Here is a 57,671-nt window from a genome sequence, read left to right as displayed (position 1 = left end):
TCCAGCGCAGCTCGCCGATATTGCCGGACGAGCCCAGGCTGGCCACGTTGTCGTGGCGGCGCACCAGCTTCCATTGCCTGCCTTCCTGCCGCAGCAGATACAGGCTCAGGTAGCCGCTGTCGACGTGCGCGGAGTCGGCGTCGCCGGCGGCGTTGGCGTGCTGGCCGGACACCACCAGCACCGTGTCGCCCGATGGCAGGGCCTGCATGTCCACCGCGCTCAGCGCTAAGTGCAGCTTGCGGCCGGGCTGGTCCGGATCGGGCAGGTCGGTGACGGCGTCCTCCTGCGCCGCGCGGTAGGCGGGGCCGAACACCACCTGCATCAGCGGCGCGTAGTCGGAGGCCGGATGCGGCGCGGCGGCCGCTGCCGCGGGGGCGCTGCCGGCCGGTGCGCTGGCCGGCGGCTTGGCTGGCGCCACCGGCGCGGATGGCTGGCGGGAACAGCCGGCGAGGCCGCTCAACATGGCTGTCGCCAGCAAGGGCGCGGCGAAGGATTTCAAAGGCATGGCTGGTCTTCGTTTAAGAAAAAGACAACAAATATAGCGCAATTCCGCTGGCGCGTCCGGCAAAAAAAGTTTTCGTCGCCGCAACACTTGTTGGGGCGGCGGGGCGTGATTTTGCTAAAATGGAATTCGATCCTTGCTGGCATCTCCAATGTTATGAACCGTTTATACGCATGCTTGCTGTTGTGCCTTGCCATGGGCTCTGCCTGCGCGGGCACCGTGCAGGTGTGCGCGGACCAGGCGGAAATCCCGCCATTCGTGTTCGCCGAGCGGGTCAACGGCCAGCGCAGCGGCAAGGTGGTGGGCGCCAGCGTCGACCTGCTCAAGCTGATCGGCGCGCGCCAGGGCTGGGATGTCAGCGTGCAGCTGCTGCCGTGGGCGCGCTGCCTGGCGCTGGTGGCCGATCATCGCGTCGATATCGCGCTCAACGTCAGCCAGGCCGACGCAGGCGGCCAGCTGGTGCTCAGCGATGCCTACTTCACCATGCACAATGTGTACTTCTATTCGCGCCGCGCGCGGCCGCAGGGACTGAGCCTGCAGAAGTTGGGCGACGTCGGCCAATACCATCTGTGCGGCCTGGGCGGGTATCACTTCGAGGTCTACGGCATTCCCACCAGCAAGGTCGACCGCGGCGCCACCATCGGCTACGAGCAGCTGATCGGCAAGCTGCACCTGGGCCGCTGCGACCTGTTCATCGACAGCCGCGAGACCATGGCGGGCCAGTACCTGATCAATCCCAAGCTGCGCAGCCTGCTGGTGGACGGCACGCTGGTGAGCCAGCCGCTGCCGGACTCGCCGCTGCGTCCGCTGTATTTCGGCGTGGCGGCCGGCGCCACGGGGACCACGCTGCTGCAGACCCTGAACGACGGCCTGGCGCGGCTGGCCAAGACCAGGGAGCTGGAGAAGCTGCTGGACCATTACATGGAACAATGAGCGACCTGCCTGGAGCCTGGATGCCCGCCACCTTTTACCTGATTCCGGCCGCGCTGGCGGCATTGCTGAGCTTGCCCGCGCGGGCGGCCGAGGCGCCGTCCGATCCGGTGCGGCCGTGGCTGTCGGTCAACGGCTTCGGCACGATCGGGCTGGCGCATTCGGACGAGCACCACGCCGACTATGTGTTCGACAACCTGCAACCGAACGGCACCGGCCGCAACCGCCAGTGGACCGGCGATGTCGACAGCCGCCTGGGCGTGCAGCTGACCGCCAACTTCACGCCGCAGCTGTCGGGCGTGGTGCAGGTGGTGTCCGAGTACCGCTGGAACGACAGCTACCGGCCGCTGGTCACCTGGGCCAACCTGAAGTACGCGTTCACCCCGGACCTCAGCGTGCGCGTGGGCCGGATCGGACTGGCCAGCTTCCTGATGTCGGATTCGCGCCGGGTCGGCTACAGCAACATCACGGCGCGCCCGCCGATCGAGGTCTACCGCCTGCTGGTGCTCAAGGAAAGCGATGGCGTGGACGCTTCGTACCGCATCCACGCCGGCGACATCAGCAACACCACCAGCATCCTGTACGGCAAGCGCACCGTCACCAACACGCGCGGCATCGACGTGCATTCGACCGCCGTGATGGGCGTGTTCGACACGCTGGAAAAAGGGCCGCTGACCCTGCACGCGGCCTACCAGGAGCGCAACGTCGACAACCAGAATCCGCCGCGCGGGCGCTTCGCGTCGCTGGGCGCGTCGTGGGATCCCGGCGACTGGTTCGTGGCCGGCGAATGGGTGCGGGCCACCAACTTCGACATCAAGCGCGTCAAGGCCATCCGCGAAGCCTGGTATGTGAACGGCGGCATGCGCTTCGGCACGCTGACGCCGTATGTCACCGTGTCCGAGCTGAGGCCGCTGACCGATACCGGCGGCATCCCCGTGGCCCAGCGCACCTACGCGGCCGGCATGCGCTGGGACGTGGCGCGCAACCTCGACTTCAAGCTGCAGTGGGACCGGCTGCACCTGGGCGCCAATTCCTACGGCACCTTGCAGAGTGTGGTGGCCGGCACGCCGCGTGGCGGCCGTGTGAACGTGGTCAGCCTGCTGGCCGACTTCCTTTACTGACGGGGAGAGCGACCATGCGCCTCCTGCCTGTCTCCGTCCATTGCCTGCTGGCCGCGCTGCTGCTGGCCGGCAGCTGCAGCGCCGAGGTGGTGGTGATCGTCTCGGCGCGCAGTCCGGTCAAGGCCCTGAGCGGCGAGCAGGCGTCCGACCTGTTCCTCGGCAAGGCGGCCGAGTTCCCCAACGGCCTGCGCGCGGTGCCGATCGACCAGAGCGAAGGCTCGCCGGTGCGCGACGTCTTCTACCTGAGGAGCAGCGGCAAGGCGCCGGCGCAGATGAAGGCCTACTGGGCGCACATGCTGTTCACCGGCCGCGGCCAGCCGCCGGTGGAGTCCGGCGACAGCGCCGCCATCAAGCGCCTGGTGGCCGACAACCCCAACCTGGTGGGCTATATCGACCGCAGCGCGCTCGACGCCAGCGTGCGCGCGGTGCTGTCGATCCACTAGCCGGCGCGCAGGTCGGCCGTGTCGACCAGGCAGGCTTCGCGTACGCGCTGCACCGTGGCTGGGGACTCCATCTGGAACCATTCGTGGTGGCCGCGGTCCTGGCGCGCCGCCAGCACGGCGCGCTTGATCGCGAAGAAGGCCGCCACCGCCAGCGTCATCGGCGGCTCGCCGATTTCCTTGGCGGACAGGATGTCGCCTTCCTCCGGCGCGTTCGGCGCCAGCTCGCGCGGGAACATCATGATGTTCATCTCCAGCGGAATCGACTGCGCCGCAGGCGGTTTGTACTCCCAGGTGTTGGTGGTGTACAGCGCGCCCGGCGCCGGCCGCGTGGCGCTCGGCGCGGTGCTGGAATCGGCCGGCTGGTAGCTCAGGTCCTCGCTGGTCACATAGCCCAGGCCCTGCACGAAGCCGCCCTCGACCTGGCCCACGTCCACCGCCGGGTTCAGGCACTTGCCGCCGTCATACACCACGTCCGCGCGCAGGATGGTGGTCTCGCCGGTCAGCACGTCGAGCTCGACCTCCACGCAGGCCGCGCTGTAGGTGTAGCCGGTGAAGTAGTCCACTTCCTCCTTGGCCGGCTGGCCGTCCACCATCTTGAACTCCAGGTTGCCGTCGGGGTGCTCGCCGCCCTCGATCGCCACCCGCGCCTGCGCCGACAGGTTGAGCCGGTCGTTGAAGGCCATGGCGACGATGTTCTTCCAGATCATGGTGGTCACGCCATCCTGCGTGACCTCGGCGCGCCAGCCTTCCTTGTAGTCCCAGAAGTTGATGCGGTTCTGCGCGCACCAGGCGTTGCCCTTGGTGGTGAGCAGGTTCAGGCAGTACGCCTCCAGCCGGTGGCGCAGCTCGCCGCAGGCCTGCTGCGCGGCCAGGCCGTTGAACGAGGTGCCGGTCGAGGCGCCCGTGCTTTCCGGATTGGGCACGACGGCGGTGTCGTTCTCCGCCACCCTGATCATGCCGATCGGGACGTTGAGCGCGTACGCCACCACCTGCGCCATCTTGGTGTTGAGGCCCTGGCCCATCTCGATGCCGCCGTGGCGCAGCAGCACGGTGCCGTCCTGCGCGTACACCTCGATCAGCGCGCCGCCCTGTTCCAGCAGCGCCAGGTTGAAGCCCGAGCCGTACTTCACAGGCAGCACCGAGATGCCGCGCTTGCGCCAGCGGTTGGCGGCGTTGAACTGGGCCACCGCCGCCTCGCGTTTGGCGAAGTCGGCCTTCTGCAGCGTGTAGTCCCACACCTCGCGCATGTAGCACGAGTCCAGCGGCTCGGCGTACGGCGTGACCTGGCCCTGCACGTACAGGTTGCGCGCGCGCACCTGCTCGGGCGTGAGGCCGACCGCGTGGGCCGCCGCCTCGATGGCGTCCTCGACGATGATGGCGCCCTGGATCATGCCCACCGTGCGCATCGAGGTGTTGCTGGTCTTGTCGGTGCGGCAGACGTCGGTGGTGCACGACCAGTTGGGGATGAAGTAGGCCGAGTCGCTGCGCAGCGCCATGCAGTCGCTGATGACGAAGCTGCAGTCGTAGGTGCGGCCGCCATCGAGCCAGTAGTCGGCCTGGAAGCCGAACAGCTTGCCGTGCGTGAGCGGGTTGCTGGCGTCGCCGATGGCGATGTTGTAGTTGCCCAGCGCCGGGTGGCGGTGGCCGAACATGGCGGTGTCGACCTGGCGCAGCGCGGCCATGCGCAGCGGCCGGTTCAGCTTCCACGCGCCGACCGCCGCGATGGTGCTGGCGAACGCCGACTGGCCGCACTTGCCGCCGTAGCCGCCGCCGATGCGGCGCACCCGCACGTCGACCTTGTTGACCGGCAGCGTCAGCACGCTGGCGACCGCGCCCTGCACCACGTTGGCGTCCTGGGTCGAGGCGTAGACGCGCACCTGGCGGTCCTCCACCGGCTCGACGTAGCTCGACTGCGTCTCCATGTAGAAATGCACCTGGCTGCCGACCTTCTGCCGGCTGGCCACGCGGGTGCAGCTGACCGGGCCGTACAGCTCGCTGTTGATGGAGATGTTGTGGTCCACCACCGGCTTCAACAGGTCCGGCTGCTCGGGCGTGCGCGGCTGCATCCAGGCCAGGCTGGTGCCGCTGCGGGTGATCTTCCAGATGTGCGAGTACCACGGCGCGCCGGCCGGCTTGTCCAGGTAGACCAGCTTGTTGCGCGCGGCGTCGGTGTCGGGCAGCTCGATCTGCGGGCGCTGCGCGGTGAATTGGCAGAAGTGCGTTTGCAGATAATTGGCCGCTTCCTGCGCCAGCTGCTCGTTGCGCGCCACCACCATGCCGATGCACTGGCCGTAGCCGGTCAGCAGCAGCGGCGCGCGCGGGTTGTAGCCGTCGGGCAGCGCGCCCTTCGGACAATCGGCCGCCGGCACGCTGATGGCGAAGATGGGATCGTCCATCGCCATGCCGTCGATCACCCTGCCGGGTACGTCGATGGCGGTGATGTAGTCCTTCACGCCCGGATACACGGCCTGCAATGCCGCCAGCACCTCGGCTGGCGAGGCTGGACCGTCCACGCCCGGCACCTGGTAGACGCACGTGCCCAGCGCGACCATGCTTTGCACCGGCGCGCCGTTCATGCCGGTCGGCGGCATCGGGATGTCGTGGATGTACTGGGCCTCGCCGGTGGCCTGCAGCATGGCTTCGATTTTGACGTAGGGCACGTGCACCGGGAACTGGTCGGCATACTCCTTGTAGGCCTGCGTGCCTTTCGACACCGGCCGCTCGCCGCGTTCGCCGGCCGAGCGCAGCGCCGGCGGCACCGGCAGGCCGCGCCATTCGCTGACCGCGATGAAGAATTTGTACAGGTAGGATTCGGCCAGCTGGCGCTTGTAGGTGGCGCTGTAGCCCTCGTCGGGCAGCTGCGCGTAGTGGGCGGCGTAGCGGTCGGCCAGCGCGTCCAGTTCCTGGCGCAGCACCGGCATGGCCTGGGCCAGCGCGGCGGCGTCCCAGTGCTGGCCGCGCAGCGCCTGCTCGGTGTGCGGCATGCGGGTGGCGGTCGGCGACATGCCGCCGTACACCAGCGCGATGTCGGCCACGCGCTGCTGCGCATCGAGCTTGACGCGCATGCCGCTGTTGACGATGGAGTGGGCGTTGACCTCGCGCTGCGCGGTCTTGTAGGTTTGCGCGTATTCGTCGGCGCCGGTCAGGCGCACCTGGTAGGACAGCAGCACGCAGCCCTCGGCATGCTGGCGCCAGTAGGCTGGCAGGTCCAGCAGCGGCAGCGTCTTCGGTTCGGGATGCGCGGGCGCGCTCACCGTCACCGTGGCGTCCAGCGCGGCCAGCGCCGTGTACAGGTCGGAAGGGAAGGGCACGCCTTGCTCGGCGTGCGTGACCACCAGCATGGTGTTGCCGGCCAGCGTGGCGGCGTTGCGCACGATGCCGCCGGCGGTGCGGCCGGCCATGTAGGCCAGCGCTTGCAGGCCGGCGTTGGGCGCCTTGGCGTTGGCGGCGTCGAGGAAGTCCAGCAGCTTGGCGTACAGCAGGCCGCCGCCCAGGCGCAGCTGGCCGTCCGCCAGGCTCAGCGCGTGCAGCTCGGGCAGGTGCGAGATGTCGATGAACACGTGCGGATTTTCCACCGTGCGCGGATACACGCCGATCGAGGTGTTGCCGCCGACCAGGCGCAGGTTGGCGCGGTCGTGGAAGTCACGCATCAGGCCGATGGCGCTGGACACCGTCAGCGGCCGGAACCAGTGGTAGCCGTTGGCCGAGTAGTGCACCGGGCGCGGCGGCTTGCGCAGCTCGGCGGGGAAGGCGATCTCCACTGGCGCGACCTTGTCCACCTTCTCGGCCGGATCGATTTCGCATTTCATGCAGCCGGCTTCGTCGACCTGCGGATTCCAGTCGGAGGCGAAGGTTTTCTTGAAGCCGTACAGGATGGGACGGTAGCCGGTGCAGCGGCAGATGTTCCCGTCGAACATGGCCTCGATCTCCTGCTTGGTGCCGGGCTTGGGCCCGCGCTGGGCCACGGCGGCGGTCATGTTCATCACCCAGCCCGGGGTGCAGTAGCCGCATTGCGTGCCGTTGTTGCTGGCCAGCCCGTCCTGCACGCTGCTGATGCAGCCGGACTTGACGCTGCCCGTGCCTTCCACCGTGGTCACCAGCATGCCGTCCAGCGAGGCCACCGGACGCAGGCAGGAATTGACCGAGCGGTGTTCGACCTGCTGGGTGTCCTCGTTCCAGCTCGACAGCATGACGGTGCAGGCGCCGCAGCCGCCTTGCTTGCAGCCGATCTTGGTGCCGGTCAGGCCCACCTCCGGCGAGCGCAGGTAGTCGGCCAGCAGCACGGTCGGGTCGACCGTCGGCAGCTGGACCCGCTCGCCGTTGAGATAGAACACAAGGTCAAGTGTGGGATCGGATGTGGACATGAAAAGGCTCCTGTGACATGGGTGGCGTGATTCAACGTGGCGAATTCGATACAGCGGCAAACAGGCTGCGGCGCACCGGCAGAATACTGGTTTCGTGCCGGGCGATAAACATTATTTTGCGCATATTTTTCCCGGAGAAAACTCACCAATTAACACCGGCCGCGCTTTTCCGCGATTGACATGCAAGAATTCACGGTGCTATAGTGAATTTAATAAGTGGAAGCGTTTCCACTCGTAAAAAAACACATAGACAGACGGGCCTGGACCCTTCTGCATGGAGACAGAATGTTCACAGCCAGCCTCGCTCTGCCGGGCGACCAGGCCTTGCGCCGCTCGCCCGACCGCCATCCACAGCGCCCGCCACGCCGGCTCGGACGCCTGCTGGCCATCCCGCTCCTGCTGCTGTGCGCGCACGGCGCCGCGCAGGCGCAGGGCAGGGTGCAGGCGTGGATCACCACCGGCGACCAGACGCGGCTGCTGGCGCGCGGCGCCGACGCCGCGTTCGGCCCGGGCGCCAAGGCCGCCACCGTCATCGAGGTCGATCCGTCCCAGCGCTACCAGGAGATGGTGGGCTTCGGCGCCGCCATCACCGACGCCTCGGCCTGGCTGATCCAGAACCGCCTGACTCCGCAGCAGCGCGGCGCGCTGATGAACGAGCTGTTCGGCAAGGCGCCCGGCGCCAACTTCAGCTTCACGCGGCTGACCATCGGCGCCTCCGACTTCTCGCGCCACCACTACAGCTTTGACGACATGCCGCCCGGCCAGACCGATCCCACGCTGGCGCATTTCTCCATCGAACCCAACCGCGCCGACGTGCTGCCTGTCACCAAGGCCGCGCTGGCGATCAATCCCCAGCTGCGCGTGATGGCCTCGCCGTGGAGCGCGCCGGGCTGGATGAAAAGCACCGACAGCCTGATCCAGGGCACGCTGAGGCCGGAAGCCTACGCGCCGTTCGCGGCCTACCTGTCGCGCTACGTCGGCGCGTATGAACAGGAGGGCGTGCCCATCTTCGCGCTGACCCTGCAGAACGAGCCGCACTTCGAGCCCAAGGACTATCCCGGCATGCGGGTCGAGCCGGCCCAGCGCGCCGCCTTCATTGGCGGCCACCTGGGACCGCTGCTGGCGAAAGAACATCCGCAGACCCGCATCCTGGACTGGGACCACAACTGGGACGAGCCGGGCTCGCCGGCCGCCGTGCTGCAGGATCCGGTGGCCAGCAAGTACGTCAACGGCGTGGCCTGGCACTGCTACGCCGGCGACGTGCGCGTGCAGGCCGCGCTGCACGACCGCTGGCCGGACAAGGACACGTATTTCACCGAATGCTCGGGCGGCAAGTGGGCGCCGGTTTGGTCGGACAATCTGAACCACTTCGCCCGCACGCTGGTGATCGGCGCCACGCGCGGCTGGGCCAAAGGCGTGCTGCTGTGGAACCTGGCGCTGGACGAGAACGACGGCCCGCACCTGGGCGGCTGCACGGATTGCCGCGGCGTGGTCACCATCGACAGCCGCGACGGCAAGGTCACGCGCAACGAGGAGTACTACGCGCTGGCCCACGCCAGCCGCTTCGTGCGCCAGGGCGCGCGCCGCATCGCCTCGACCAGCGGCTACGACGACCTCGACACGGTGGCCTTCCGCAACGCCGACGACGGTTCGGTGGCGCTGCTGGTGGTGAACTCGGCCAAGACGCCGCGCAGCTTCGCCGTGCGCCTGGCGCCTGGCCGGCGCAGCTTCAGCTACACCCTGCCGGCCGCCAGCGTCGCAACCTTTACCTGGCAACCCTGATACGCACTGCCGTGCCACCGCGCGGCAGTTTTTTCAACCCGGATGTGGAAGCGCTTCCACAAGGAGACATGGATGGTCAAGTTACTGAGTGCGATGAGTGTGGCGTGTGCCGTGGTGCTGGCTGCTTGTGGCAGCGGCGGCGGCGCCAGCGTGGTGGTGGCGCCGGTCACGCCGCCCGTGCCGCCGCAGGCCGAGATCAAGCCTACCCCGGTCACGCCGGTGCCGGTGCTGCCGCTGACCATGCTGCACACGCAGGGCACCAAGTGGCTGAAGGCCGATGGCAGCCAGGTGGCGCTCAAGGGCACCAATCTCGGCAACTGGCTGATCAACGAATTCTGGATGATGGGCCAGGGCAGCGCCGGCATCGACGACCAGTGCAAGCTGGAGGCCAACTTCGACAGCCGCTTCGGCTACGCCGAGCGCCAGCGCCTGATGCAGCTGCTGCGCGATAACTGGATCACCACCCGCGACTGGGACCAGATGCAGAAGTTCGGCCTGAACGTGGTGCGCCTGCCCTTCATCTACAGCGTGGTCGAGGACGAAATGAACCCGCGCCACCTGCGCGCCGACGCCTGGCGCTACCTGGACGACGCCATCGCCCAGGCCGAGAAGCGCGGCATGTACGTGATCCTCGACCTGCACGGCGCGGTCGGCGCGCAGGGCTGGGAGCAGCACAGCGGCTGCGCCAACAAGAACCTGTACTGGTCCACGCCGGCATACCAGGACCGCACGGTCTGGCTGTGGCAGCAGGTCGCGGGCCGCTACAAGGACCGCGCGGCGGTGGCCGGCTATAGCGTGCTCAACGAGCCGTGGGGCACCACCGCCGACAACCTGGCCGCCGTGGTCAAGACCCTGTACACGGCGATCCGCGCGGTCGACCCCAACCACGTGGTGATCCTGCCCGGCCATAACAGCGGCAACATCACCGCCTACGGCAAGCCGTCCGACCAGGGCATGAGCAATGTCGCGTTCGAGATGCACTTCTATCCCGGCCTGTTCGGCTGGGGCAAGACCGGCCTGCAGGTGCACAAGGACTGGCTCACCTGCAGCGGCGGCAGCAACAGCGGCGTGTGCGAATGGGACAACAAGATCAAGGCCGTCGACACCGCCTTCTTCATCGGCGAAACCCAGCCGTGGATGGGCATGGGCCTGGACCTGGGCGGCCAGGTCGGCCGCGCCTCGTTCGACACCTACGCCAAGTACGGCTGGGCCACCACGGCGTGGAGCTGGAAGGTGGTCAGCAACGGCGGCGGCCAGGGCAACGGCAGCTGGGGCTTTGTGACCAACGCGGCCGGCGCCGCCGTGCCGGCCATCGACTTCACCAAGGCGCCCATCGCCGACATCGAAAACCTGTTCAAGCTGTTCGGCACCCAGGCTTACGAGGTCCACCAGCCCCTGCAGGACTGGATGACCAGCAGCACCGCACCACAACCCTTCCGTTAGCACTATCAACCCGTCTAAAATTATAAGAGAGACTAGAAGATGAGCAAGCCAACACAAGCACTCGCACTGACACCGATCGCCGCCGCCTGCGCGGCGCTGATGATCGCATCCGCCCCGGCATGGGCGCAACAGGCCCCATCGGCCACGGCGGACGGCAAGGAAGTCCAGTCGGTGGTGGTGACCGGCATCCGCCGCAGCATCGAGACCTCGATGGCGGTCAAGCGCGATGCCGACTCCATCGTCGAGGCCATCACCGCCGAGGACATCGGCAAGCTGCCCGACGTCAGCATCGCCGAATCCATCGCCCGCCTGGCCGGCCTGACGGCGCAGCGCGTCGAGGGCCGGGCGCAGGTGATCTCGATCCGCGGCCTGGCGCCGGACTTCTCCGGCACGCTGATGAACGGCCGCGAGCTGGTCTCCACCAGCAACAACCGGGGCGCCGAGTACGACCAGTATCCGTCCGAGCTGATCAACGGCGTCACCGTCTACAAGACGCCGGACGCCTCGCTGGCCGGCGGCGGCCTGTCCGGCACGGTGGACCTGCACACCGTGCGCCCGCTCGACGTGCGCGAGCGCACCATCGTGTTCAACGCGCGCGGCGAGCACAACTCCAACGGCAAGCTGAACTCGAACAGCTCGGCCAACGGCAACCGCATCAGCGCCTCCTACGTGGACCAGTTCATGAACAACACGCTGGGCGTGGCGTTCGGTTACGCGCACCTGGATTCGCCCGGCCAGCAGCAGGAATACAAATCATGGTGGTGGGGCACGGACAACAAGCTGCCCAAGGGCGACGAGGACGTGGTGGCGTTGAAGGGCGCCGAAGTGACCGCCACCTCGCGCAAGCAGAAGCGCGACGGCCTGATGGGCGTGATCGAATACCGTCCGACCAAGGAATTCCGCACCACGCTGGACCTGTACTATTCCGAGTTCAAGGAAGACACCACCATGCGCGGCATGATGTGGAACTCGCACCAGTGGAGCGACGTCACCTACACCAACCCGGTGATCCAGACGATAGGCGGCACGCGCCTGCTGGTGGGCGGCGCGCTGGTCAACCTGGAACCCATCGTCCGCAACGACTTCAACACCCGCAAGGACCAGCTGGGCGCGGTCGGCTGGAACAACACCTACCGCAAGGACGGCTGGACGCTGGTGGGCGACGCGTCGTACTCGACCGCCAAGCGCCGCGAGCAGGTGCTGGAAACCTACGCCGGCCTGGGCCCGGCCAACTCGCACATCACCGACAACAACTTCCAGTTCCGCATCCCGACCGCCAGCGGCCTGCCGACCTTCACGCCAAGCATCAACTTCGCCGATCCGTCCATCATCAAGCTGACCGACGTCGGCGGCTGGGGCAAGGACGCGGACATGCACCACCCGGTGGTGGAGGACAAGCTGGGCTCGATCAAGCTGTCCGCCAAGCGCGACCTGGACGGCATGTTCCGCAGCCTGGAGGGCGGCGTCAACTACAGCAAGCGCGAGAAGACCCACGCCGACACCAACAACTACTGGAACCTGAACAACGGCCGCACGCCGGCCGTGGTGTCGCCGGACCTGATCCAGCCGTCCACCTCGCTGTCCTTCGCCGGCATCCCGAGCGTGCTGACCTATGACGTGCTGGGCGTGCTGGGCAAGTACTACACGATGCAGCCGGCCCGCCCCGACGACCAGGCGCTGCAGGACTGGGGCGTGACCGAGAAAGTCACCACCGCCTACGCCCGCCTGGGCATCGACACCGACGTCGGTCCCTTCCCGCTGCGCGGCAACATCGGCCTGCAGGCGGTCAATGTCGACCAGCAATCGCGCGGCGCCATCGTCAACGCCGGCAAGCTGGGCGCGATCACGGGCGGCTCCAAATACACCGACTACCTGCCCAGCCTGAACCTGAACTTCGACCTCGGCAAGTACCTGGAGACCACCAACCTGCGCTTCGGCGCGGCCAAGACCGTGGCCCGGCCGCAGATGTCGGACATGCGCGCCGGCGTCTCGGGCGGCGTGGACGCCACCACCCGCATGTGGAACGGCAGCGGCGGCAATCCGCAGCTGGAACCGTGGCGCGCCAATTCCTACGACCTGTCGATGGAAAAATACATGGGCAAGCGCAGCTACATCGCCGGCGCGCTCTGGTATAAAAAACTGCAGAGCTACATCTACAACCAGCAGACCGCGTTCAGCTTCGCCGGCTTCCCCAACCCGTCGGCCGTGGTGCCGCTGCAGGACATCGGCACGCTCAACCGTCCGGTCAACGGCACCGGCGGCCTGGTCAAGGGTGTCGAGCTGTCGGGCGCGCTGGACGGCGGGCTGCTGTACGCGCCGCTGGAAGGCTTCGGCGTGACGGGCAGCATGTCCGGCACCGAGAGCTCGATCCATCCGAACGGTCCGGGCACCAAGGAGAAGTTGCCGGGCTTGTCGGGCGTGGTGTCCAACTTCACGGTGTACTACGAGAAGTCGGGCTACCAGGCGCGGGTGAGCCGCCGCTACCGTTCGGCGTATCGCGGCGAGGTGACCGGTTTGTTCGCGCAGCGTTCCTTCAGCGAGATCCTGGCCGAGCGGCAAATTGACCTGCAGCTTGGTTATGCGATCGAGGAAGGCCGCTACAAGGGCTTGTCGTTCCTGTTCCAGGTCAATAACCTGAACAACTCGCCGTACCAGACGCGCCAGGGCGATCCGTTCTCGGGCGGTTCGTACGCGCCGGAGCGCTACACCACCTACGGCCGCCAGTTCCTGCTGGGGGTGAACTACAAGCTGTAAAGTGGGGAAGCGCGCCGCTCAGCGCGAGCGCGCTTCTTCGCGCCGCTGGATGATGAAGGCCTTCAAGTCTTCGAAGGTGACCACGCCGCGCTGGGCGGTATCGATATGGTCGAAGTTCTTTTCCACGAAACCCAGGCCGGCGTTGCGCGCTTCCTCGCGGCTGAGGCCGCCGCTGCTGTCGACGTCGGCATCTTCAAAGCGCTGCTTCAGCTTTTGCATGGACTGGTATTGCAGCATCGGGCTGGGCGCGCCGTCGCGCGGCGGCTTGCGGATGGCCGGCGGGGTGTACGGATCGGGATGGGCCGGCGCCGACATCATGGCCGGCGCGGAGACCGGCAGAGGCTGCTGAATTTGGGCGTGCGCGCCGGCGCAGGCCGCCGTTGTGGCCAGGATGGCAATGTGGATGAACTGTTTCATTATCGTCTCCCCCGCGCCGAGTATTCAGCCTGGCGCATGGCTGGTGGTGCCACTGTGACGCTGTTGAGGAAATTAATCAAATCCGATTGCCGGGTTCGGCTTGTAGTGTCGTCTGGAAACGTCACTTGTCAAATTGCATAATCTTTAAGCAAAATTGACGGCGACGCACGCTTTGCCGGGGCGCGCCGCATCGGCCCGGATCACAATTATGATCCCGGTCCGATTGGAATGCATCAGTAATTTACTTGTGCCAGAAGCCGGCGTGCGCCAGGCGCGCCTCGTCCTCGCGCATCGGGCCGATGACTTCGGTGGGACGCTGGCCGCGCGCGAACACTTCGCGGCAGGGCAGCGACAGGGTGGGATTTTCGGGATCGCTGCCGGTCAGTGCTAGCAGGCTGGCTTCGGACATCGCATACACCACGCGTCCCACGCCGCTCCAGTAAGTGCCGCCCGCGCACATGGCGCAGGGTTCGGCGTTGGCGTACAGCGTGGCCGTGGCCAGCTGCCCGGGGCTGTGGCGCTGCGATGCCTGACGCAGCGCGTTCATCTCCGCGTGCGCGGTGCGGTCGCTGCTGGAGGCGTTCATCGCTTCGGAGATCACCGTGCCGTCGGCGGCGACCACCATCGCGGCGAAGGGATGATGGCCTTCGTCGCGCGAGCGCTGCGCCAACGCCAGCACGCGGGTGAGGAATTCGTGGTCCTGGGCGGTGGCGGTCATGTGTTCTCCTGGTCGTTGCGCAGGACGCCGTAGCGCAGGTCCTGCTGTTTGAGGTAGCCGCGATAGGCCAGCGACATGCGGTCGCAGGCCACCGAGACTTCGGCGCCCGGTATCAGGGGCAGCCTGGCGGGACTCTGGCTTTCCAGTATCGGCCGGTCCTGCAGGAAGATGGTGTCCTGGAACTGGCGCAGTTCGTCGTCGCCGGAGGTGAAATCGTCCAGCGCCAGGATGATCCAGACGCGGGTGGTGGTTTCGGTCAGCGGTTGCAGCATCAGCGCGATGGCTTCGCGTACGCGGCCCACGGGATGCTTGGTTAGCACGGCGGTCAGTGGACGCACCACGCGGTAGGTGTATTCGATATCGGCGCCGGCGGTGGCGGCCTTGCTGGCCTGCGGCTGCCATGCGCGGCATTGTTTGGCCCAGATGCCGCTGCCGTATTCGGCATCGTCGAAATGTTCGACGGTGTAGTTGGCGATGGCGGCCTGCTCCTGCACGCCCAGTATGCCCTCGTGGACGAAGGCGAAATGCGCCATGTCGAGGAAGTTCTCGACGATGCGCGGCCCGCTGCTTTGCACGTCGTACGGTCCGCACCAGACCTTGCGCAAGGCAGGGTCGGCGAATTCGGGAAACAGCGGAGGCCTTGCCACGACAGGCTCGCCGAGGCAGACCCATACCAAGCCATGGCATTCCTGCACATGGTAGGTGGCGACTTGCGCCTTCAGGTTGGACTCGCCCAGTGCGGGCAAAGCGGGGATGTGCTTGCAGCGGCCTTCGGTGCCGAAGGTCCAGCCGTGGTAGGCGCAGCGCAGCGTGTCGTTGTGCAGGGCGCCCATCGACAGGCGGGTGCCGCGATGCGGGCAGCGGTCCTCCCACGCGTGCAGCGCGCCGCCGCTGTCGCGCCACAGGGCGAGGCGCGTGTCCAGCAGGTCGGTGGCCGTGATCGCGCCGGCCGCGATCTCTTGCGAGAGCGCGACCGGGTGCCAGTCGTTCAACAGGACTGGATCAGAGGTCATTTAGAAACTCACTTCGGAATCGAGCCTTCCACGCCCTGCACGTAGAAGTTCATCGACAGCAGGTCCTTCACCGGCGCCGCCACGCCAGCCGCGTACTTGATGACGCCCGACTGGTCCTTGATCGGACCGGTGAACGGCGCGAAGGTGCCGGCGGTGAGCGCGGCCTTCTTCTCTTCGAACGCCTTGGCCGCATCGGCCGGGACCACGGCGTTCAGCGCCGACATCTTGACCATGCCTTCCTTCATGCCGCCACGGTACTCGCCGGTTTTCCAAGTGCCGGCGATGACCGCCTTGGCGGTCTCGATGTAGTAGGGAGCCCAGTTGTTGGTGGCCGCGGTCAGGTGCGCCTTCGGTGCGAACTTGGACATGTCCGAATCCCAGCCGAACGCGTATACGCCTTTTTCCTGCGCCACTTGCAGCGTGGCCGGCGAGTCGGTGTTCTGCGCCATCACATCCGCGCCTTGCGCCACCAGGGTTTCGGCCGCCTGGCGTTCCTTGGCAGGGTCGTACCACGAGTTCACCCAGATCACCTTGGTCTTGACGCCGGGATTGACGCTCTGCGCACCCAGCGTGAAGGCGTTGATGTTGCGGATCACCTCAGGCACCGGGAAGGAGGCGATGAAACCCAGCGTCTTCGACTTGGTCATCTTGCCGGCGATGACGCCGTTCAGGTAGGCGCCTTCGTACAGGCGCGATTCGTAGGTGCCCAGGTTCTTGCCGGTCTTGAAGCCGGTGGCGTGCATGAACACCACGCCCGGCGTGGTCTTGGCGACCTTCTCGGTCGGGTTCATGTAGCCGAAGGAGGTGGTGAAAATCAGCTTGTTCCCTTCGGCCACCAGCTTGCGGATCACGCGCTCGGCGTCCGCGCCTTCCGGCACGTTTTCGACGTAGGTGGTCTTGACCTTGGCGCCGAGCTCCTTCTCCATCGCCAGGCGGGCCTGGTCGTGGGCGTAGGTCCAGCCGGCGTCACCCACCGGGCCGACGTAGACGAAGCCGATCTTCAGCGGCTCGGCCGCGAACACGGAGGCGGACATGCCGATGGTGGCGGCGGCCAGCGCGGCCACGGCCAGTACTTTGCGACGATTGATCATACGGTTTCCTTTGATGGGCAGGGTTTAGAAGTGGTATTCGGCGCGGACCATCGGCGTCTTGGCCGTTGCGCCTGGGTTGTTGGTGTCCGGGTTGCCGAACTTGTTTTTCCAGAACTGGTATTCGACGCCGACCTTGAAGGTGTTCTTCGGCGCGCTCACCACGGCGCTCATGTCGTACATGATCTGCATGTCGATGTTGGTCTCGCGCGCGGTGTCGCCGCCGAATTCGTTCTTGCCCTTGGTGCCGATGAAGTTGGCGAAGCCTTCGAACGACAGCGGGATGCCGATGTTGAACGGGATGCCCCATGCGGCGGTCAGCATCGGGTGGGTCTTGTAGGCGTAGCGCGGGGTGGCGGCGCCGGTGAAGGTGTTGAACGGCGCGTTGCTCTCCCACAGGGCGAGCAGGCTGACGTCGAGGAAGCCCGGCACGTCCATCATCAGTGTCGGGCCGGCGACGACCATGCGCTTCTTGGAGTTGTAGCCGGCGTCGGTCTTGCTGTTGAAATCGAAGCCCACCGTGGCGCCGACGCCGCGCACCGGACCGAAGGCCCAGCTGTTGCCGGTGACTTTGCCCAGGTCCAGCGTGTGGCGGTACAGCGCGTAGGCTTCATGCGCGCCGCTCTTGGCGCCGGCGGACGAAGGGTCCACTTCCGACGACATCAGGAAGTCGACGCTGAAGAAGTTCTTGCCGTACTTGTAGCCGGAGACGCTGCTCAGGTTGACGATGTTCTTGGTGATGTCCTTGTCGTTGAACGGTTCGGCGAACTTGGTGCCGTAGCGGTAGCTGAGCGAGGTGTCGCTCCAGTCGGCGGCGTGGGCGGCGCAGGCGCAGCAGGCGAGGAGGGCGAAGGCGGTGCGGGAGGCGAGACGGGACATCATGGAACTCCATTCAGTGAGATAAGGAACGACACGGTTTGTAATAACTTCTTTTGTATCCAATTCGTTTTTGTGATTGGATTCAATCTCATCGACATCTCTAGCAATTCCCGGGCCAAGCTAGTATCCGGATAGCGCCTCGGCCAGGTTCACTTTCTTGTCCTGCTCATGCAGGTGCAGGCGCGCTTCGATTTCCAGCAGGTGGTGCTCGATCAGATGGATGGCCTCCTTGACCTTGCGCTGCTCGATCAGCGTGGCCAGGTCCTGGTGCTCGTCGTTCTCGCACATGGTGGCGCCGGGCGCCTCGTACAGCGCGATGATCAGCGAGCAGCGCGACACCAGCTCCGCCATGAAGCGCTGCAGCACCTGGTTGCCGGCCAGCTCCGCCAGCAGGATGTGGAACTCGCCGCCGAGGCGTATCCAGCCGGCGCGGTCGCCGGTGCGGCGGGCCTGGTCCTCGGCGTGCAGCGCGGCGCGGATCTGCTTGAGCGAGGCGGGTGTGGCATTGCGTATCACCAGCGGCACGATCTCGCGCTCGATGGCGCGGCGGGCGGCGAAGATGTCGCGCGCTTCCTCCGGCGTGGGCGAGGCGATCACCGCGCCGCGATTGGGCCGCAGCTCGATGATGTGGTCGTGCGCCAGCCGTTGCAGCGCCTTGCGCACGGTGGTGCGGCTGACCTGGTACAGCTCGCAGAAATCGGCTTCGCCCAAGTGGGTGCCGGGCGGCAGGCGGTGGCTCATGACGGCATTGACGACCGCGCGGTAGATGCGCAGGTCGACGGCGGTGGTCCCGCGCTTGATGGCGGCAGGCGCTTCCGCGACGACGGCCGCGGTGGCGGCCTTGCGAGGTTTGCGTGTGCCTTGTAATGGCATTGATCGATTCTCCGTGAGGGTGGTGCTCACACTGCATAAAGCAGGAACCATGCTAACTGCATCGTGTACAAAGCTGCGTTGAAGCTGTCTTGTATTGTGTACGAAAATACTTTGTTTTGTCCTCATTTTTGAGCGCCACGCACATTTTTGGTGAGAATCTGTGTCATATTTAGTGCACTCTCCGGCCCAAAACAGGGCGTTTACGGCGGATCGCGTGTGGCATGCTAATTGCGTCTGTTTTTGTATTCAATTTGTATACGATGAGGGAAGCGCCGATGATAGAGCCGCGCCTGAAGATGCTGGGCATCTCCAAGATTTACCCTTCCGTGGTGGCCAACGCCGCGGTCGACCTGACCGTCATGCCGGGCGAGATCCACGCGGTGCTGGGCGAGAACGGCGCCGGAAAAAGTACGCTGATGAAGATCATCTACGGCGTGACCAAACCGGACGAAGGCCAGATCATGTGGGAGGGGAAGCAGGTCGACATCCACTCGCCGCACGACGCGCGCAAACTGGGCATCGGCATGGTGTTCCAGCACTTCGCGCTGTTCGAGACGCTGACCGTGGCCGAGAACATCGCGCTGGCGCTGGACGAGAAGATCGCACCGGCCGCGCTGGCGCCGCGCATCCGCGCCGTCTCCGAACAATACGGCTTGCCGCTGGATCCGCAACGGCTGGTGCACAGCATGTCGGTGGGCGAGCGGCAGCGGGTGGAGATCGTGCGCTGCCTGCTGCAGTCGCCACGCCTGCTGATCATGGACGAGCCGACCTCGGTGCTGACGCCGGACGCGGTGCTCAAGCTGTTCGAGTCCCTGCGGCGCCTGGCCTTCGAAGGCGTCAGCATCCTGTATATCAGCCACAAGCTCGACGAGATCCAGTCCCTGTGCGACAAGGCCACCGTGCTGCGCGGCGGGCGCGTATCCGGCACCGCCAACCCGAAGGAGGAAAGCGCCAAGTCGCTGGCGGAATTGATGATCGGCCGCGAGTTGCCGTTGTGCGTGCACAAGCCGCGCGAACCGGGCGAGGTGCTGCTGGCGCTCGACCAGCTCGATGTGCGCAGCGAAGATCCATTCGGCACGCGGCTCAAGGACGTCAGCCTGGAGCTGCGCAGCGGCGAGATCGTCGGCATCGCCGGCATCTCGGGCAACGGCCAGCAGGAGCTGTTGAAGGCCATCTCCGGCGAGCGCGCGCTGGCCGCCGGCAGCGGCGCGATCCGCCTGTGCGGCCAGGACGTGGGCAAGCTCGATGCCGCGCAACGGCGCCAGCTGGGACTTGGCTTCGTGCCCGAGGAACGGCTGGGACGCGGCGCCGCGCCCGACCTGTCGCTGGCCGACAACGCGCTGCTGACCGGCTATCTGCCGGCCGCCAACACCGGCATGGTCAAGCGCGGGCTGATACAGCGCGGCGCGGTGCGCGAGTTCGCGCGCAAGGTGATCGAGCGCTTCAACGTCAAGTGCGGCAGCGAGCAGTCGGCGGCGGCCAGCCTTTCGGGCGGCAACCTGCAGAAGTTCATCGTCGGCCGCGAGATCGCGCTGGCGCCCAAGGTGATGGTGTTCGCGCAGCCCACATGGGGCGTGGACATCGGTGCCGCCATGCTGATACGGCAGGCCATCATCGACATGCGCGACCAGGGCGTGGCGGTGCTGGTGCTGTCCGAGGAGCTGGACGAATTGTTCATGATGAGCGACCGCATCGCCGTGCTGGCGGACGGGCGCTTGTCGAAGGCGGTGCCGGCGGCCGGCACCAGCATCAACCAGATCGGCGTGTGGATGAGCGGCGATTTCGACTACCAGGGAGCAGAACATGTCGCGGCTTGAACAACGCCCGGAACCTTCGCGTTCGATGATGCTGGCGTCGCCGCTGATCGCGGCGGCGGCCATGCTGCTGACCGGCTCCGCGCTGTTCTTCTTCCTCGGACAGGAGCCGCTGCATGCCTTCTACGTCTACTTCATCAAGCCATGGACCACGCTGTACGGCGTGGGCGAGCTGCTGCTGAAGGCGACGCCGCTGATCCTGTGCGGCGTGGGCCTGGCGATCGGCTTCCGCGCCAACGTCGCCAACATCGGCGCCGACGGCCAGCTGACGGTGGGCGCGATCGCCGCCGGCGCGGTGGCGCTGTATTTCGACGAGGTGCAGGCGTGGTGGGTGCTGCCGCTGATGCTGGTGGCCGGCGCGCTGGGCGGCATGCTGTGGGCCGCGATTCCCGCGCTGCTGCGCACGCGCTTCAACACCAGCGAGATCCTCGTGAGCCTGATGCTGGTGTACGTGTCGTATCACTTGCTGAGCTATCTGGTGCACGGGCCGATGCGCGATCCGGCCGGCTTCAACTTCCCGCAGTCGAAGATGTTCAGCGACTCGGCCACCTTGCCGCTGCTGGTGGAGGGCTTGCGGGTGAACGCGGCCTTCATCCTGTCGCTGCTGGCGGCGGTGGCGGCCTGGTTCTTCTGCAAGCACACCTTCGCCGGCTACCGCATGCAGGTGAGCGGCATGGCGCCCGCCGCCGCGCTGTACGCAGGCTTCAGCGAACCGCGCAACGTGTGGCTGGCCTTCATGGTCAGCGGCGCCTTGTCCGGCATCGCCGGCGTGGGCGAGGTGGCCGGGCCGCTGGGGCAGATGCAGCCGTCGGTGTCGGCGGGCTACGGCTTCGCGGCCATCATCGTCGCGTATGTCGGACGCCTGCATCCGCTGGGCGTGGTGCTGTCGGCGTTGTTGATGTCGCTGCTGTACATCGGCGGCGAGACGGCGCAGATCGAGCTGCAGGTGCCGTCGGCGATCACCGGCATGTTCCAGGGCCTGCTGCTGTTTTACCTGCTGGCCGCGGACCTGTTCATCCACTACCGCTTCAAGCCGCGCGCGCGGCACCTGCCTGTCACCGTTGGAGAAACCGCATGATCAGCACCGAACTGTTAATCGCCTTCCTCGCCAGCACGGCGGGCGCCGCCACGCCGCTGGTGGTGGCCTCGATGGGCGAGTTGGTGACCGAGCGTTCCGGCGTGCTCAATCTGGGCATGGAGGGCATGATGCTGGTGGGCGCCGTGGTGGGCTTCGGCGTCACGCTGGGCACGGGGCAGATGTGGCTTGGGCTGCTGGCGGCGATGGTGGCCGGGATGCTGATGTCGCTGATCTTCGGCTTCCTGGTGCTGACGCTGCAAACCAACCAGGTGGCCACCGGATTGGCGCTGACCTTGTTCGGCATCGGCCTGTCGGCCTTCATGGGGCGCGGCTTTGTGGGGCAGACGGTGGAGCCGATGCCGCACCTGCATTTTCCGCTGCTGTCCGATTTGCCGTTCGTGGGGCCGCTGCTGTTCCGCTTTGACGCGATGGTGTATGGCTCGGTGGCGCTGGTGCTGCTGGTCGGCTGGATGCTGGCGCGCACGCGGCTTGGGCTGGTGATACGCGCGGTGGGCGAGTCGCCGCACAGCGCGCATGCGATCGGCTTTCCGGTGATCGGCCTGCGCTACGGCACGGTGCTGTTCGGCGGCGCCATGGCCGGCCTGGGCGGTGCCTACCTGTCGCTGGCGCTGACGCCGATGTGGGTCGAGGGCATGACGGCGGGACGCGGCTGGATCGCGCTGGCGCAGGTGGTGTTCGCGACGTGGAAGCCGCGCGGCGTGATGGTGGGCGCCTATCTGTTCGGCGGCGTGACGGTGCTGCAGTTCCACGGGCAGGGCATGGGGCTGGACATACCATCGGAGTTCCTGTCGATGCTGCCCTACCTCGCCACTATCGTCGTGCTAGTCATCATTTGCCGGAATCCGCAGACAATCTTGTTAAATAAGCCCATGTCCCTGGGCCAGAACTTCAAGCCGGATTGACACTTGTTGTATTTGCATTTTCAAAATTTGATTCAGGTCAAAAATCGACGATAAAAACCGGCAGTAAAAATTCCTGCGACAATTGGTGACTTTGTCGCAGGGTTAATCCCTTATTCTGGACGCATTGGCTACTGGCCAATGGCGCTCCCCAAAACCCGGCACGCCCTTTCCGTTTATTCAAAAAAGGAATGGCCATGCGCATCAATAGTCCAATCACCCAGAACGAATATCTGATGGAAGACGGCAAGACCATCGTCTCCAGCACGGATTTGCAGGGCAATATCAATTACGCCAATCCTTATTTCATCGAGGTTAGTGGCTTCACCGAGCAGGAGCTGATCGGCGCGCCGCAGAATATCGTGCGCCATCCCGACATGCCGGTGGAGGCGTTTGCCGATTTGTGGCGGACGATCAAGGCGGGCACGCCGTGGACCGGTTTGGTGAAAAACCGCTGCAAGAACGGCGACTACTACTGGGTGCTGGCGAACGTGACGCCTGTGATCGAGCAGGGCAAGCCGGTCGGCTACTTGTCCGTGCGGACCAAGCCCAGTCGCGAACAGGTGCGCGAGGCGGACGAGGTGTACCGCCAGTTCAAGGCGGGCAATCCGCGCCGGCTGCGCATCGTCAACGGGCGGGTGGTGTCGACCGGCGTGATGGCGCGGCTGGCGCGTTTGCTGGACATGTCGCTGGCGCGGCAGATCGGCGTGGCGACGCTGCTGACCAGCGGCGTGCTGGCCGTGCTGGCCTTTGCGCTGCTTGGCATGGACGACGCGGGCATCGTCGCGGCGCGCAGCTGGATGGGCGCGATGGCGATGATCGCGATGCTGGGCATGGCGTGGTTCGGCCGCAACCTGTACCTGAACGTGGCGCTGCCGCTGCGCCAGGCCACGCGGGCGGCGCGCATGATGGCGGGCGGCGACCTGACGGCGGCTTTTGACATCCAGCGCGACGATGAAGTCGGGCAGCTGCTGGTGGCGCTGCGGCAGACCAACGTCAACCTGCACAGCATCATCGGCGACGTGCGCGCCAACTTCGACCAGATCTCGCTGGCGACCGGTGAAATCGCGGACGGTAATATGGACCTGTCTGGATGCACGGAGACGCAGGCATCGAGCCTGCAGCAGACCGCGGCCAGCATGGAAGAGCTGACGTCGACCGTCCAGCAGAGCGCCAGCAACGCCGCCAGCGCCAATGAGCTGGCGGAGCGGGCGTCCGCGGTGGCGGCGCAGGGCGGCAGCATTGTGTCGCAGGTGGTGACGACGATGGACGACATCAGCGCATCGTCGAACAAGGTGCTCGACATCATAGGCCTGATCGAGGGCATCGCGTTCCAGACCAACATCCTGGCGTTGAACGCGGCGGTGGAGGCGGCACGCGCCGGTGAGGAGGGGCGCGGCTTCGCCGTGGTGGCCAGCGAGGTGCGCAACCTGGCGCAGCGTTCGGCCACGGCGGCCAAGGACATCAAGATCCTGATCGACCAGTCAATCGAGAAGGTGCAGGCCGGCGCCGCGCTGACCAGCAGCGCCGGCGTGACGATGAACCAGGTGATCGAATCGGTGGACCGGGTGTCGCGCGTGGTGGAGGAGATCTCGAACGCGACGCGCGAGCAGAGCGACGGCATCGTGCAGGTCAACCAGGCGGTGATACAGATCGACGACATCACGCAACAGAACGCGGCGCTGGTGGAACAGGCCGCGGCGGCCGCCGGCAATCTGGCGCAGCAGACGCGTTGCGTGTCGCAGGCGATGGCGGTGTTCAAGCTGCGCGGCGGGCAAGTGATGCGCCGTCCCGTCGCGGCGCCGGCCCGGCCGAAGCCGAAGCTCGAGCTGCTGGCCTGACGGTTTATCATGCTGGTTTGACGCGGCATTTCGGGAAGCAGCATGGACAAGGCGGTACGGGTGACACTGGCGGGGCAGGGATGGAGCTTCGACGCGCAAGCGCCGGCGACGGTGCTGCAAAGCGCGGAGCGCGCCGGCGTGCGCCTGCCCAGCTCCTGCCGCAACGGCACCTGCCGCACCTGCATCTGCCTGGGCGCCAGCGGCACGGTGCGCTACCTGATCGAGTGGCCGGGCCTGAGCGCGGACGAAAAGCGCGACGGCTACATCCTGCCCTGCGTGGCCATCGCCGAAACCGACCTGCTTATCGTGGCGCCCGCCGCCTCCAGGCTCCCGGCCCCACCTGGTACTGGCGCTTGAAGGCGCGGTTGAAGGCCGCTTCCGATTGATAGCCCACCGCTTCGGCGACGTCGCCAGCTTGCCGGCCGGCGTCCAGCAGGCGCGCGGCCTGCGCCATGCGCAGCTGCGCCAGCACGGCGGCAGGCGCGGCGCCGGCGGCCTGCTTGAACAGGCGCGCGAAGGTGGCGCGCGACATGTGGCATGCCGCCGCCAGTTGTTCCAGCGTCCACGCCCGCTGCGGCGCGGACAGCATGCCGTCCAGCGCGGCCAGCAGGCGGCGCTCCGCCAGCACGGCGAACAGTCCCGGTACCGCCATCGATTGTTCCAGCCAGCTGCGTATCGATAACGCGAACAAGGCCGACGCCAGCTGGCGCACGATGGCTTCCGAGCCGGCGCGCGGCGCTTCCGCCTCCGCCTGCAGCATGGCGATCAGGTGGTTCAGGCCTTGGGCGCCGGCGCGGTTCGTGGTGCGCACCACCAGCATGGGCGGCAGCGCGGCCAGCAGGCCGTTGGCGCCGTCGTCGTCGAAGCGGAATTCGCCGCACAGGATGTCGGTGGCGGGGCCATCGCCGTCGTTGCCTTCGTAGCGCAGCAGGCCGGGTCCCGCGTGCGTCGTCGAGGCCTGCGCCGGATCGCCGATGTAGAGACGGTGCGCAGCGCCGTGCGGGAAGACGATCAGGTCTCCCGCTTGCAGCGTCGTGCCGTCGGCATCGTCCACCAGCGCCGTGCCGCGCACGATCAGGTGGTAGGGCGCGATACCGCTGGCGCTCGCCGGGTGGTCCAGCACCCACGGCGCGCCGAAGTGGCAGCGCGTGTCCAGCGCGGTGCGCATCGGGTACAGCGAGAGCAGATGGCTGAGGGTGTCCATGGCGAACTTCGAATGAGACGAATGAGCAAATTGTAGCGCGAATCGGGCATTCAGGATCTTATTCGTCAGGCCTACACTGTTTCCATACCAACTCACCTGAAAGGAAACATCATGTCTCGTCTGACTACTCAAGCCGTCTCGGAAGCCACCGGCCACGCCGCGCAATTGTTCACCGCCATCAAGGGCTCGCTCGGCAAGGTGCCGAATGCCTATGTCACGCTGGGCACCAACAGCCCGATCGCGCTGGAAACCGCGCTGAATATGGACGCCGCGCTGCGTAAAAGCAGCCTGTCGGCGAAGGAAGTGGAAGTGGTCAAGCTGGCCGTGAGCCAGGATGCGCAGTGCGACTACTGCCTGGCCGCGCATACGCTGGCGGGCGCCAGGTCCGGCCTGGGCGGCGAGACGATGCTGAACGTGCGCCACGGCCAGGCCAGCGGCGACGCGCGCATTGATGCGCTGGCAGCTTTCGCGCATACCGTGTTCACCACCAGCGGCGAGGTGCCGGCGGAGGTGGTGGCGGCGGTCAAGCAGGCCGGTTACAGCGACGCGCAGATCGTCGATGCGTTGCTGGCGATCGCCACGATCACCTTCACCAACCTGTTTAACCGGGTGAACGCGACGACGCTGGATTTCCCTCCTGCGCCTTAAGCCTCTGGGCCGCCGTCGCCGCGTTTGCGCAGGCGGCTCAGCAGCGCGTCGGTCGATTCGCTGAGCGGCACGCCGTGGCGCCGCATCAGCTGGATGTTCAGTACCATGTTCTCCAGCACCAGCTTGGCCGCCACGGCCAGCAGCGTCAGGTGCTTGTCTTCCTCGCTGAAGCTTTCCATCGCCTCGGCCATCTCGCACAGGTGGTTGGAGATCAGGCCGCGCAGATCGTGCTCGTCGAACGGCAGGTCGGCGAAATCGATCGGATCTTCCTTCTCCACTTCCTCCATCAACAGTTCCAGCTCTTGTGGTGTGATCGTCATGCGGCGCTCCGTTAGTTGATGCGTTTTTATTTTATTCGATTCAGGCATAGAATCTGAGTTCCCGTCGAATGAGCCAACAAGCATAACGATGGCGCAACTCATTTTTACCCAGCAATTGGCCCGCTTCATGGACGTGCCGCAGGTGGAGACCAGCGCGCCGGACCTGCGCGGCGCCCTTGACGCCGCCTTCGCCGACCATCCACGGCTGCGCGGCTATGTGCTCGACGAGCAGGGCCAGTTGCGCGAGAACGTCGTCATCTTCATCGACGGCCAGCGCAGCCGCGAACGCAAGCTGTTGAACGATGCGCTCGCGCCGCATTCCAAAGTCTATATCCTGCAAGCTCTTTCTGGAGGTTGACATGTCTGACCGCGCCTACATCGGCACTCGCAAAGGACTGTTCGAGATCTACCGCACGCACGAGGCGTGGCATCTGGACCGGCAGCATTTCCTGGGCGATCCGGTGACGATGGTGTTGCCGGACCGGCGCGACGGCACCTTGTACGCGGCGCTGAACCTGGGCCACTTCGGCGCCAAGCTGCACCGGCGCGACCCGGGCAGCGAAGAATGGACCGAGGTGGCGGTGCCGGCGTTTCCTGTCAAGCCGCAGGACTCGACCGATCCGGTGGAGTGGACGCTGAAGCAGATCTGGTCGCTGGCGGCGGGCGGGCCGGACCAGCCGGGCGTGCTGTGGGCCGGCACCTTGCCGGGCGGCCTGTTCCGCTCGAACGACCGGGGCGACAGCTGGCAGTTGGTGGAATCGCTGTGGAATGTGCCGGAGCGCTCGCAGTGGATGGGCGGCGGCTACGATGTGCCGGGCATCCACAGCATCTGCGTCGATCCACGTAACAGCAAGTCGGTGCTGGTGGGGATTTCTTGCGGCGGCGCCTGGCTGACCAACGATGGCGGCGAAAGCTGGAGCATGCGCGCCAAGGGCATGCTGGCCCGCTACATGCCGCCGGAATTGGCCGAGACGCAGCAGGTGCAGGATCCGCATCGCATCGTGCGTTGCCCGTCCGAGCCGGACAAGCTGTGGTGCCAGCATCACAACGGCATCTGGCGCAGTGTCGATAACGGCGCCAACTGGACCGAGGTGATCAGCGCGCCGCTGTCGAATTTCGGTTTCGTGACGGCCGTGCACCCGCAGGACGGCGAGACGGCGTGGTTCGTGCCGGCCGAGGCGGACAGCAAGCGCTTCGCCGCGCACGCGGCGCTGGCGGTCACGCGCACCACCGACGGCGGCAAGACTTTCACCGCCTGGCGCGGCGGCCTGCCGCAGCAGCATTGCTACGACCTGGTGTACCGCCACGGGCTGGCCGTCAGTGATTGCGGACAGATACTGCTGATGGGATCGACCACCGGCGGGGCCTGGCTGTCGGAGGACGGCGGCGGTCAGTGGCAGACCATCTCCACCACCTTGCCGCCGATTTACTCGGTCAGCTTCGCCTGATTAGTTGGCGTAGGCCAGGAACATATCGACGGTCGCCTCGACCACTTTTTTCTGCGTGGCCGCGTCCAGCGGCGGCTGGTTGAGCGTCACTTGCGGCCAGAAGGCGAAGGTCTTCAACTGGCCGCTCAGCATTTGCGGCGCCAGCACGGGGTCGGCCTTGAGCAGCTTGCCGTCTGCCTGGGCGGCGCGCAGCCAGGCCGTGGCTTCCTCTTCCTTGCGGCTCAGCCGCGTCACCATCTCCTGCGCCCGCTCGGGCGAGTGGATGGACTCGGCGATCGCCACCCGCGCCAGGTCCAGGAAGTAACTGTCCTGCAGCATGGCCATCTTTTTCCACAGCAAAGCCAGCAGCTGCTCGCGCATCGGGACGGCCGGATCGTAGGGCTGGTGCTCCTGCGCCATCGAACTATTCCACAACTCATGCAATATCTGCGCGAACAGTTCGTCTTTACTGGGGAAGTGGTTGTACACCGTGCGCTTGGACACGCCTGCGGTGGCGGCGATCTTGTCCATGCTGGTCGATTCGAAACCGCTGACGCGGAATTCCGCGATGGCGGCGTCGACGATGGCCTGGCGTTTGCGGTCGGTCAGTTTGAGGGGCAGGTTCATGGCTTTATTTTACACCGGCTAGTTTACTTTTTAAAAGATAAGAACTACACTGTGTAGTGTACATTCTCAACTCAGGAGTTGCCCGTCATGGCTTATCAATCCGCTATCGCCGAATCCGACCTCGACGGCTTGTCCGTGCCCAGCGCGCCGCGCACGCGGGATGGCAAGTTCCGCAATCCGGTGAAGATGCACAAGATGGGCTTCATCCAGTCGCTGGGCGTCATGCTGCGCTTCGCCTTCGACAAACCCAAGGATACCGTGCCGCGCCAGGCCATCCCCGTTCATGCGATCACGCAGCAGCAGTTATTGGATGCTCCGGATCGCAGCCTGTTCCGCCTGGGACACTCGACGGTGCTGCTCAAGCTCAACGGCCATTTCTGGCTGACCGATCCGGTGTTTTCCGAGCGCGCGTCGCCGGTGCAGTGGGCCGGACCGCAGCGTTTCCATGAGACGCCGATCAGCATCGAGGAGCTGCCCGCGATCAAGGGCATCATCCTGTCGCACGACCACTACGACCATCTGGACTACGCCGCCGTGATGAAACTGGCCGCCAAGACCGAGCACTTCATCACGCCGCTGGGCGTGGGCGACCGCTTGATGAGCTGGGGCATTCCGGCCGCCAAGGTGCGGCAGCTGAGTTGGTGGGAATCGACCCATGTGGCGGGTTTAAGGCTGGTGGCGACGCCGGCGCAGCACTTCTCGGGCCGCGGCCTGAGCGACCGCAACAAGACGCTGTGGGCATCGTTTGTGATCGAGGACCGCGATATAAAGGTGTTTTTCAGCGGTGATAGCGGTTATTTCGACGGTTTCAAGGAGATTGGCCGCCGCCATGGGCCGTTCGACCTGACCATGGTGGAAACCGGCGCCTACGATCCGCAATGGCCGGACGTGCACATGCAGCCGGAGGAATCGCTGCAGGCGCACATCGACCTGCGGGGCAAGGTCATGCTGCCGATTCACAACGGCACCTTCGACCTGTCGCTGCACGCCTGGCACGACCCGTTCGACCGCATCCACGAGCTGGCGGCGGAACGCCGGTTGCCGCTGGCCACGCCTGAAATCGGCAAGGCGCTCGATATCCACCAGCCGCTGGCGGATGGCCGCTGGTGGGACGAGGTAAAGGCATTGGAAGCGGCAATGTCCGCCAGCTAAAACCGGTGGGGTCAAGTCTGGCAATCGGACACGAGCTCTGCGGTAGGCGCGCGCCTACCGCAGAGCTCGTGTCCGATTGCCAGACTTGACCCCACCTTACGGTTGAGCTCGTGTCCGAATGTCAGACTTGACCCCAATTAGGCGTGACCCCAATTAGGCGACGATATTGATCAGCTTGCCGATGGTTTCGCCTTGGGCGTTGATCTGCGGCTTGGGCGGGGCGGTCAGGTCGGCCGGCAGTACCTGCTCGGCGCGGGAGGGTTTTTCTATCGCATTGTTCAAATTCGGGGCCGGCGTCGCCTTCAGCGGCGGTGCGGATGCCTGGGCGCTTTGCTGCTGGGTATCGCTCAGCGTCTGCTTGTCCTTGGTCAGCTGCACCCGGCTCTGCTCCAGCCGGCTGGCGTCCTGGTTCACGCGCGACTGGTCCGCTTGCACCTGCCTTTCGGCCTGTGCAATCGATGCCTGCAGCGCACTGACGGACGTTACGGAAGCCACGGTCTAACTCCTAAGCAAGAATTCCAGGCATGGTAAGGCAGAATCGTATTGAGCACGATCAATTGAAGAGTAGGCCACAAAAACAAAAAAGGCAAGGCTGACCACGCCTTGCCTGTGAGGGAGAGAGGTTGCTTAGAAGCGGTACAGCACCGATGCTTCCCAGGTGCGGCCAAACAGCGGACGCGCGTTGATCGGCCCGGTGCCGCCGGCGGTCAGGCGGGAATTGCCTTCGGTCAGGCCCAGTTCGTTGTTGAGGTTGGTACCGGCCAGGCGCACTTCGATCTTGTCGCCCAGCGAGAACAGCACGCCGGCGTCGATGGTGCGGTACGACGGCAGGTATTGCTGGTTGGCCTGGTCAGCCCAGCGCTCGCCGATCGAGGTGTAGGTGGCGTAGAGCTTGGCCGAGTTGCCGTCGCCGAAAGGAATCCGGTAGGTCGGCGTGAAGCGGAACTGCAGCTTCGGCTGGCGCTGGACGGTTTTGCCGGCGGTCTGCGGATTGTCGCGGTATTCCGATTTCTGGTAGTCGCCGGTCAGCGCCAGTTGCAGGTTTTCGATCGGGCGCACGGCCAGTTCGAATTCCAGGCCGTTGCCCTTGGAGCCGCTGATAGAATGCAGTTCGCGGCCATCGGCCAGGATCTGCGTGAACGCGATGCCGTCGAATTCCGTGTGGAAGGCGTTGATGTAGGCGCTGTACAGCTGGGTCGCGGTCTTGAAGCCGATTTCGTACTGGCTCACTTTCGGCGTCGGCAGGATGCTGCGGTCGTTGGCGGTCTGCTGGTTGCCGGCGCCGCGCAGGTCGTCGAACGAGATGAAGGTGTGGCCGCGGTTGGCGCGCACGAACACGGCCGTATCCTTGGCCAGCTTGTAGTTGCCGCCGATGGTGAAGGAGTTGGCGCTGTCGGTGCGGCTCAGGTAGGTGTTGGAACCGTCCGGCATCGAGGTGCCGTTGTTGTACACGGTCAGCGGATTGTTGTCGGTGTCGCCCGAGGTCAGGTTGGAGATCGTGCCGCTGATCTTCTGCTGTTCATGGCGCATGCCGAAGTCGACCTTGATGCGGTCGTTGACCTTCCACTCGTCCGAAATAAAGCCGGCGGTGTTGCGGCCGTCGTACGAGGCGACCGGTGCGTAGAACACATTGCCGTCGGTGCCGTTCTTCGACACGACCACGCCGTTGTTCAGGGTCACATTGATCAGGCTGGCCTGCGGCACGGCCGACATCAGATGGCTGTTGCCCAGGTACCAGACGTCATGCGACGAGTAGTCGGCGAAGTAGCCGCCCACGGTGAGCGTGTGGCCGTGGCCGATATCCTTGCTGACACGCAGTTCGTCCGTGAACGATTTCAGTTGTTTTTCCACCGACCACAGGCCGGCCTGCACCACCTGCTGGTTGCCCTCGACCGCGCCGCCGTGCACGTAGGTGGCGGTGCCGGCCGTGGCCAGCTTGCCGCCGGCCGCAGCGACCGTGGCCGCGTTGCCGTTGGCCGAGGCGATGGCGGCCTTCAAATAGTCGTTCATCGACAGCGGGTTGTTACCGGTGAACATGGCGTTGGTGTTGAGGTCGCCGTCGAAGCGGTTGAACTTGTTCGATACGCTCCACTCGCCGATCTTCTGGTCGAAGTCCGCGCCGAACACGGTGGCTTTCAGGCCGCGGCCGTCCGCCAGGTCGCGGTTCAAGGTCTTGCCGGGCGCCGCTTCGATGGTGAAGTTGCGCATCTCGCCGCTCATCAGTGTGCCGGTCAGCGGATTGAAGCCGGGGAATTCCGAGATCGTGTGGCCGCCGTTGCTGGAGATCAGCGGCACGCCGGTGTAGAACGCGTTCTTGTCGTCGGTGTTGCGGACGTACATGGTCAGCTTGCCGTCGTCGAGCTTGCGCGTCAGCGTGGCGGTCAGCTGGTGGCCGTCGTCAGCCGGGAAGCCGGCGTCGCGCACGCCGTCGGTCTTGCGGTAGAAGCCGCCGACCGAGCCATACCAGCCGTCGCTGATTTTGCCGCCGTAGAACATGTCGACGCGGCGCAGGCTGCCGGTGCCTGTGGTGAAGCGCACCGAGCCTTCCGGCGTGTCGCTGCCTTCCTTCAGGATGAAGTTCATCGTCGCGCCGGGCTGGGCGTTGGACCAGATGGTGGACGGGCCGCCGCGCAGCACTTCAACGCGCTCGACCGTGTCGTCCAGGCGGAAGGCCGACGAGCCTTCGAAGAACGACAGCGTCGGCGGCGGGAAGATCGGGTTGCCCATCAGCTGCACCGAGACGAACGGCGAATCGCTGCCGGACGGGAAGCCGCGCACCTCGATGTTGGCGCCGGACTGGCCGCCGGTCGATTCCGCATACACGCCCGGCACGATTTTCATGATGTCGGCGGTGCTGCTGGGCGAGGCTTGCTTCAGTTGTTCTTCGGTGGCGGTGGTGATCGAGAAGGCCGAGTCGACCTTGCGCACGCCGCGCGCCGAGGCCACGCCGGTAACGACCACTTGCTGGACTTCGGCGGCGACTTCCTTGGTGGTGGAAGGTTCGGCGGGGGCGGCGCTCTGGGCTTGCGCGGCGGCCTGGTTGACGAGCGTGAGGACGGCAGCCGTGACTGCGGATAACAAGAACGGATTCTGGCTTTTCATGTGGTCTGTGCTTTCTTATGGTGTAAATCGTCTCCTGGACGGCGCGCCACCAGCAAAAACGGCCTGCGGTAGTTCCATCCCCATCTTCCACGATTCGTGAAGATGGGCCATTGAAACAAGAAATGATATCGATGTCAATCGAAATGTTATCGATGTCATTTTTCGCGACAAATGAAAATTTTCTGTCATAATGCGTGCGCACACCCTGTTTCCAACCTATGAGCGATCAATGCCTTCGAATAAGTCTGTAGCCCGCAAAGCCGAAACAGCATTGACGATGGAAGACCTGGCCAAGCTGGCCGGCGTCTCCAAGATCACCGTTTCACGCGCCCTGCGCGACAGTCCGCTGGTGACGGCGGAGACGCGGGAGAAGATCCGCACCTTGGCGAACGAGCAGGGTTACCGTTTCAATGTGAGCGCGCGCAACCTGCGCATGGGCCGCAGTTATTCGGTGGCGGTTGTGGTGGAAATGACACCCGTGCGCGGCCGGCCGATGTCCGACCCGTATCCGCTGGAGCTGTTGGGCGGCATCACGCAGGAGCTGACCACGGCCGGCTACAGCGTGGTGCTGACCTCCAAGCAGTTGATGAATACCGCGCCGGTGCAAGGCGCCGACGGTTTGATCCTGCTGGGCCAAGGCTCGCACGGCGAAGCAGTGCGCACCTTGCAGCAGACCGGCATGCCGCTGGTGGTTTGGGGCGCGCCGGAAGCCGACACCGACTACATCGTGGTCGGCTCGGACAATCGGAAGGGCGGCATCAGCGCCGCCGAGCGCTTCATCGCGCAGGGCCGGCAGAAGCTGGTGTTCCTGGGCGACGTCGATCACGCCGAGGTGCAGGAACGCTGCGCCGGCTTCATCGACGCGATGGGCGGGCGGGCGACGGTGCACATCATCCGTCCCAAGGCCTTCACCTTCGAGGCGGGTTTCGACAGCATCTCGGCGCTGTTGAAAAAGAAGGGCGCCATATTCGACGGCGTGTTTGCCGCCAGTGACTTGCTGGCCATGGGCGCGATCCGCGCGCTGGCCGAGAAGAATTTGCGGGTGCCGGAGAATGTCTCCGTCATCGGCTACGACGATACGCCCGGCGCGGCCAGTTTCGTGCCGCCGCTGACCAGCGTGCACCAGTATCTGCGCGACGGCGGCGTTTTGTTGGCCAAGAAGATGTTGGGCCTGATCGAAGGCCAGCCGGTGGCATCCGAAATGCTGCCGACCACCTTGATGGTACGCCAGACCTAGTTTCCCCTTGAATTAAGCTGAAAACCTCAAAAAACCGGCTTTTCTCAAAATTCAAACCGCTTTGAATCGCATTTTTAAGGAATACGCTGTGCAACAACACACCTATCCCCTCGAAGCCTGGTGCATCCGCGAGACCAGTTTCGACACCGACTCCCACTTTCTCGACGAGACCCTGTTCGCTTTGGGGAACGGCTACATCGGCCTGCGCGGCACCGGCGAGGAAGGCTACAGCGGCCCGGCCGGCACCTCGCTCGACGGCACCTACCTGAACGGCTTCTACGAATCGGAGCCGATCCAGTATCCGGAGGCGGCCTACGGCCTGGCCAAGGTGAACCAGTTCATGCTGAACGTGCCGAACGCGAAGGGCATCGAGCTGTGGCTGGAGGACGAGCGCTTCGATTTGCTCACCGGCGTCGTGCGGTCGTACGAGCGGGTGCTGGATTTCCGCACCGGCGTGTTGACGCGTACCGTGGAATGGACCTCGCCGCAAGGCCGCAGCGTGAAGGTGCGCAGCCGCCGCCTGGTGTGCTTCGAGAACAAGCATCTGTTCGCGAGCGAGTTCGAGGTGACGCCGCTAAACTTCGCGGGCCGCGTGCGGCTGGTGTCGTCGCTCGATGGCGCGGTGAAGAACCAGGAGGCTGGCGACGATCCGCGCGTGGGTTCGGCGGTGTCGGGCCAGTCGTTGCACATGGTGGGGCATGAGCAGAACGTCGGCTTCGCGGCGCTGGTGCAGCGCACGCATAACAGCGGCTTCATGCTGGTCAGCGCCACCGATACGGAGTTGACGGGTGCCGATGCGACCATCGAAATCGCGCAGGTGGAGCAGCGCCTCACACAGACATACGAGCTGGAGGCGCAGGCGGGTCAGCGCGTTGCGCTGACCAAGTACGGCAGCTATTTCTCGTCGCGCGACTACGCCGAGGCGGAGCTGATGTGGCGCAGCAAGGACACGCTGGCCACCGCGAAGGCGGGCGGCTTCGACGAACTGCGCCTGGCGCAGGAACAGTACCTGGCCGATTTCTGGCAGCAGGCCGACGTGCAGATCGCCGGCGACGACGCGCTCCAGCAAGGCATCCATTTCAACCAGTTCCACCTGCTGCAATCGGTGGGCCGCGACGGCAAGACCAACATCTCCGCCAAGGGCGTGACGGGCGAGGGCTACGAAGGCCACTATTTCTGGGACACGGAAATCTACATCTTCCCGTTCTTCCTGTACTCGAAGCCGGAGATCGCGCGCAAGCTGCTGGAGTACCGCTACGCGGGCCTGCCGAAGGCGCGCGAGCGTGCGCGCCAGATGTCGCATGCGACCGGCGCGCTGTACCCGTGGCGCACCATCGCCGGCGACGAGTGCTCGGCCTACTTCCCGGCGGGGACGGCGCAGTATCACATCAACGCCGATATCGCGTACTCCATCAAGCTGTACATGGAAGCGACCGACGACCAGGAGTACCTGGTCAAGCACGGCGCGGAAATCGTGATGGAGACGGCGCGCATCTGGATGGGCATCGGCAGCTACGACCGCGAAGGGCGCTTCTGCATCAACCAGGTGACGGGGCCGGACGAATATACGGCGCTGGTCAACAACAACTACTACACCAACGCGATGGCGCGGATGCACCTGAACTTCGCGGCGTCCATCGCGCAGCAGCTGCAGGCACAGGCGCCGTCGGAGTTTGCGCGCATCGCCGCCGCCACTGCGCTGGATGCGGGCGAGCCAGCCGCATGGCGCCGCGCCGCATCGCTGATGAACCTTCCCTACGACGGCGCGCTGCAAATCCACGCGCAGGACGACAGCTTCCTGTCCAAGAAGGTGTGGGATTTCGCCAATACGCCGAAGGAAAACTATCCGCTGCTGCTGAACTACCACCCGATGGTGATCTACCGCCATCAGGTGTGCAAGCAGGCGGACGTGGTGTTGGCGCTGCTGCTGCTGTCCGACCAGTTCACGCTGGAAGACAAGCGCCGCGACTTCGACTACTACGAGGCGGTAACGACGCACGATTCGTCGCTGTCGTCCTGCATCTTCAGCATCATCGCGGCGGAGGTGGGCTATCAGGACAAAGCCTATGACTATTTCATGGAGACCGCGCGCCTCGATCTGGATGACACGCATGGCAACACGCACTACGGCGTGCACACGGCGGCAATGGCCGGCACGTGGATGGGCGTGGCGTATGGCTTCGCGGGCATGCGTGTGGTGGGCGGCGAGCTGCATTTCGTGCCGTCGCTGCCCAAGCAGTGGCAGCACTACACATTCAAGATTCATTTCAAGGGCGCGCTGCTGGAGGTGCATGTGGAGCCTGGCCGCGCGGACTATCGCCTGCTGCAAGGCGAGGCGCTGCACTTTACCCACGGCGGCGAACCTGTCGCACTGACGCTGTCGCAACCGACGCAATCGAGGAGTTTCGCATGAGCCGCTTTAAAGCCGTTATCTTTGACCTGGACGGCGTGATCACCGACACCGCCCACTATCACTACCTGGCGTGGAAGCGCCTGGCGGAATCACAGGGCGTACACTTCGACCACGCCTTCAACGAGAACCTGAAGGGCATCGATCGTATGGGATCGCTGGACCTGATTCTGGCGTCGTCCAAGCGGACGTACACTGCGGAGGAGAAGCTGGCGCTGGCTGACGAGAAGAACCGCCACTACCAGGAGCTGATCGCCACCATGTCGTCGGCCGACCTGCTGCCGGGCGCTGTGCGGGCGCTGGACGTGGTGCGTGCGGCGGGCTTGCGTATCGGCCTGGCGTCGGTGAGCAAGAACGCCTTTACGGTGCTGGGCCGCCTGGGCATCACCGATAAATTCGACTATGTGGTCGACGCGGCGACCATCGCGCGCGGCAAGCCGGATCCGGAGATTTTCCTGAAAGCCGCGCGGGAGCTGGGCGTGGCGCCGCAGGACTGCTTGGGTGTGGAGGATGCGGTGGCGGGCGTGGCGTCGATCAAGGCGGCCGGCATGTTCGCGCTGGGGATAGGACATCCCTTTGTGCTGACCCAGGCCGACGTGGTGATCACGAGCCTGAACGACTTCAATCTCGAATCATATTAGTACCGTGTCACTCCCGCGCAGGCGGGAGTCCATACGCCGCATGGATTCCCGCCTGCGCGGGAATGACGTGTAGGCTATAAAAATAATGGAGACAGTATGAAGAACAACCGCATCCTATTTGCGCTATTTCTGATTTACTTTGTATTCGCGATCCTGCTCAACAGCGTGGGCACGGTCATCCTTCAGATCATCAACAACTACGGCGTGAGCAAGTCCAGCGCCAGCGTGCTGGAAGGTTTCAAGGACTTGCCGATTGCGGCGGTATCCTTCCTGATCGCCTCTTTCCTGCCGCGCCTCGGCTACAAGAAGGCCATGCTGGCCGGGCTGGCCATCGTCACCGCCGCCTGCGTGGCGATGCCGGTGTTGCCGTCGTTCGCCACCACCAAGCTGCTGTTCTTCTGCGTCGGCGTATCGTTCGCGCTGGTGAAGGTGTCGGTGTATTCGACACTGGGCCTGATCGCTGCGGACCGCAAGCAGCACGCCAGCATGATGAACCTGCTGGAAGGCTTCTTCATGGTCGGCGTGTTGAGCGCCTACTGGGTGTTCGGCTACTTCATCGATTCGTCCGATCCGCTGTCGCATAGCTGGTTGCAGGTGTACTGGGTGCTGGCCGTGCTGTGCGCGCTGACCTTCGCGCTGGTGCTGACCACGCACTTCAACGAGGACCTGGCGGCGCTGCCGGCTGGCCGCGGCATCGCGCAGGATTTCGCGGCCATGCTCAAGCTGTTCTTCAAGCCGCTGGTGTGCGTGTTCGTCATCACCGCGTTCTTGTATGTGCTGATCGAGCAGAGCGTGGGCACCTGGCTGCCGACCTTTAACAACGAGATCCTGAAACTGCCGGCGGCGATGAGCGTGCAGGTGACCAGCATCTTCGCCGCCTGCCTGGCGATCGGGCGCCTGTCGGCCGGCGTGTTGATGCGCAAATTGAACTGGTATCCGGTGATGAATGCCTGCGTGATCGGCATGGCGGCCATGGTGCTGCTGGCGCTCCCGCTGACGCACGACGTGGTGGCCGATCCGAACATCAGCTGGTCCAGCGCACCGCTGGCGACCTTCCTGTTCCCGTTGATCGGATTGTTCATGGCGCCGATCTACCCCGGCATCAACTCGGTGATGCTTAGTTCCCTGCCAAAGAACCAGCACTCGGCCATGACCGGCTTGCTGGTGATTTTCTCGGCGCTGGGCGGCACCACCGGATCGCTGATCACCGGCTACGTGTTCGGCAATTTCAGCGGCCACTTCGCCTTCTACCTGACGCTGGTGCCGATTTCTATCGTCCTGATTATGTTGTATTTTTTCAAAAAAGCGGTAGATGACGGTGGTGGTGGTTTCGACCCCTCCGCTATAATCAGCGGTCAACATTGAATAATTGTCTATGAACCTGGAGCGCCTCGCGAACTTACTCGGCATGTCGAAGACCACGGTGAGCCGGGCGTTGAACGGCTATCCCGAGGTGAATGGCCGGACCCGCGAGCGCGTGCTGAAGGCGGCCAAGGAGAACGGCTACCAGCCCAATCCGATGGCGCGCTCGCTGGCGCTGGGGCGCACCAATGTATTCGGCATCATCTATCCGCTGCTGCCGGCGGACCTGGGCGATCCGATGTTCCTCGACGTGGTGGCCGGCATGTCGGCCGCGCTGGAGCGGGTCAGCAAGAACCTGATCATCGCGCCGGTGTCGCCGGCGGCGGAGCAGCCGTCCTACCAGCAGATCGTGCGTGGACGGCGGGTCGATGGGCTGCTGGTCAGCCGCACGCTGGTGCGCGACGAGCGCATCGCCTTCCTGAGCAAATCCAAGTTTCCCTTTGTCGCGCATGGCCGCACCGAGCTTGGTGCGCCGTACGCGTGGTTCGACTACGACAACGCGGCCGGCATCCGCATGGCGATGGAGCGCCTGCTGGGATTGGGGCATCAGCGCGTGGCCCTGGTCAGCGCGCCGCTGGAATTGAACTTCGCCCGCCAGCGCAAGGACGCGTTTGTGGCGGCGATGGCGTCGGCCGGGCTGGAAGTGGATACGCGCTACCTGATCGACAACACGCTGGACCGCCGCAGCGGCTACCAGGCGATGCAGCAGCTGCTGGCATGTTCGCCGCGTCCGACCGCGGTCATCGTCGACAATCACCTGTCCGGCGTTGGCGCGGTGCGCGCGCTGCTGGATGCGGGCGTCGATATCTGCAAGGAGATTTCGGTGATCGTCTGGGGCAGCATGGCCGACACGCTGGCCGGCATCGACGTCACCACCATCGACCAGCCGGACGCGCACCAAGCCGGCGCCCGCATGGCCGACATGCTGCTCGCGCTGGTGGACGGCAAGCCGGCCAGCGAACTGCAGGAGCTGTGGCAGCCGGTGCTGCTGGCTGGATCAACGGTGGGATTTGCTCACCACGCATGATGAAAAAACTCATTTCGGTTGCCGCTTTATCGGCCACGTTCCTGGTCGCGCCAGTCCACGCCGAGAACAATGACGCCCTGTGGAAAAGCGTGACGGCGCAGTTGGAGGTATCGCGAAAGTGGGCCGCCGGCGTCGTCGACGTTATCAGCGACGTTGACAAGGGAAACGGCGTGCGGCACATGTCGGCCACCATGCACCTGAGCGGTTGGGAAAAGCAAAAGCCTGTGTACACCACGGTTAAGAAACAGCCGGAGGAAAAGGCCATCGACTTGACGTTCCTGAACGGGATCACGGCAATTTCCACGTCGATGACGGAGGATGAAACGCCCACCCGGACCGATGGCGTGGCGCTTGACGGCGTCACGTGCACGGTCTTCGAATCCCAGTTCAGCAAAGCCTTAAACAAGGGCACGATGAAACTGTGGGTCGATGCTGGCACGAACAAGCTGCGGCAGATGGTGTTAATCTTCCACTCGCCGTTCTTCGCCGATGGAACCGTCATCACGCATTATGTGGCGGGCGGGCAGGGGCAGGTTCTGCCGGGCGTCGTCGACTACGATCTGAATATCCTGATCCCGTTCAGGAATGCCAAGATCCGCATACAGCAGGCCTCTTCCGCCTGGGTGGCTGTACCCAAGGCGGATTGATCCCAGCGATGTCCGCGGCTGCCGGGACATACTCTCAGTCCCGTTGAATGCCTGTTGCATATTTTTTTCTGACGGATTAGTATCGATTCAATCGACGTCGGCCTGAATCCATAGGCCGGCTTCGATCCTTGACCTGCGCGACCTCGGCTCCCCGCCCTCGTCGCAACGGCGACAGGTACGCAAGGTGCCTGTTTCAGTCATCGCAGTCCGGATGCTGAATGTTTATCCAGACCCACCCAGTTGGCTTATATCGATCCTGACTCGCTCAGGCGCGCATTGCACCAGCACGTGGGTACGAATCGTCACTCGCTTAGCAAGTCACTTTCTAAAAATGGAGACAACCTTGAACTATTCACTCATCGCCGCCGGCATCCTGCTGGCATCCGCCGCGCAGGCCGCAACCATCGATGCCAAGACCTTCGTCGGCGCCAGCACGCCTTTGCAGACGGCCCAATACGGTGTGCGCAATTACTCGGCCCCGGTGCTGACCAATGGCCTGCACGACCCGGCCAACTACGCGGCCGCGCCCAAGCTGCCGGTGTGGCAGTTTGCCTCGGCCGATCCCACCGGCGGCGTGCTGACCTTCGAACGCGATAGCGCGCCCGCCGCCGGCTGGCATACACAGACGCGCAAGACACCGGTGCTGGTGACGGGCGGCGGCTCGGCCACCGCCAACCGCGTCTACACGGTGTACAACGGCCAGCAGCTGGTGGCCGCCATCAACGAGGCGGGCAACGAGCCGAAGATCATCCGCGTGATCGGCCATATCGATCTGCGCTGGAGCCAGAACAATACCGTCTTCAAGGAGTACACCAGCTATTCGGACCAGAAGCTGGGCGGCTCGATCAGCATCCCGTCGAACACCACGCTGGTCGGCATCAACGACGCGCAGGGCCGTCCCGCGCGCATCACCGGCACGTCGCTGCTGATCGGCGGCGAGCTGCCACTGACGGCCGGCGGCGATCCCGAGACGGACTTCAAGAAGTGGATCGCCGACGGCAAGGACGGTGACGATTACCCGACCTGGACCCGCAACGTCATCGTGCGCAACCTGGTGCTCGATACGCCGTGGGACGTCAATCCCGAGGACTCGGCCAACGCCTATGCCGACGGCCTGACCGTATCGCGCGGCCAGAATATCTACCTCGACCACCTGACCATCAGCGACGGCGACACGCCGGACTCGCTGGCCGTGTCGCCATACACCACGCGGCACGACGGCGCGCTGGACGTGGTGCGCGGTAGCGACTACGTCACCATCGCCAACAGCTCTTTCGGCAAGCACCACAAGACCACGCTGGTGGGCAATGGCGACTCCGGCCGCGCCTGGAGCGACGAGGGCCGCATGCACGTCACCTTTACCGGCAACTGGTGGAATGGTGCGACCACGCGCCTGCCATTGAACCGTTATGGCCAGGTCCATATGTTCAACAACCTTGTCACTGGCAGCGTGTCGACCACGGATGCCGATGTGAAGTTCGAAAGCGGCTCCGATGCGCGCTACCACTCCAATATGCTGGTCGAGAATAACTACTACAACCTCGCAGGCCTCAAGCTGTCCGAGTTCTGCGGAAAGGTCATCAAGGGCAAGGACTACACCGGCTTCCGTTCGTCCGGCCACGTCTTCGTCAGCGACAAGTCGGGCACCAACGTGATCGACGGTCAGTGCGGCCTTGCGCCGCCGAGCGCCGCCAACCAGTGGACGCCGCCGTACGCGTACGCACTGCAGACCGCGACGGCGACGCAGACCTCGGTGCCTGCCAACGCCGGCGCCGGTAAATTGAAGTGATCTTCAGGAGACCTCCGATGCGGCCGCCGGCATCAGTCGAGGCCGCCTAGCGAGGATGGCAGACCTCTGATGTAAGTGTGAGGATGTGTGCATCTTTATTTCAACAAAAATGCTAGTCTTGCTCTACCATCGTCTTGCTTCCAGCAGAGGTCCCATGCCAGTTGTCGATCGCGTACTAGCAAAATACGTCAATGTTCCGCCGCCTGCTCCGCAACTGGCCGGGCAGATCAACGGTATGCTGAGGCTGCCGGCCAACAGCGGCGTCCTGAATGCGTTGCTGAGCACTGCGGCGGATCCGTTAGTGCCGCTGGTCACGACGACCGCTCAGTTGGATACCTTGATCAAGACAGTCCGTGGAACCGGTGGCAGCATAGACATGCTCCCTGAACGGGTTATCGCGGTGCTGGCGGCGATAAATTCCTACGCGCCCAATCTGGTTACCGGTCCGCGCGACATCGTTCTTCATCTGGATGGGGTAGCGGTAGGTTTCATGCACATTGCGGACCCATTGTTTCACAAGCTGCTGAACGCGCTCGCCGCCGTGGCTCCTGGCTCACCTGGTCTGCAGGCGTATATTCAATCGGTCACGTTCAGGCGGTTGCGCGAGATATTGCGTGAGGTGCGCGAGCCTTATCTGCAAAGTGCGCTGGAGATTATCGGGCGGTTTCATGGCACTCCCCATGCTGCGCAACTGGAGCGCGCCTTCCTACCCAGCTGGGCGAAGGTATTTTCATACTGTCCGCCCAACGGCACGATGACGGCCACGATACGGTTCAATGCCGCGTTGTTGACAGACCACGTCAGAAAACACGTCTTTTATGAGGAAGTGAACGGCGCGCGTACGCCGGACGCTGAAGAGCCGTACCGCTGGATGGACTTTCTGGACTATTACAGCAGAGTGACGCGAAGTTGGATGCTGCCATTTTTTCCGCATACGCCGTTGCTGACGCTATTTAGAAACGGGAATGTCGAGTTGCCGCATTTAGCGAAAACCAAGCCGGCCAAGGAATATTTCATGCTCCTGCTTAGCGGCTCCCAGAGGTTGCGTGACGATTTCCGTACCACCAAGCGGGTCGAGCTGGATTATGAGCGTGTGGCGATCCGAACCATCCTGCACGGCAGGAAATTTGTCCACTACACGAATGGCAATGCGATCTTCGTTACCTCGGTCCTCAATGGTCTGTATGTGATGGCACGCTTCGTCGATCCTGCACCAACGGACACATCGGGAGACTTTGCCATCTCGACCGCGTACATTCCGTCGGCCATCGATCTGGCGCAGCAGCTGTTGCAGTGGGCGCCAGTGACGGTCTGGAATCTGGCGTGACGAAGGCGTGGCCAGAGCTCGGGCCGCGCCAAGGGTAACGCGGCCGGCAAAGCTTACATATTGCGGCGGTACTGACCACCAACTTCGAACAGCGCCGTCGTGATCTGGCCCAGCGAGCAGACGCGCACGGCGTCCATCAGCTTTTCAAACACGTTGGCGTTGTCGATGGCGGCTTGCTGCAGGGCGGCCAGCGCTTGTGGCGCGTGCTCCGCGTTACGGGTGTGGAAGTCCGCAAGGCGGGTGAGCTGCGATTGCTTCTCGTCGTCGGTGGAGCGCGCCAGTTCGATCTTCTGCGGCTCGCCGGTCGCCTTCGGATTGCGGAAGGTGTTGACGCCGATGATGGGCAGCGTGCCGTCGTGCTTCTGGTGCTCGTACAGCATCGACTCTTCCTGGATCTTGCCGCGCTGGTAGCCGGTCTCCATCGCGCCCAATACGCCGCCACGTTCGGCGATGCGTTCGAACTCCTGCAGCACCGCTTCCTCCACCAGGTCGGTCAGCTCTTCCATGATGAACGAGCCCTGGTTCGGGTTCTCGTTCTTGGCCAAGCCCCATTCGCGGTTGATGATCAGCTGGATCGCCAGCGCGCGGCGCACGGATTCGTCGGTCGGCGTGGTGATCGCTTCGTCGTAGGCGTTGGTGTGCAGCGAGTTGCAGTTGTCGTAGATCGCGATCAGCGCCTGCAGCGTGGTGCGGATGTCGTTGAAGTCGATCTCCTGTGCGTGCAGCGAACGGCCCGACGTCTGCACGTGGTACTTGAGCTTTTGCGAACGGTCGTTGGCGCCGTATTTGTCGCGCATCGCCACCGCCCACAGGCGGCGCGCCACGCGGCCAAGCACCGTGTATTCCGGGTCCATGCCGTTCGAGAAGAAGAACGACAGGTTCGGCGCGAAGTCGTCGATGTGCATGCCGCGCGCCAGGTAGGCTTCCACGAAGGTGAAGCCGTTCGACAGCGTGAACGCCAGCTGCGAGATCGGGTTCGCGCCCGCTTCGGCGATGTGGTAGCCGGAGATCGACACCGAGTAGAAGTTGCGCACCTGGTGGTGGACGAAGTATTCCTGGATGTCGCCCATCACCTTCAGCGAGAACTCGGTCGAGAAGATGCAGGTGTTCTGGCCCTGGTCTTCCTTCAGGATGTCCGCCTGCACGGTGCCGCGCACGTTCTGCAGCACCCAGTCCTTGATCTTGGCCGCTTCGTCGGCGCTTGGCTGGCGCTTGTTCTCTTCAACGAATTTGTCGACCTGCTGGTCGATGGCGGTGTTCATGAACATCGCCAGGATGGTCGGCGCCGGGCCGTTGATGGTCATCGAGACCGAGGTGCTCGGGCTGCACAGGTTGAAGCCGTCGTACAGCACCTTCATGTCGTCCAGCGTGGCGATCGATACGCCCGAGTTGCCGACCTTGCCGTAGATGTCCGGGCGCAGCGCGGGATCGGCGCCGTACAGGGTCACGGAGTCGAAGGCGGTCGACAGGCGCTTGGCGTCCATGCCGGTGGAGACCAGCTTGAAGCGGCGGTTGGTGCGGAAGGCGTCGCCTTCGCCGGCGAACATGCGGGTCGGGTCTTCGCCCTCGCGCTTGAAGGCGAACACGCCGGCCGTGAACGGGAAGGAGCCCGGCACGTTTTCCAGCATCAGGAAGCGCAGCACTTCGCCGTGGTCTTCATAACGCGGCAGGGCCACCTTGCGGATCTTGGTGCCGGACAGCGTGTGCTGGACCAGGCGGGTGCGGATTTCCTTGTCGCGGATCTTGACGACGTAATCGTCGCCGGCATACGCGGCCTGCATGTCCGGCCACTGGGCCAGCAGCTTCTTGGCGCCGCCGTCCATCTCCGCATCGCGTTCGGCGATCAGGTCGTCGAAGTCGGCGGTCTTGTGGGCGATGGCCAGCATGCGTTTCGATTCGGTCAGCTGCTGGCGTTCGCGCGCCAGCGTCACTTGCTTGCGCGTGAAGCGGTGGTAGCCGCGCACGGTGTCGGCGATCTCCGCCAGGTAGCGCGCGCGTGCCGGCGGCACGATCACGTGCTTGCCGCTGGAGAAGCGCACATCCACCGGCGCCAGCTTGCCCGGCTTGGCCTTCAGGCCGAATTGCGCCAGTTTGGGCAGCAGGCCTTGGTACAGCGCAGTGACGCCGTCGTCGTTGAAGCGCGACGCCTGCGTGCCGTAGACCGGCATTTCGTCCGGACGCTTGCTCCACATTTCGCGGTTGCGCTGGTACTGCTTGGCGACGTCGCGCAGCGCGTCCTGCGAACCCTTGCGGTCGAATTTGTTGATGGCGATGAAGTCGGCGAAATCGAGCATGTCGATTTTTTCCAGCTGCGAGGCGGCGCCGAATTCCGGCGTCATCACGTACATCGACACGTCGACGTGCGGCACGATGGCGGCGTCGCCCTGGCCGATGCCGGAGGTTTCGACGATGACCAAATCGAAGCCGGCCACCTTGCAGGCTGCGATAACGTCGGGCAGCGCCTGCGAAATCTCGGAGCCCGCTTCGCGCGTGGCCAGTGAGCGCATGAAGACGCGCGTCTGGCCGTTCCACGGATTGATCGCGTTCATGCGGATACGGTCGCCCAGCAGCGCGCCGCCGGATTTGCGGCGCGACGGGTCGATCGAGATGATGGCGATGTTGACGGCGTCGCCCTGGTCGAGGCGGATGCGGCGTATCAGTTCATCGGTCAGCGAGGATTTGCCGGCGCCACCGGTGCCGGTGATGCCCAGCGTCGGCACGGCCAGGCCTTCGGCGGCGGCCAGCAGTTCGGCGCGCAGGGTGGGGGAGGCTTTTTCGTTTTCCAGCGCGGTGATCAGCTGGGCCAGCGGGCGGTGGCGGGCGGCGATGTCGCCTTCCTTCAGCGGCGCCAGCGAGGTTGGCGAGTACTGGGACAGGTCGATGTCGCACTGCTGCACCATCCACTGGATCATGCCGACGAGGCCCATGCGCTGGCCGTCTTCCGGGCTGAAGATCTTGGTGACGCCGTAGGCATGCAGGTCGGCGATTTCGTCGGGGACGATGACGCCGCCGCCGCCGCCGAATACCTTGATGTGCGCACCGCCGCGCTGGCGCAGCAGGTCGATCATGTATTTGAAGTATTCGACGTGGCCGCCCTGGTAGCTTGAGATGGCGATGCCCTGCACGTCTTCGGCCAGCGCGGCGGTGACCACTTCGTCGACCGAGCGGTTATGGCCAAGGTGGACCACTTCCACGCCGTTCGATTGCAGGATGCGGCGCATGATGTTGATCGAGGCGTCGTGGCCGTCGAACAGCGAGGCGGCGGTGACGAAACGGACTTTGTTGTTCAGGCGCGGCTGATCCGGCACGGCTGCGATTTTCGGAGCGGAGAGGTCGTTCATGGTGTCCCTTGTGCTTTTGTTCAGTTCATTATATGACGTTTACGTTAACGTCAAGTCAAGCGAATTTTTGTCGTTCCCGCGCAGGCGGGAACCCATGCTGAGCGTGCGCCGTATGGGTCCCCGCTTTCGCGGGGACGACGCGGCGGTTTAAGCTGCGCGCTGCTGGCTGAATTGATTCAGCAGGCGAGTCTTCTCGGTACGGAAGGTGGCGACCGCCTTTTCCTTCACGTGGCCGAAGCCGCGCACCTTCTCCGGCAGGCCGGCCAGCTCCACGGCGGTGGCGTGGTTTTCCGGCGACAGTTTGTCCATCAGCGTGGCGACCAGCTCGCGGTACTCGACGATCAGCGCGCGCTCCATCTTGCGCTCCTCGGTGTAGCCGAAGATGTCGAACGCGCCGCCGCGCAGGCCCTTGAACTTGGCCAGCAGCTTGAACGCGCTCCACATCCACGAGCCGAATTCCGCCTTGACCAGGTGGCCCTTGGCGTCCTTCTTGGCGAACATCGGCGGCGCCAGGTTGAACTTGACCGAGAAGTCGCCTTCGAACTGCTGCTTGAGCTGCTCGACGAAACGGCCATCGGTGTACAGGCGTGCCACTTCGTATTCGTCCTTGTAGGCCATCAGCTTGAAGGCGTACTTGGCGACGGCGGTGGACAGCTTGTTGCCCAAGCCCAGAGCCGTTTCCTTCGCGCGCACCTGCGACACCAGCTGTTCGTAGCTCGACGCGTAGGCGGCGTTCTGGTACGCGGTCAGGAACTCGACGCGCTTGCTGATGACGTTCTCCAGGCTTTGCGGCATCTGCATCACGATCGCTTGCGTCGGCGTGGCCACGCGCTCGACGCGCTTGAGGTCCACGGCGGCGCGGCGGCCCCACAGGAAGCTCTTCTTGTTCGAAGCGATGCCGACGCCGTTCAACTCGATCGCGCGCAGCAGCGATTCCTCTTTCAGCGGGATGCGGCCCTTCTGCCATGCGTAGCCCAGCATGAACAGGTTGGCGGCGATGGAGTCGCCCATCAGCGCGGTGGCCAGCTTGGTGGCGTTGATGAAATCAGCCGCACCGGCGCCGACCGATTCCTCGATCAGCGCGCGCACTTCCTCCACCGGATACTGCCAGTCGGCGTTCTGCGCGAAGGTGCCTGGTGGCTGCTCGTGCAGGTTGACGATGGCCAGCGTGCGGCCCGGACGCATCTTCGACACCGCGTCGGCGGCGCCGGCGGTCAGCATGTCGCAGCCGAGGATCACGTCCGCCTCGCCGGTGGCGATGCGTTGCGCGCGCAGGTGGGCCGGGGTCTTCGCGACTTTGACGTGCGAGGTGACCGATCCGTTTTTCTGCGACATGCCGGTCATGTCCAGCACCGACGCGCCTTTGCCTTCCAGGTGCGCGGCCATGCCCATCAGCGCGCCGACGGTGATCACGCCGGTGCCGCCGATGCCGTTGATCAGGATGTTGTATGGCTCATCGCAGGACGGCAGCACTGGTTCCGGCAGGGCGCCGAAGCCGTCGTCCGCGTTGTCCTTGGTGACGCCGGTCTTGGTCTTCTTCAGCGATCCGCCTTCGACGGTGACGAAGCTCGGGCAGAAGCCCTTCACGCACGAGTAGTCCTTGTTGCAGGACGACTGGTCGATGGTGCGCTTGCGGCCGAACTCCGTTTCCTTCGGCAGGATGGAAGTGCAGTTGGACTGGATGCCGCAGTCGCCGCAGCCTTCGCACACGGCTTCGTTGATGACCATGCGCTTGGCCGGGTCGGGGTATTCGCCTTTCTTGCGGCGGCGGCGCTTCTCGGCCGCGCAGGTCTGGTCGTAGATCAGCACCGATACGCCGCCCACTTCGCGCAGCTCGCGCTGCACCGCGTCCATGTCCTTGCGGTCGTGCAGGCTGACGATGGACGGCAGGGCGCTGCGGTCGGTGTAGCGGTTCAGGTCTTCGGTGACCAGCGCTATCCGTTTAACACCCTCCGCGGCCATCTGCTGCGCGATCATCGGCACCGAGGTGATGCCGTCGACCGGCTGGCCGCCCGTCATCGCCACGGCGTCGTTGTAAAGGATCTTGTAGGTCATGTTGACCTTGGCCGCCACCGCCGCGCGGATCGCCAGGTAGCCGGAGTGGAAGTAGGTGCCGTCGCCCAGGTTCTGGAACACGTGCGGGATCTTCGAGAACGCGGCCTGGCCGATCCACGGCGCGCCTTCGCCGCCCATGTGCGTGGTCAGCTTGTTGAACTCGGGGTAGATCGAGGTCGCCATCACGTGGCAGCCGATGCCGGCCAACGCCAGGCTGCCTTCCGGGACTTTGGTCGAGGTGTTGTGCGGGCATCCGGAGCAGTAGAACGCTGGACGGAACGGAGTGTTGATGGCTTTCTTCAGCACCGCGTCCTTGGCGTCGAGGAAGGTCAGGCGGGCCTTGATATGGTCGCAGGTGACCGGGTCCGAAATCAGGCGCTTGACGCGCGCGGCGATCACGCGCGCCACTTGCGAAACCGAGAAGTCGGCCTTGGAGGTGAGCAGCCATTCGCCGCGCGGCGCGACCCATTCGCCTTTTTCATCGAACTTGCCGATCACGCGCGGACGCACGTCGTCGCGCCAGTTGTACAGCTGTTCCTTCAACTGGTACTCGACGATCTGGCGCTTTTCCTCGACCACCAGGATCTCGTCCAGGCCCTGCGCGAATTCGCGCACGCTGTCCGGCTCCAGCGGCCATGGCATGGCGACCTTGAACAGGCGCAGGCCGACGTCGGCCGCCATCTTCTCGTCGATGCCCAGTTCCTCCAGCGCTTCCAGCACGTCCAGGTAGGATTTGCCGGAGGCGATGATGCCCAGCTTGGCGTTCGGGCTGGTGATGGTGGTGTGATTGAGTTTGTTCTCGCGCGCATAGGCCAGCGCGGCGTAGATTTTGTAGTCCTGCATCAGCGCTTCCTGGTTGCGCGCTTGCTGGCCCAGCGGGATGCTGGACAGGCGTGCATTCAGGCCGCCTTCCGGCATGACGAAATCGTGCGGGATCTTGACCTCGACGCGGAAAGGATCGGCGTCGACGGAGGCCGACGATTCAACCGTGTCGGCCAGCGCCTTGAACGCCACCGTGCAGCCGGAGAAGCGCGACATGGCCCAGCCGTGGATGCCCAGGTCGAGGTATTCCTGCACGTTGCAGGGGTACAGGACCGGGATCATCGAGGCCGAGAACAGGTGGTCCGACTGGTGCGGCAGCGTCGACGAGTAGGCGCCGTGGTCGTCGCCGGCCACCAGCAGCACGCCGCCGTGCCTGGACGTGCCGGCGTGGTTCATGTGCTTGAAGACGTCGCCGCAGCGGTCCACGCCCGGGCCTTTGCCATACCACATGGCGAACACGCCGTCGTACTTTGCCTCGCCGATCAGGTCGACCTGCTGCGAGCCCCAGACCGCGGTCGCGGCCAGGTCTTCGTTCACGCCCGGCACGAACTGCACGTGGTGCGATTCCAGGTGCGGCTTGGCCTTCCACAGGTTCTCGTCCAGGCCGCCCAGCGGCGAGCCGCGGTAGCCGGAGATGAAGCCGGCGGTGTTCAGGCCGGCCGCCTGGTCGCGCACGCGCTGCATCATCGGCAGGCGCACCAGCGCCTGGATGCCGGACAGGAAAATGTCGCCTTTGATCGCGGTGTATTTGTCGTCGAGGCTCACGGACGTGAGGCGGGATGGGGCGGCGGCGTCGTCTCTGGCGGACGTTGCTGGGCCGTGTGCCGTGGTATCGGGCATGGTGGTGTCTCCGGTTTTGTGTCAGATCGCGCCCAAACTAGGTGGCGCCGGGTAGGCGCGCCAGGATCAGGCCATGGGCCGCATGGTTAGCGGCGGTGCAGATATTTTAGGCTTAAAAATCTGCTTTGTAGCGGAGTATGGGCGCGAGTTGACGTATACGGAAATACGGAATGCCGATAGGGGTATAAGAAAAAGTGATGGCCTCGCGGCGGCGCTCAGGCGATGACGGTCGCGCCCGGCCAGGTGCCGCCCGCGCACAACTGCGCGCTGACCTGTTGCACCAATCGGCTGACCGCCGCCGCCGCGTTGGTCAGCGGAATGTTCTTGGACGCGCACAGCACGACCGTGCGGGAAATCGACGGGCTGTGGATGCGGTGGGCGCGCATGGCGCCCCGTTCGAGCTCGTCCAGGACAGGCGCCGACGGCAGGATGGTCGCGCCCATGTCGGCCAAAATGGCGGACTTGAGGATGGCGATGGAGTTGATCTCGATCACATTGCCCAGCGCCAGCCCGGCCTGGCGCGCCACGCTTTCGATGCGCGGCCGCACGCCGTGCTGCAGGCCCGGCAGGATCAGCGTCGTGTTCAGCGCCTGGGTCAGTGTGAGCGCTTGCTCACCTTTCGCGTAAGTGGCGTCGGCGCGGCAGATGAATTGCAGCTCCTCTTCCGCCAGCGGCGTCGTGGCGAACTGGGCCAGCTGGCCGTCGTCGAACAGCACGGCCAGGTTGACGCGGCCGGACTTGAGCTGGTCGCTCAGGTTGCCGGTCAACTCCTCCGTCAGTTGCAGGGTGATTTCGGGATACTGGGCGCGCGCGGCCGTCAGCAGCGGCAGCGCCAGCGCGCCGGAAATGCTGTGCGGTAGCCCCAGCGTGACGCTGCCGCTGGGGCGCTCGGCCGACTGCGCCACGGCCGAGCGGGCATCCGCCACCTGCTTGAGGATGGCTTGGGCGTGTTCGTAGAAGATCTTGCCGGCATCCGTGCTGAGCACGCCTTGGGCGGAACGATGCAATAACTGCACGCCCAGCTCCTCCTCCAGTTGCCGCAATTGTTGCGTTAGTGCCGGTTGCGCAACATGTAGTACAACAGCCGCCCGCGACAGCGAACCGTGGTCTACTATAGCTACAAAGTAACGAAGTTGGCGTAATTCCATAAATTGCTAGCGCTGTTAACCTGGACAAAACAAATGGTAGCACCTGTAAATCTGATCCTGACAGGAAACTATTTGCTATACTGGCATCAGCCCTTTCCGCTGTTTCCAGCCTCTTCAAAGTGGGTACCGGTATGTTAAAGAAAGTCGACGCTTCCCAGTTAAAAGTGGGCATGTACATCCATGACCTGAGTTGCGACTGGATGACCCACCCGTTTGTCCGCAACCGTTTTTTGCTGACCAGTGAAGACGAAATCCGCAAAATCATCAATGCCGGCATCCATGATGTTGTCATAGACAACTCCAAGGGGCTGGACGTGCAGGATGCCCCGTCGGTCGATGAAGCGCAGGCGGCAACCGAACGCGAAATCGTGGAGATCGTCGCCAAGGCGCCGGTCGTCACCCGTGTTTCGCTGGGCGAGGAGATGCAGCGCGCCGTGCAGATCCGCCACCAGGCGTCGACCCTGGTGCGTACCGTGATGCAGGATGCGCGCCTGGGCAAGGCCATCGAACTCGATCAGGTTCAGCCGGTGGTGCAGAATATCACCGAATCGATCTTGCGCAATCCAGGCGCGCTGGTCGGTTTGCTGCGGATCAAAAACAAGGACGATTACACGTTTTTGCACTCGGTGAGCGTGTGCACGCTGCTGGTGGCCTTCTGCCGCTCGCGCGGCATGGATCCCGAGATCACCCACCAGGCCGGCTTGGGCGGGCTGCTGCACGACACCGGCAAGGCACTGGTGCCGGACGCCATCCTGAACAAGCCCGGTCCGCTGACGGACGAGGAATTCGCCATCATCAAGCGCCATCCTCAGGACGGCTACAACATCCTGCTGAAGTCGCCCGAGGTCGGCCCGATTCCGCTGGACATCACGCTGCACCACCACGAGCGGCGCGACGGCAGCGGCTATCCGAACAAGCAGGAAGGCGACGGCATCAGCGAATTGGCGCAGATGGCGGCCATTGTTGACGTGTACGACGCAATTACAGCGGATCGTTGCTATCACAAGGGCATGTCGGCTGCGGCGGCCCTGCGCAAGATCTATGAATGGAGCAAATTCCACTTCAATCCGAAGTACGCGCAGGAATTCATGCGTTGCGTGGGGATCTATCCGGTCGGCACCATGGTGATGCTGGAGTCGGGGCGGCTGGGTGTTGTAATTGAGCCACACGAGACCAACTTGCTGGCGCCCAAGGTCAATGTGTTCTTCAACACCAAGAAAAATCTCTACATCAAGCCGGAAACCGTGGATTTGTCGCGCGGGCTGGGTTTTGGCGGCGGCGACAAGATCGTCGGCCACGAATCGCCCGCCAAGTGGAACGTCGACCCGATGCGCTTCCTGACCCTGGCGTAAAACCTAGAAGAATTCGGCCGTATCGTTGGATTCGATGGCGTGCAGCAGGCCGCCATCGACCAGTTCGTCGTAATGGCAGGCCAGGTTGCGGCCGTGGCTCTTGGCGTAGTACAGCGCCTGGTCGGCATGCCCCAGGATGATCACCGGCGCCTCCAGCGCGCTGATGCTGACAAAGCCCACACTCACCGTCACCTTGCCCACTTGCGGGAAATCATGCGAGGCCACGTTCATGCGGAAGCGGTCGATGATCTTCTTGGCGTTGTCCAGGGTGGTCGAGCGCAGCAGCACGACGAACTCCTCGCCGCCGAAACGGAACACGCGGTCTTGCGCGCGGAACGAGGAGGTGAGCAGGTTGGCGATCAGGATCAGCACCTCATCGCCGTACAAATGGCCGAAACGGTCGTTAACGTGCTTGAAATGGTCGACATCGACCACGGCCAGCCATTGCTTTTCCTGCTCGTGGTGGCTGCGGCGCTCCGGTTCGCCCGGCAGCGTGACGGAATCCTGTTCGGTGCTGGCGGCCAGCATCTTGGCCAGCTGGTCGTCGAAGGTCTTGCGGTTGAGCAGGCCGGTCAGCGAATCGCGTTCGCTGTAGTCCAGCAGGTTCTGGAAGTTGCGGTAGACGCTGACGATGCCGCCGATGACGTGGATGGTGTCGCTGGTGTACGGCGTCGGATTGACGATTTCCAGGCAGGTGTCGGCCTTGTCGCCCAGCCAGATCGGCAACCACAGCGTGTGTTCGCCCGCCTCGTTGGCGACGTCGGCGCCCGATTCGTGGTTGGCGATGCACTCGGCCAGGGCCGGGAAGCTTTCGATGGGTTCGCCGGGATTGTGCAGGTCGGAACTGTCGACCATGCGCGCGGCCTCGCCGGCGCAGATGATGGCGCGCGGCCGCACGAAGACCTTGCCCCTGACTGTGGCCAGCGTCAGTACGCGGGCCTGGCTGGCGCGGGCAAGCTCCTGCACCGCCGAGATCACGGAGATGTCGAGCATCGTGTGATCGCGGTGGCCGGTCATGTCCACCATGTGTTTCAGTAGGGAATCCATTTTCTTCTCTGGAAAATAATCACACAACCTTGTGTCTAGCCACGTTTCGTTCACGCCTATCAAGCCAATCTCTTTGATAGTCAGGCGCACAGTGAAGCTGCAACACGGGGCCTTTCCAAAGAACAGCTAAGCAGGATAATAGCTTTTTGCAATCAAGGCAATTCATGTGTGCGAAAAAAAACTTTCCTTGCATCGGAATGCGACCTTTTTCCGACAGCCGGGTAACCCCGTCCAGCCTACCCGCCGGGAAACTGATGCAGTTTGACATAAGCCAGCCGTGATGTGTGTCCCGTGCGCAGATTTTCCTCCACTCATGAAAATAATGCCACACGGAAAACTTGCGTCACGTCAACTCTCGGAAAACTCCGATCCGTATAGTAATCCTTAATGGCCCGGGAACCGGTGATTGGGCAGTCCGCCGGCCCGTGCCAGGGGTACTTTTTAACTTCATCCAGAGGAGTAAATCATGAACTCGCTTATTGCAGCGGCAAAAGTGTTCGTGCAGGACGAGGACGGGATCACGGCCATCGAATACGGCCTGATCGCGGCAACGATGGTGGCGGCGGTGGTCACCGCCTTCGCTTTCTTGACGCCGGTGCTGACCAACGCCTTCAGCAACATCGCGGCCAAGATCACCGCCGCGACGTAACCACCAGGCTTTCCGGCCGCGGTTGGCTGGAAAGCCTTACGTTGGAGACTCTTCTCATGTCGATAGCGCTCGAAGTCATCTTGATCTGCCTTGTGGCGCAAGCGGCCGTCACCGACCTGGCCCTGCGCAAGATCCCGAACGTATTGGTGCTCAGCGGCCTGCTGCTGGCGCTGCTGTTGCACCTGCTGGGCGGCCTGCACTGGGCGCCGCTGACGCACTGGATGGCCGGCGCCTTGGCCGGCTTTTTTTTATTCCTGCCTCTATATCTGTTGCGCGGCATGGCGGCTGGCGACGTCAAGCTGATGGCCATGGTCGGCGGGTTTGTCGGCCCGCTGATGGCCGTGAAGGTGGCCATGCTGGCCGCGCTGATCGGCGGCGTGATGGGCCTGCTGATGCTGATCTCCAGCGGCCGCTGGCGGGAAGGCTGGCGCAACGTGGCCGCCATCTGCAAGCCGCTGCTGTTGCGCAGCCTGGGCGTGCCGCTGCAGGCGGTGCCGCTGGCCCCGGGCGCCAGCGTGGGCGGCATCCCCTACGGTCTGGCGATCGCGCTGGCCACGATGGCGACTGTGGCACTTGCACATCGCTAACGTTCCGCCTGCCGCGCCTTTGCTGCGCGTCAATATCCACAAAGCATGGGCCGATAGACTTGATTCCTCAACGTAACTAATCCACCGCTGGAGATCGTCATGCTCGCCGTCGAAACGCCTACCTCCGCCCTCCATGCCGATCCCGCCGCGGTGCTGCCGTTACAGCCGAAATCGGTGCGCGACACCGGCTTGACGCAGCAGATGATCGTCGAACTGATCGCCAAGTCCATCCTGGTCGGCGGCAAGATCCACCTGCCGGTGCTGACCACGCGGCTGCACCTGTCGATCAACGTGCTGCGCGAGGCGCTGGAGTTCATGGTGGCCGAACACGTGGCCGAAGTGGCCTGGCGCGGCGAGTCGGACATCGACGTGCAGTACCAGCTGACCTCCGCCGGCCGCTTGCGCGCCAGCGCGTGGATGGACCGCTGTCCCTACATCGGCCCCGCGCCGGTGACGCTGGAGGCCTACCGCGCCATGGTCGAATGCCAGGCCGCCCAGGCGCCGCAGCTGTGCGCCGACGAACTGGCCGCCGAATTCGCCGACGACTTCCTCAGCCCCGCCGTGCAGCGCATGCTGGGCGCGGCCATGTACGCCGGCCGCACGGTCCTGCTGCATGGCCCGTCCGGCGGCGGCAAGTCGGTGCTGGCGCGCCGGCTGGGCAGCCTGCTGCAGGGCGTGATCGCGGTGCCGCATGCGCTGGTGGTGGGACAGGAGATCGTCCAGGTCTACGACGCGCTGCTGCACCGCGCGCCGTCGCCGCAGCATCTGCGCCAGTTGCGGCCGGCGCAAGAGCGCCGCAGCAGCGATCCGCGCTGGGTGCTGTGCCAGCGTCCCGTGGTGGCGCTGGACGCGGACCTGAGCGCCGACATGCTGGAGCTGCAACCGGACAGCCATAACGGTTGCTATCGCTCGCCGCCGCAGCTCAAGGCCAACAACGGCCTGCTGATCGTCGATGACCTGGGCCGCCAGCGCCTGGCCGCCGCCGATCTGCTGAACCGCTTCTCGCAGGCGCGGGAGCTGGAGCGCAGCCAGCTGGCGCTGGTCGGCGGCTTCCACTTCAGCGTACCGTGCCGCATGCAGCTGGTGTTCGCGACCAGCCTGGCGCCGGAAGCGCTGCTCGACGCCTCGGCGCTGCGCCGCGTCGGCTACAAGATTCCGGTCGGGCCGCTGGACATGGCCAGCTACCGCACCTTGTTTCGCCAACAGTGCGTCAGCGCCGGCGTGACGTTCGATGAAGCGGCGCTGCGTTACCTGGTCGACGAGCTGCACGCGGGCAGCGGCCTGCCGCTGCTGGCCTGCTATCCGCGCGAGATCGTCGGCCGCATCAACGACTTCGCCGGCTTCCTGGGTGAGCCGGCGCGCTTGAGCGTGGAGACGCTGGACCAGGCCTGGACCAGCATCTTCGCCGCCGGCGCACTGGCGCCGGCCTATGGGCGGGCAGCATGAACAACCGGCGCGCGTTGATGATGATGGCGCTTGCCATCGTCCTGGGGCTGGTGGCGGTGGTGCTGGCCTCGCGCTGGCTGCTGCACCAGACGCCGGCATCGGCCAACAAGATCGTCGTCGCGGCCACGGATGTAAGCCTGGGCCAGCGTTTGACGCCGGAGACGCTCAAGGTGATCGACTGGCCGGCCGAGAGCCTGCCGCGCGGCGCCATCCGCGACGGCACCAAGCTGGCGGGCCGCGTGCTGAAAACCAGCGTGCTGCGCGACGAGCCCCTGACCGAGGCCAAGCTGGCGCCGGCCGGCACGCTGGGCGGCCTGTCCGCGCTGATCTCGGAAGGCAAGCGCGCCATCACCGTGCGGGTCAACGACGTGGTGGGCGTTGCCGGTTTCGCGTTGCCGGGGAATTTTGTCGACATCATCGTCAACACGCAGGCCGCCGCCACCGGCAACGAGAACGCGATCTCCAAGATCGTGCTGGAACGGATACTGGTGCTGGCCGTGGCGCAGGAAGTGGGCCGCGACGAGACCAAGCCGCGCGTGGTCAACGCCGTGACGCTGGAGGTGACGCCGGCGCAGGCCGAGAACATCGACCTGGCGCGCAGTGTCGGCACGCTGTCGCTGGTGCTGCGCAACCAGGTCGATCCGCGCCCCGGCGTGACCGACGGCGCCACCAAGAGTACCTTGCTGGGCATCGCCAAGGCGCAAGCTCCGGCGCCGGCCGAACCGCCGGCGGCCGCGCCCAAGCCGCATGCGCAACTGGCACAGGCCGCGCCGCGCAGCCGGCCTTGCATCGGCGTGATCGCCGGCGTGCAGCGCACGCAGGAATGTCTGTGAGCGCGCCATGACGACACTACGATACGCGGCGCTGACCCTGGCGGTGGCGAGCCAGTGGCCGGCGGTGGCCGCCACCAACAACGCCGACTTGCCAGCACTGCTGGCGCGTCCGGCGGCGGCCTTGGCCGGCGCAGCTCCCGCACGCGCGGCGGCGGATATTGCGCCTCGCGAATCGGTGGGCCTGCGCTGCAGCGGCCAGGCGGCCACGCCGGGCAGCCTGACGCTCGCACTGGGCAAGTCGACGCTGATGCGCATGCCGGAAGCAGTGGCGGCGCGCAGCGTCGGCAATCCCGCCGTGCTGCAGGCGATGCTGGTGGCCCCCGACACGCTGTACGTGGTCGGCGCCGATATCGGCAGCAGCAATATGATCGTGCAGGGACGCAGCGGCTTGTGCAACGTGATCGAGGTGGTGGTCGGCATCGATCCCACCGCGCTGCGGAACGCGTTGGCAGCGCTGATGCCGGAGCAGAAAGACATCCACGTCAGCGCGGCCGGCGACACGCTGGTCCTCAGCGGCACGGTCGACGATGCGCCGACGGCGGCGCGGGTCCTGGAGCTGGCCTCCGCGTTTGTGCGGCGCCCGGCGCAGGCGCTGGAGACGGCCAAGGGCGAGAAGGGCGGCGCACAAACGCGGAGGCCAGCTCCAGGACC

At 64.8% G+C, this 57,671-nt stretch carries 46 protein-coding genes (1 of these 46 running past the window's edge); 29 read left to right on the top strand and 17 right to left on the bottom strand.

Translation table 11 applies throughout. The annotated features are described in order from the left end of the window. A protein-coding gene (locus tag GTP90_RS18105; RefSeq protein WP_161084871.1) for a hypothetical protein crosses the window boundary here: on the bottom strand, window positions 1-505 show its 5' portion. It extends 413 nt beyond the left edge of the window; the window shows 505 of its 918 coding nt (coding positions 1-505); it begins with the start codon at window positions 503-505; its stop codon lies off the left edge, out of view. A gap of 192 nt (window positions 506-697) precedes the next feature. Here GTP90_RS18105 and GTP90_RS18100 point away from each other — a divergent pair, with 192 nt between their 5' ends. From GTP90_RS18100 to GTP90_RS18090, 3 genes are read left to right on the top strand one after another with little or no spacing between them, the layout of a single operon-like run. Further along, entirely contained in the window at window positions 698-1,435 is a 738-nt protein-coding gene (locus GTP90_RS18100) for a substrate-binding periplasmic protein (RefSeq protein WP_161084870.1), read from the top strand. Between the two features lie 20 nt (window positions 1,436-1,455). Beyond that, window positions 1,456-2,553, top strand: coding sequence for a porin (locus GTP90_RS18095; protein WP_161084869.1), 1,098 nt, complete (start codon window positions 1,456-1,458; stop codon window positions 2,551-2,553). 14 nt (window positions 2,554-2,567) lie between these two features. Further along, window positions 2,568-2,996 carry a type 2 periplasmic-binding domain-containing protein gene (locus tag GTP90_RS18090; RefSeq protein ID WP_161084868.1) on the top strand — a complete coding sequence of 143 codons (429 nt, stop codon included), beginning with the start codon at window positions 2,568-2,570 and terminating at the stop codon, window positions 2,994-2,996. On the opposite strand, the gene GTP90_RS18085 is transcribed toward GTP90_RS18090, so the two are convergent. Beyond that, window positions 2,993-7,360 (bottom strand): molybdopterin cofactor-binding domain-containing protein, encoded by a 4,368-nt coding sequence (locus tag GTP90_RS18085; RefSeq protein WP_161084867.1) that lies wholly within the window; start codon window positions 7,358-7,360, stop codon window positions 2,993-2,995. The genes GTP90_RS18090 and GTP90_RS18085 overlap by 4 nt on opposite strands. A gap of 285 nt (window positions 7,361-7,645) precedes the next feature. On the opposite strand from GTP90_RS18085, the gene GTP90_RS18080 reads away from it, so the two are divergent. The 3 genes from GTP90_RS18080 to GTP90_RS18070 all read left to right on the top strand — a co-directional run bounded on the left by GTP90_RS18080 (window position 7,646) and on the right by GTP90_RS18070 (window position 13,339). After that, the gene (locus GTP90_RS18080) at window positions 7,646-9,142 is read left to right on the top strand and encodes a glycoside hydrolase family 30 protein (RefSeq protein WP_161084866.1); all 1,497 of its coding nucleotides are present in this window, start codon (window positions 7,646-7,648) and stop codon (window positions 9,140-9,142) included. 72 nt (window positions 9,143-9,214) lie between these two features. Next, window positions 9,215-10,585, top strand: a complete 1,371-nt coding sequence (locus GTP90_RS18075; protein WP_161084865.1) for a glycoside hydrolase family 5 protein — start codon at window positions 9,215-9,217, stop codon at window positions 10,583-10,585. Window positions 10,586-10,624: 39 nt separating this feature from the next. Then, complete coding sequence (locus tag GTP90_RS18070; protein ID WP_161084864.1) at window positions 10,625-13,339, top strand: TonB-dependent receptor; 2,715 nt, start codon at window positions 10,625-10,627, stop codon at window positions 13,337-13,339. An 18-nt stretch (window positions 13,340-13,357) separates the two neighbouring features. Here the strand turns inward: GTP90_RS18070 and GTP90_RS18065 are convergent, their stop codons facing one another. The 6 genes from GTP90_RS18065 to GTP90_RS18040 all read right to left on the bottom strand — a co-directional run bounded on the left by GTP90_RS18065 (window position 13,358) and on the right by GTP90_RS18040 (window position 18,327). Further along, window positions 13,358-13,756 carry an EF-hand domain-containing protein gene (locus GTP90_RS18065; protein WP_254451922.1) on the bottom strand — a complete coding sequence of 133 codons (399 nt, stop codon included), beginning with the start codon at window positions 13,754-13,756 and terminating at the stop codon, window positions 13,358-13,360. A gap of 241 nt (window positions 13,757-13,997) precedes the next feature. After that, complete coding sequence (locus GTP90_RS18060; protein WP_161084863.1) at window positions 13,998-14,474, bottom strand: nucleoside deaminase; 477 nt, start codon at window positions 14,472-14,474, stop codon at window positions 13,998-14,000. Then, complete coding sequence (locus GTP90_RS18055; RefSeq protein ID WP_161084862.1) at window positions 14,471-15,487, bottom strand: aromatic ring-hydroxylating dioxygenase subunit alpha; 1,017 nt, start codon at window positions 15,485-15,487, stop codon at window positions 14,471-14,473. The genes GTP90_RS18060 and GTP90_RS18055 overlap by 4 nt, the downstream gene beginning before the upstream one ends. Window positions 15,488-15,495: 8 nt before the next feature. Then, entirely contained in the window at window positions 15,496-16,578 is a 1,083-nt protein-coding gene (locus GTP90_RS18050; protein WP_161084861.1) for a BMP family ABC transporter substrate-binding protein, read from the bottom strand. A 24-nt stretch (window positions 16,579-16,602) separates the two neighbouring features. Then, window positions 16,603-17,454 carry an outer envelope protein gene (locus GTP90_RS18045; protein WP_161084876.1) on the bottom strand — a complete coding sequence of 284 codons (852 nt, stop codon included), beginning with the start codon at window positions 17,452-17,454 and terminating at the stop codon, window positions 16,603-16,605. A 120-nt stretch (window positions 17,455-17,574) separates the two neighbouring features. Further along, a complete protein-coding gene (locus tag GTP90_RS18040) occupies window positions 17,575-18,327 on the bottom strand; it encodes a GntR family transcriptional regulator (protein ID WP_161084860.1) in 753 nt (250 codons plus the stop codon). A gap of 275 nt (window positions 18,328-18,602) precedes the next feature. Between GTP90_RS18040 and GTP90_RS18035 the strand changes: the two genes are divergently transcribed. The 5 genes from GTP90_RS18035 to GTP90_RS18015 all read left to right on the top strand — a co-directional run bounded on the left by GTP90_RS18035 (window position 18,603) and on the right by GTP90_RS18015 (window position 24,337). Next, complete coding sequence (locus GTP90_RS18035; protein ID WP_161084859.1) at window positions 18,603-20,144, top strand: ABC transporter ATP-binding protein; 1,542 nt, start codon at window positions 18,603-18,605, stop codon at window positions 20,142-20,144. Further along, window positions 20,131-21,219 (top strand): ABC transporter permease, encoded by a 1,089-nt coding sequence (locus GTP90_RS18030; protein WP_175048134.1) that lies wholly within the window; start codon window positions 20,131-20,133, stop codon window positions 21,217-21,219. The genes GTP90_RS18035 and GTP90_RS18030 overlap by 14 nt, the downstream gene beginning before the upstream one ends. Further along, a complete protein-coding gene (locus tag GTP90_RS18025; protein ID WP_161084858.1) occupies window positions 21,216-22,142 on the top strand; it encodes an ABC transporter permease in 927 nt (308 codons plus the stop codon). The genes GTP90_RS18030 and GTP90_RS18025 overlap by 4 nt, the downstream gene beginning before the upstream one ends. A 194-nt stretch (window positions 22,143-22,336) precedes the next feature. Further along, entirely contained in the window at window positions 22,337-23,980 is a 1,644-nt protein-coding gene (locus GTP90_RS18020) for a methyl-accepting chemotaxis protein (protein ID WP_161084857.1), read from the top strand. A 42-nt stretch (window positions 23,981-24,022) separates the two neighbouring features. Further along, on the top strand, window positions 24,023-24,337 hold the full coding sequence (locus tag GTP90_RS18015; RefSeq protein WP_161084856.1) for a 2Fe-2S iron-sulfur cluster-binding protein: 315 nt from the start codon (window positions 24,023-24,025) through the stop codon (window positions 24,335-24,337). Here the strand turns inward: GTP90_RS18015 and GTP90_RS18010 are convergent. After that, on the bottom strand, window positions 24,282-25,184 hold the full coding sequence (locus GTP90_RS18010; RefSeq protein ID WP_161084855.1) for an AraC family transcriptional regulator: 903 nt from the start codon (window positions 25,182-25,184) through the stop codon (window positions 24,282-24,284). The two genes, GTP90_RS18015 and GTP90_RS18010, sit on opposite strands and share 56 nt — an antisense overlap. 111 nt (window positions 25,185-25,295) lie before the next feature. Here GTP90_RS18010 and GTP90_RS18005 point away from each other — a divergent pair, with 111 nt between their 5' ends. Then, window positions 25,296-25,832, top strand: a complete 537-nt coding sequence (locus GTP90_RS18005; RefSeq protein ID WP_161084854.1) for a carboxymuconolactone decarboxylase family protein — start codon at window positions 25,296-25,298, stop codon at window positions 25,830-25,832. On the opposite strand, the gene GTP90_RS18000 is transcribed toward GTP90_RS18005, so the two are convergent. Then, window positions 25,829-26,152 carry a hypothetical protein gene (locus GTP90_RS18000; protein WP_161084853.1) on the bottom strand — a complete coding sequence of 108 codons (324 nt, stop codon included), beginning with the start codon at window positions 26,150-26,152 and terminating at the stop codon, window positions 25,829-25,831. The two genes, GTP90_RS18005 and GTP90_RS18000, sit on opposite strands and share 4 nt — an antisense overlap. Before the next feature lie 88 nt (window positions 26,153-26,240). Here GTP90_RS18000 and GTP90_RS17995 point away from each other — a divergent pair, with 88 nt between their 5' ends. Together GTP90_RS17995 and GTP90_RS17990 are read left to right on the top strand one after the other, a co-directional pair. Then, the gene (locus GTP90_RS17995; protein WP_161084852.1) at window positions 26,241-26,510 is read left to right on the top strand and encodes a ubiquitin family protein; all 270 of its coding nucleotides are present in this window, start codon (window positions 26,241-26,243) and stop codon (window positions 26,508-26,510) included. A 1-nt stretch (window position 26,511) separates the two neighbouring features. Beyond that, on the top strand, window positions 26,512-27,600 hold the full coding sequence (locus tag GTP90_RS17990; RefSeq protein WP_161084851.1) for a WD40/YVTN/BNR-like repeat-containing protein: 1,089 nt from the start codon (window positions 26,512-26,514) through the stop codon (window positions 27,598-27,600). Here GTP90_RS17990 and GTP90_RS17985 read toward each other — a convergent pair whose 3' ends face one another. Beyond that, entirely contained in the window at window positions 27,601-28,206 is a 606-nt protein-coding gene (locus GTP90_RS17985; protein ID WP_161084850.1) for a TetR/AcrR family transcriptional regulator, read from the bottom strand. Window positions 28,207-28,293: 87 nt separating this feature from the next. Between GTP90_RS17985 and GTP90_RS17980 the strand changes: the two genes are divergently transcribed. After that, window positions 28,294-29,358: an MBL fold metallo-hydrolase gene (locus GTP90_RS17980; protein WP_161084849.1), complete on the top strand. Its 1,065-nt coding sequence runs from the start codon at window positions 28,294-28,296 to the stop codon at window positions 29,356-29,358. A gap of 153 nt (window positions 29,359-29,511) precedes the next feature. Here the strand turns inward: GTP90_RS17980 and GTP90_RS17975 are convergent, their stop codons facing one another. Beyond that, complete coding sequence (locus GTP90_RS17975; RefSeq protein WP_161084848.1) at window positions 29,512-29,853, bottom strand: hypothetical protein; 342 nt, start codon at window positions 29,851-29,853, stop codon at window positions 29,512-29,514. A gap of 132 nt (window positions 29,854-29,985) precedes the next feature. Then, window positions 29,986-32,460, bottom strand: a complete 2,475-nt coding sequence (locus tag GTP90_RS17970; protein WP_161084847.1) for a TonB-dependent receptor — start codon at window positions 32,458-32,460, stop codon at window positions 29,986-29,988. A gap of 229 nt (window positions 32,461-32,689) precedes the next feature. Between GTP90_RS17970 and GTP90_RS17965 the strand changes: the two genes are divergently transcribed. The 8 genes from GTP90_RS17965 to GTP90_RS17930 all read left to right on the top strand — a co-directional run bounded on the left by GTP90_RS17965 (window position 32,690) and on the right by GTP90_RS17930 (window position 42,900). Then, the gene (locus GTP90_RS17965) at window positions 32,690-33,697 is read left to right on the top strand and encodes a LacI family DNA-binding transcriptional regulator (protein WP_161084846.1); all 1,008 of its coding nucleotides are present in this window, start codon (window positions 32,690-32,692) and stop codon (window positions 33,695-33,697) included. Window positions 33,698-33,785: 88 nt separating this feature from the next. After that, on the top strand, window positions 33,786-36,110 hold the full coding sequence (locus GTP90_RS17960) for a glycoside hydrolase family 65 protein (protein ID WP_371875077.1): 2,325 nt from the start codon (window positions 33,786-33,788) through the stop codon (window positions 36,108-36,110). Further along, the gene (pgmB, locus tag GTP90_RS17955; protein WP_161084844.1) at window positions 36,107-36,748 is read left to right on the top strand and encodes a beta-phosphoglucomutase; all 642 of its coding nucleotides are present in this window, start codon (window positions 36,107-36,109) and stop codon (window positions 36,746-36,748) included. Before GTP90_RS17960 ends, pgmB begins: the two co-directional genes overlap by 4 nt. Before the next feature lie 96 nt (window positions 36,749-36,844). After that, on the top strand, window positions 36,845-38,113 hold the full coding sequence (locus GTP90_RS17950) for an MFS transporter (protein WP_161084843.1): 1,269 nt from the start codon (window positions 36,845-36,847) through the stop codon (window positions 38,111-38,113). Between the two features lie 10 nt (window positions 38,114-38,123). Next, window positions 38,124-39,137 carry a substrate-binding domain-containing protein gene (locus GTP90_RS17945; protein WP_161084842.1) on the top strand — a complete coding sequence of 338 codons (1,014 nt, stop codon included), beginning with the start codon at window positions 38,124-38,126 and terminating at the stop codon, window positions 39,135-39,137. Next, window positions 39,134-39,784, top strand: a complete 651-nt coding sequence (locus tag GTP90_RS17940; protein WP_161084841.1) for a hypothetical protein — start codon at window positions 39,134-39,136, stop codon at window positions 39,782-39,784. Before GTP90_RS17945 ends, GTP90_RS17940 begins: the two co-directional genes overlap by 4 nt. Window positions 39,785-40,127: 343 nt before the next feature. Beyond that, complete coding sequence (locus GTP90_RS17935) at window positions 40,128-41,573, top strand: pectate lyase family protein (protein ID WP_254451921.1); 1,446 nt, start codon at window positions 40,128-40,130, stop codon at window positions 41,571-41,573. Window positions 41,574-41,727: 154 nt separating this feature from the next. Further along, window positions 41,728-42,900: a hypothetical protein gene (locus GTP90_RS17930; protein WP_161084839.1), complete on the top strand. Its 1,173-nt coding sequence runs from the start codon at window positions 41,728-41,730 to the stop codon at window positions 42,898-42,900. A 53-nt stretch (window positions 42,901-42,953) separates the two neighbouring features. On the opposite strand, the gene icmF is transcribed toward GTP90_RS17930, so the two are convergent. The 3 genes from icmF to GTP90_RS17915 form a co-directional block, all read right to left on the bottom strand. Then, on the bottom strand, window positions 42,954-46,241 hold the full coding sequence (gene icmF, locus GTP90_RS17925) for a fused isobutyryl-CoA mutase/GTPase IcmF (RefSeq protein WP_161084838.1): 3,288 nt from the start codon (window positions 46,239-46,241) through the stop codon (window positions 42,954-42,956). Window positions 46,242-46,388: 147 nt separating this feature from the next. Continuing rightward, on the bottom strand, window positions 46,389-49,958 hold the full coding sequence (locus GTP90_RS17920; RefSeq protein WP_161084837.1) for an indolepyruvate ferredoxin oxidoreductase family protein: 3,570 nt from the start codon (window positions 49,956-49,958) through the stop codon (window positions 46,389-46,391). A gap of 215 nt (window positions 49,959-50,173) precedes the next feature. Then, window positions 50,174-51,106: a LysR substrate-binding domain-containing protein gene (locus GTP90_RS17915; protein ID WP_161084836.1), complete on the bottom strand. Its 933-nt coding sequence runs from the start codon at window positions 51,104-51,106 to the stop codon at window positions 50,174-50,176. Between the two features lie 131 nt (window positions 51,107-51,237). Here GTP90_RS17915 and GTP90_RS17910 point away from each other — a divergent pair, with 131 nt between their 5' ends. Continuing rightward, entirely contained in the window at window positions 51,238-52,458 is a 1,221-nt protein-coding gene (locus tag GTP90_RS17910) for an HD-GYP domain-containing protein (RefSeq protein WP_161084835.1), read from the top strand. A gap of 3 nt (window positions 52,459-52,461) precedes the next feature. Here the strand turns inward: GTP90_RS17910 and GTP90_RS17905 are convergent, their stop codons facing one another. Continuing rightward, a complete protein-coding gene (locus tag GTP90_RS17905; RefSeq protein WP_161084834.1) occupies window positions 52,462-53,505 on the bottom strand; it encodes a GGDEF domain-containing protein in 1,044 nt (347 codons plus the stop codon). A 466-nt stretch (window positions 53,506-53,971) separates the two neighbouring features. Here GTP90_RS17905 and GTP90_RS17900 point away from each other — a divergent pair, with 466 nt between their 5' ends. The 5 genes from GTP90_RS17900 to GTP90_RS17880 all read left to right on the top strand — a co-directional run. Then, the gene (locus GTP90_RS17900; RefSeq protein WP_161084833.1) at window positions 53,972-54,154 is read left to right on the top strand and encodes a Flp family type IVb pilin; all 183 of its coding nucleotides are present in this window, start codon (window positions 53,972-53,974) and stop codon (window positions 54,152-54,154) included. Between the two features lie 56 nt (window positions 54,155-54,210). Further along, window positions 54,211-54,741: an A24 family peptidase gene (locus GTP90_RS17895; protein ID WP_161084832.1), complete on the top strand. Its 531-nt coding sequence runs from the start codon at window positions 54,211-54,213 to the stop codon at window positions 54,739-54,741. Window positions 54,742-54,840: 99 nt separating this feature from the next. After that, complete coding sequence (locus GTP90_RS17890) at window positions 54,841-56,187, top strand: DUF8689 domain-containing protein (RefSeq protein WP_161084831.1); 1,347 nt, start codon at window positions 54,841-54,843, stop codon at window positions 56,185-56,187. Further along, the gene (gene cpaB / locus GTP90_RS17885; protein WP_161084830.1) at window positions 56,184-57,020 is read left to right on the top strand and encodes a Flp pilus assembly protein CpaB; all 837 of its coding nucleotides are present in this window, start codon (window positions 56,184-56,186) and stop codon (window positions 57,018-57,020) included. Before GTP90_RS17890 ends, cpaB begins: the two co-directional genes overlap by 4 nt. Before the next feature lie 7 nt (window positions 57,021-57,027). Further along, window positions 57,028-57,671 (top strand): pilus assembly protein N-terminal domain-containing protein (locus tag GTP90_RS17880; protein WP_175048133.1); only part of this gene is annotated, 644 nt, incomplete at its 3' end.

The organism is Duganella vulcania (assembly GCF_009857655.1).
Lineage (GTDB): Bacteria > Pseudomonadota > Gammaproteobacteria > Burkholderiales > Burkholderiaceae_D > Rugamonas > Rugamonas vulcania.
Note: the sequence above shows the minus strand (reverse complement) of the source record. Positions and strands in the feature narration are given on the sequence as shown.

Bases quoted from the DNA above. Each gene is read 5' to 3' on its own strand.
- GTP90_RS18045 (WP_161084876.1), bottom strand. From the start codon at position 17,454: ATGTCCCGTCTCGCCTCCCGCACCGCCTTCGCCCTCCTCGCCTGCTGC.
- GTP90_RS17895 (WP_161084832.1), top strand. From the start codon at position 54,211: ATGTCGATAGCGCTCGAAGTCATCTTGATCTGCCTTGTGGCGCAAGCG.
- GTP90_RS17980 (WP_161084849.1), top strand. From the start codon at position 28,294: ATGGCTTATCAATCCGCTATCGCCGAATCCGACCTCGACGGCTTGTCC.
- GTP90_RS17915 (WP_161084836.1), bottom strand. From the start codon at position 51,106: ATGGAATTACGCCAACTTCGTTACTTTGTAGCTATAGTAGACCACGGT.
- GTP90_RS18040 (WP_161084860.1), bottom strand. From the start codon at position 18,327: ATGCCATTACAAGGCACACGCAAACCTCGCAAGGCCGCCACCGCGGCC.
- GTP90_RS17900 (WP_161084833.1), top strand. From the start codon at position 53,972: ATGAACTCGCTTATTGCAGCGGCAAAAGTGTTCGTGCAGGACGAGGAC.
- GTP90_RS18060 (WP_161084863.1), bottom strand. From the start codon at position 14,474: ATGACCGCCACCGCCCAGGACCACGAATTCCTCACCCGCGTGCTGGCG.
- GTP90_RS17905 (WP_161084834.1), bottom strand. From the start codon at position 53,505: ATGGATTCCCTACTGAAACACATGGTGGACATGACCGGCCACCGCGAT.
- GTP90_RS17890 (WP_161084831.1), top strand. From the start codon at position 54,841: ATGCTCGCCGTCGAAACGCCTACCTCCGCCCTCCATGCCGATCCCGCC.
- GTP90_RS18090 (WP_161084868.1), top strand. From the start codon at position 2,568: ATGCGCCTCCTGCCTGTCTCCGTCCATTGCCTGCTGGCCGCGCTGCTG.
- GTP90_RS18005 (WP_161084854.1), top strand. From the start codon at position 25,296: ATGTCTCGTCTGACTACTCAAGCCGTCTCGGAAGCCACCGGCCACGCC.
- GTP90_RS18085 (WP_161084867.1), bottom strand. From the start codon at position 7,360: ATGTCCACATCCGATCCCACACTTGACCTTGTGTTCTATCTCAACGGC.
- GTP90_RS17950 (WP_161084843.1), top strand. From the start codon at position 36,845: ATGAAGAACAACCGCATCCTATTTGCGCTATTTCTGATTTACTTTGTA.
- cpaB (WP_161084830.1), top strand. From the start codon at position 56,184: ATGAACAACCGGCGCGCGTTGATGATGATGGCGCTTGCCATCGTCCTG.
- GTP90_RS17985 (WP_161084850.1), bottom strand. From the start codon at position 28,206: ATGAACCTGCCCCTCAAACTGACCGACCGCAAACGCCAGGCCATCGTC.
- GTP90_RS17920 (WP_161084837.1), bottom strand. From the start codon at position 49,958: ATGCCCGATACCACGGCACACGGCCCAGCAACGTCCGCCAGAGACGAC.
- icmF (WP_161084838.1), bottom strand. From the start codon at position 46,241: ATGAACGACCTCTCCGCTCCGAAAATCGCAGCCGTGCCGGATCAGCCG.
- GTP90_RS17970 (WP_161084847.1), bottom strand. From the start codon at position 32,460: ATGAAAAGCCAGAATCCGTTCTTGTTATCCGCAGTCACGGCTGCCGTC.
- GTP90_RS17945 (WP_161084842.1), top strand. From the start codon at position 38,124: ATGAACCTGGAGCGCCTCGCGAACTTACTCGGCATGTCGAAGACCACG.
- GTP90_RS18025 (WP_161084858.1), top strand. From the start codon at position 21,216: ATGATCAGCACCGAACTGTTAATCGCCTTCCTCGCCAGCACGGCGGGC.
- GTP90_RS17990 (WP_161084851.1), top strand. From the start codon at position 26,512: ATGTCTGACCGCGCCTACATCGGCACTCGCAAAGGACTGTTCGAGATC.
- GTP90_RS18010 (WP_161084855.1), bottom strand. From the start codon at position 25,184: ATGGACACCCTCAGCCATCTGCTCTCGCTGTACCCGATGCGCACCGCG.
- GTP90_RS18100 (WP_161084870.1), top strand. From the start codon at position 698: ATGGGCTCTGCCTGCGCGGGCACCGTGCAGGTGTGCGCGGACCAGGCG.
- GTP90_RS18070 (WP_161084864.1), top strand. From the start codon at position 10,625: ATGAGCAAGCCAACACAAGCACTCGCACTGACACCGATCGCCGCCGCC.
- GTP90_RS17930 (WP_161084839.1), top strand. From the start codon at position 41,728: ATGCCAGTTGTCGATCGCGTACTAGCAAAATACGTCAATGTTCCGCCG.
- GTP90_RS18035 (WP_161084859.1), top strand. From the start codon at position 18,603: ATGATAGAGCCGCGCCTGAAGATGCTGGGCATCTCCAAGATTTACCCT.
- GTP90_RS18080 (WP_161084866.1), top strand. From the start codon at position 7,646: ATGTTCACAGCCAGCCTCGCTCTGCCGGGCGACCAGGCCTTGCGCCGC.
- GTP90_RS18015 (WP_161084856.1), top strand. From the start codon at position 24,023: ATGGACAAGGCGGTACGGGTGACACTGGCGGGGCAGGGATGGAGCTTC.
- GTP90_RS17940 (WP_161084841.1), top strand. From the start codon at position 39,134: ATGATGAAAAAACTCATTTCGGTTGCCGCTTTATCGGCCACGTTCCTG.
- GTP90_RS18065 (WP_254451922.1), bottom strand. From the start codon at position 13,756: ATGAAACAGTTCATCCACATTGCCATCCTGGCCACAACGGCGGCCTGC.
- pgmB (WP_161084844.1), top strand. From the start codon at position 36,107: ATGAGCCGCTTTAAAGCCGTTATCTTTGACCTGGACGGCGTGATCACC.
- GTP90_RS18050 (WP_161084861.1), bottom strand. From the start codon at position 16,578: ATGATCAATCGTCGCAAAGTACTGGCCGTGGCCGCGCTGGCCGCCGCC.
- GTP90_RS18095 (WP_161084869.1), top strand. From the start codon at position 1,456: ATGCCCGCCACCTTTTACCTGATTCCGGCCGCGCTGGCGGCATTGCTG.
- GTP90_RS17910 (WP_161084835.1), top strand. From the start codon at position 51,238: ATGTTAAAGAAAGTCGACGCTTCCCAGTTAAAAGTGGGCATGTACATC.
- GTP90_RS17995 (WP_161084852.1), top strand. From the start codon at position 26,241: ATGGCGCAACTCATTTTTACCCAGCAATTGGCCCGCTTCATGGACGTG.
- GTP90_RS18000 (WP_161084853.1), bottom strand. From the start codon at position 26,152: ATGACGATCACACCACAAGAGCTGGAACTGTTGATGGAGGAAGTGGAG.
- GTP90_RS18030 (WP_175048134.1), top strand. From the start codon at position 20,131: ATGTCGCGGCTTGAACAACGCCCGGAACCTTCGCGTTCGATGATGCTG.
- GTP90_RS18055 (WP_161084862.1), bottom strand. From the start codon at position 15,487: ATGACCTCTGATCCAGTCCTGTTGAACGACTGGCACCCGGTCGCGCTC.
- GTP90_RS18075 (WP_161084865.1), top strand. From the start codon at position 9,215: ATGGTCAAGTTACTGAGTGCGATGAGTGTGGCGTGTGCCGTGGTGCTG.
- GTP90_RS18020 (WP_161084857.1), top strand. From the start codon at position 22,337: ATGCGCATCAATAGTCCAATCACCCAGAACGAATATCTGATGGAAGAC.
- GTP90_RS17965 (WP_161084846.1), top strand. From the start codon at position 32,690: ATGCCTTCGAATAAGTCTGTAGCCCGCAAAGCCGAAACAGCATTGACG.